This window comes from Rhizobium sp. Root483D2, from assembly GCF_001426685.1.
Taxonomy (GTDB): domain Bacteria; phylum Pseudomonadota; class Alphaproteobacteria; order Rhizobiales; family Rhizobiaceae; genus Pararhizobium; species Pararhizobium qamdonense.
Window position 1 is genome coordinate 48748 of record NZ_LMFB01000001.1, and the last position, 55280, is coordinate 104027.

Sequence of the window (55280 nt, forward strand, 5' to 3'; positions counted from 1 at the left end):
TATCGTACGAGGCTCTAGATTGAGGACTGATCTATGCGCGCCAATTTCCGCATGCAGCGGCTGTTCATCGACGTACCGCTGACAAAAGGGACGATCTACGAAGCATCGCGCGAGCAGTTCAACTATCTCGTCAATGTGCTGCGTTTCGAAGCGGGCGGCACCGTGTTGGTTTTCAACGGCCGTGACGGCGAATGGCAGGCGGAACTCTCCTTTCCGACCAAGAAACGCCTGTTCCTGACGGCAACCGAACAGGCCCGGCCGCAGCCGGCACCCTGCGATCTGCAGTATCTGTTTGCACCGCTAAAGGTCGGCCGGCTCGATTATCTCGTGCAAAAGGCGGTGGAGATGGGGGCCGGCCTGTTGCAGCCGGTCATGACCCAGCATGTGCAGGGCAAGATCACCAATCTCGACCGGGTGCGCGCCAATGTCATCGAGGCGGCCGAGCAATGTGGCGTCCTCGGCGTTCCCGACGTTGCCGAGCCGCGCCGGCTGGACGACATTCTCAGCGGCTGGCCGGACGATCGCCGCATCATCTTTTGTGACGAGGGCGATGCCGGGCAAAATCCGCTGCCGGTTCTTGCGGCGGTGAAGGAACGCAAACTGGCGCTCCTGATTGGTCCGGAAGGTGGTTTTTCCGATAGCGAACGGACGCTGCTGCGCAGTCTCGACTTCGTCACCGCCATCCCGCTCGGCCCGAGAATTTTGCGGGCGGATACGGCGGCGGTGGCAGCAATGGCTGTGATCCAGGCATCGATTGGCGACTGGCAATAGAATCTGCGATGTTCACGTCATTCGACGTGTTGAAAATTTGAACCGGCCTTGAAAGAATTTCACTTGCACCACACCTGAAACCGGTTCAATCACCCTTCTGATGTCTGCCGTCCGGCAGGTCCCCGCCCGTTCAAAAGAAGACGCCCATGGCCAGAGACACCACCGACCAGACGCCGGTTACCTCCATTGCAGACCTGACGGAATATCTGGCAGAGGGCAACAAGCCGGAAGAGAAGTTCCGGATTGGGACGGAGCACGAGAAGTTCGCCTTCTTCAAGGCAGACAATAGCCCGGTTCCCTATTTCGGTGATGCGAGCATTTCGGCGCTTCTGAACGGCATGGCGCAAAAGAGCGGCTGGGAGCCGATCATGGATGCCGGCAATATTATCGGCCTTGCCGAGAATTCCGGCCAGGGCGCGATTTCGCTGGAGCCCGGCGGCCAGTTCGAACTGTCGGGCGCGCCGCTCGAAAACCTGCACCAGACCTGCAAGGAATCCAACCGGCATCTGGCCGATCTGCGCGAAATTGCCGAGCCGCTCGGCATCCGTTTCCTCGGCATTGGCGGCAGTCCGAAATGGACGCTTTCAGAAACCCCGCGCATGCCGAAATCCCGCTACGACATCATGAGCCGCTACATGCCGAAGGTCGGCACACAAGGGCTCGACATGATGTACCGCACCTGCACGATCCAGGTGAACCTCGACTTCTCCTCCGAAGAGGACATGCGCCGCAAGATGCAGGTATCGCTGAAGCTGCAGCCGCTGTCGACGGCGCTGTTTGCCAGCTCGCCCTTTACCGACGGCAAGCCGAACGGCCTGCTGTCCTGGCGCGGCGACATCTGGCGCGACACCGACAACCAGCGCGCCGGCGTCCTTCCCGCCATCTTCAATGCCGATTTCGGCTTTGAGGATTACGTCACATGGGCGCTCGACGTGCCGATGTATTTCGTGGTGCGCGACGGCAAGTACCATGACTGCACCCGCGTCACCTTCCGCCAGTTCATGAACGGGGCAATGAAGGGCGAGCTTGCCGACTGGGAGCCCAATATGGGCGACTGGACCAACCATCTCTCGACGCTGTTTCCGGATGTGCGCCTGAAGCGCTTCCTGGAAATGCGCGGCGCCGATGGCGGCCCGTGGCGCCGCATCTGCGCGCTGCCGGCGTTCTGGGTCGGATTGCTCTATGACGGAGCAGCGCTCGATGCCGCCGAAGACCTCACCCGCGACTGGACCTATGAGGAAACGCTTGCCATGCGCAATGCGGTACCGGCACAGGGACTGTCTGCCACGCATCGCGGCACCTCGCTGTTCGACATTGCCCGCGAAGTGCTGTCGATCTCGCGCCTGGGGCTGAAGAACCGCAACCGGCTGAACGGCGACGACGTGGACGAGAGCATCTTCCTTGCCCCGCTCGATGAAGTGCTGGCCAAGAAGGCGACGCTCGCCGAAGACCTCCTGGCGCTCTACAAGGGACGCTGGAACGGCTCGGTCGAGCCGGTGTTCACCGACTACCAGTATTAGGCTCTAAAATCTCTTTTTCAGAAAGTAGCGGGGAATGGCGTTTTCGGCGCCTTCGAGTTCGCCGAAAACGGTGTAGCCGAGCTTTTCATAGAACGGCCGCGCCTGAAACTCGAATGTGTCCAGCCAGACGCCGATATAGCCGCGGGCCCGCGCGATCGTTTCTGCTTCCGCGAGCAGGCGCGAGCCGAGGCCCTGGCCGCGATACGCATCCGGCACCCCCAGATATTTGACGAAGGCCCAGCCGAACCCATCCGTGCCGTAAAGACCGCCGGCAACCGCATTCGTGTCGGGGTCGCGCAGCAGAATGGCGAAATCGGTCTTTTCCTCGATGGCACCGAGATGCAGTGCCGCATGCTGGTCCAGCACCGCAAGGATTGCTGCCGCATCCTGCGCACTGGCATTTTCAGGAATGATATCGATGATCGGACGCTTCATGCCGGTTCCACGCTTGACTGGGGACGCAGGCACAATAGGCGAACGCCGCAGGCTTGTGGAGAGTGAAATTCCGCCGATCCAGGAGCAGGACGCATAGTCCTCATCCGGCTCACAAAAAGCGGTGTTCTCGCGGCTTTTTGCCGTTATAGTGCAACAACATGCGTAGTGCCGCCTGCTGGAGAGGACAAAAAATGATCCCGCTTTTCGATATGATGATGCAGGCACAGAATGGCAATGCCATGGACGTGATGGCCAAGCAGTTCGGCCTGGCGCAGGAGCAGATGGCCAAGGCGACGGCCGCCCTGATGCCGGTCTTTTCCACCGCCCTCAAGCGCAACACCGCCAACCCTTATGATTTGAGCACCTTGCTCGCTGCCATGTCGAACGGCAATTACGCCCAGTATTTCGAGGATATGAACAAGGCTTTCACGCCGCAGGGCCTGGCCGATGGCAATACTGCTCTCAATCAGCTTTTCGGCTCCACCGACATGCTGCAGGCCATTTCCGGGCAGGCGGCGCAGATAACTGGTATCGGCCAGGAAATCTACAAGCAGATGCTGCCGGTGGTGGCGAGCGCGATCATGGGGGGATTATTCAAGCAGGCATCCGGGCAGATGGGCGGGATGCAGAATCCCTTTGCCAATACGCCGATGGAAGCGATGATGAAGCCATGGCTGGAAGCATCCGGCTTTACCAGGAAGCCGCAACCGGCCGCCAATCCATTCGAAAACGCTTTCACGCAGGCGATGAGTTCCTTCACGCCGGCGATGAACTCGTTCACGCCGGGGATGAACTCGTTCACGCCGGGGATAAACCCTTTCACGCCGGGGATAAACCCCTTCGCGCAGGCCATGCAGGGCTTTTTCGGCACCACAAAGCCGGAGGAAAAACAGCCATCCGCCCCGGATATGTTTGCGGCCAACCCCTTCATCAAGGCGTTTCAGGACATGATGAACGGCAAGCCACAGGCGGCACCCGAGCCGGAAAAGAAGCCTGCCGAAGCCAATCCGATGGCGCAGTTTACCGAGATGTTCAACAGCATGTTCGACAGCGGGCTTGAGGCGCAGAAGGAATATCAGAAGAACATCGACGGCCTGTTCGAGACCTACCGGAAAACGACAAACGGTTAACCGCTGCGGCTTGCCGGCGTGACGCTATTTGACACCCTGGTTTTCATGCTGCTGTAACCGCGCCTGCCTCAAGGCATCGGTTTTTTTCTTGGCGGCGGCAACCCGCGCTTCTTCGCTCGCGGTTGCGACACTCTTGGCCTGTTCGAAATCGCCCCATGACGACGGCCCCCTCGGCCGGCGCTTCAATGGTTCGGTATCAGTCATGCTTTTTTCTCCATTTGAGAGCCAAAGCCCTGGACTTCCAGCGCCTGGGTGAGCAGTCCCGTCAGTTGCCGGTCGTCGAACGGCTTCCTTAGCCACGGCACCTGCTGGAAATGGGAGGGAATTTCGGCGCGATCGGCGCCAGAACAAAAAATCATCGGCACGCCGCGTTCCAGCAGAAGGGATGCGACCTGCGTGCACACCTCGCCTTTCAGCTGAAAGTCGAGAATGGCAGCCAGCGGTGTGTGGAAGGTCAACCATCTCAATGCCGCAGCGCAGGACGGATATGTCTCCGATTTCAGCCCGGCTGCGTTCAACACCTCCTCCATATCAAGCGCAATGAACGGCTCATCCTCCACAACGAGGATCTGATCGGTAGGACACGGCTGCGCTGAAGCTGCCATCTCCAGAGAGAGCCTCCTTAAAAGACCGGAATTTTCCGTGGATTTGGCCAACCGCTCGGCAACCACCAAAGCCTTTTGGCCTTCTTCGCTACCGATTTTGAACCCATGCGCATCGCACCAGCGGTGCACAGCCGCAATAGTTGTTTGCGACTGACCATCTTCAAAATAAAGCAAATCAAGAAGAGACATACAGCTCTGCTCCAAGAATTGGGCAAGAGCACAAGATCTCTCAAACAGTCACAGCCGAGTGGGCGTAGTGGGACCGGTCATGCAACAATACGCTGAATTGCACGGAGCGCATTAAACTATATTAACTGCGGTCATTTTTTCTGCGCGGGCCAGTTTCCGCGCGTGCATCAACACGAACTCTCAGTGTTGCAGATAAGAAAAAGCCCGGTACCGGTCTTGGGGACCGGGTACCGGGCAAGCAGCAGGGCAATTGGCTCTAACCCTGCGGGGAACGGTAACGCGCAGAGGCGGCTGCGCGTCCCTGTTGCGTGGGACGTTTTTGAAAACGTCTAGGGCACGCAACAAAACTCTTTCAAAGTGCTGCTCCGGAACTCTTCGAGCTCCGCAGGCAGCGGTCAAAGCACATCTCAGCCGAGGCGTGCCTTGCGGTAGAACGTGTTTGCCCGGTCACGCGACGCCTGTGTCAGGTGACGGCCGGGATCGTCGAAGAACGGCGAGGTCATTGCCTCGCGCACTTCATGGCGGCAAAGCCCCATATCGAGCAGCTGGTGATCGTCGAGATCCTGCAGGCGGCCGATGGCATTGCGGTTTCGCAGCAGGCGCCATACCGAGTTCAGCACGCCCATCAGCCCCGTCTGGCGGGATGTCGCGGACAGCTTCCCGGTGAGGGTGAGGTCAAGTGCGTGGTCGGTCGTGCGCATGATGTTAACTCCTTTGTCAGGGCACGTCAGCGCTGCACGTCTTGAACGTGCCTCGCTGTCATTCTAGATTTTGTCTCATTTCTTTCCAGATCGCCCAGGATCTGGAAATTTAGGCAAGGGCGACCCATCCCCCGCAGGGAGGCCGGCGCGGGAGTTGGGTCGAAACTTATATTGGTGGACCGGCTTTGCTGACGCTCGCCGGAATGGTTCAGAATGCGATTTGCCCAATCAAATTCGCAAATCCTTATTGATCAGTCCAACGAATGTTTCTAATGGTATTCATCAAACTATTTCATGAGTGCTCTTTTTGAGGACCAGGACCATGTCCGCACCGCTCGATATCGATCAACTGCAGACTTTCGTTGCCATCGCCGATACCGGCAGCTTCACCAAGGCGGCCGATCGGGTTTTCAAGACGCAATCGGCGGTGTCGATGCAGATGCGCCGGCTGGAAGAGCGTATCGGCAAGCAGCTGTTTGCCAAGGACGGGCGCGGCAACCGCTTGACGACGGAAGGCGACCGGCTGCTGAATTTCGCACGGCGGATGATCCGGCTGAACAACGAAGCCATCGCCTCCTTCGACGACAACCGCCTGGAAGGCACGCTGCGCATCGGCACGCCCGATGATTATGCCGATCGCTACATGCCGGAAATCATCGTCCGCTTTGCCAAGACCCATCCGAATGTCGAGCTCAACATCGTCTGCGAGCCCTCGGTCGATCTGGCGGAAAAGATGGCCAAGGGCGAACTCGACATCGCGCTGGTGACGCACAATCCGCGTGCCCGCGCATCCGACGTGGTGCGCACCGAGCCGCTCTGCTGGGTCAGCTCCATCAACCATCCGCTGCCGGAAAATGCACCGGTGCCGCTTGCCGTCGGCAAGCGTGATTGCGCCTGGCGCCAGGCCGCCTGTTCGGCACTCGATGCCACCGGCAAGGAATATAATATCCTGTTCACCAGCTGGTCATCGACGGTGGTGGCGGCGGCGGTACTGGCCGGCATGGCGGTTTCGGTCCTGCCGGAATCGGCGCTGCGGACCGGGATGAAGGTTCTGACCCAGGCGGATGGTTTTCCAGCCCTTGCTCCGGTTCAGATCGGCATCATGAAGCGGCCAGGGCTTTCGCCCTCGCTCTCGAACGCGATCACCAACCACATCACGGCCTGTCTCGACAATATCACGCCGACGACAAGCACCGATGATCTGGATGGCGACATGAAGAATTTTCCGCGTTACCCGCGGCTGCGCCAGAGCCATATGCTGCCCGGCTGGTAAGACCCAATCGCTCGACAAGCAAAAAGGCCGTGCTCCCTTCGGAGACGCGGCCTTTTTGTATTTGCTAATATGGATACCCGGCCAGAATACGCGGCCGCAAAAATCGACTGCAATATATATTCGTCCTAAGCAGCCCCGAAAATCGCTGCCGGGCTTTTATACGACAATTTGAATATATGCCCAAGGGCCCAGAATGGACCATTTTTGGTGGAATTCCCCTAGCAAATTAGGGGAAATTTAACGGCAACGCTGATTTTCGGGCCCCGGATGAGGAAAAACTGAGCATTTTCGTGATTTGGGCAGAGTGCTGGCAGCGCTGGTTCACGCGGAGTTGGGAGGCTAGCCGGGAAATTGAGCGTTGTCCAAACCCTGCGTCATTCCTGTGCTCGTCACAGGAATCCAGCCAGCTCAAGTCCTTGAGCTGAAAGAGTCTTTTGACCCGACGGACGTNGCTACAAGGGCAGGGATGACGGCGAGAGGGGTACCGCTTTCGCCAGACAATCGGCTTTGACAGTTTTTGGCAGTCTGAACCGGGCCCTTGCGGGCCCGGCCTCAAAATCGCGATCATGAAGCCCGCTGCATTTGAGCGGGCCTCAATGCGGCAGGTCAGACCAAGTCGAACCGGTCGGCGTTCATGACCTTGTTCCAGGCGGTGACGAAGTCGCGGACGAATTTAGACTGTGCATCGCTCTGACCATAGACTTCGGCCACGGCGCGCAGCTGGGAATTCGAGCCGAACACCAGATCGACGCGGGTAGCGGTCCATTTGAGTTCGCCGGTTGCCCGGTCGCGCCCTTCAAAGACCTCCTTGTCCGGCGATGCCGCCTTCCAGACCGTGCCCATGTCAAGCAGGTTGACGAAGAAGTCGTTGGTGAGGGTTTCCGGACGCGTGGTGAAGACACCATGCTGGGACTGGCCGAAATTGGCGTTCAGCGCCCGCAGTCCACCCACCAGCACCGTCAGTTCCGGCGCCGTAAGCGTCAGGAGTTGCGCCTTGTCGATCAGAAGCTCTTCGGCCGATACGGTGAAGCTTGTCTTCTGATAGTTGCGGAAACCTTCCGAAACCGGCTCGAGCACCGAGAAGGATTCGATATCGGTCTGTTCCTGCGTCGCATCGGTGCGGCCGGGCGCAAACGCAACGGCCACGTCCTGACCGGCGCTCTTTGCCGCCTTTTCGATGGCGGCGGCACCGCCGAGCACGATCAGATCGGCCAGCGATACCTGCTTGCCGCCCGGATGCGCCTCGTTGAACCCTCTCTGGACGCCTTCAAGCGCCGCAAGCACGGTTGCGAGCTGTTCGGGCTGGTTGGCGTCCCAATCCTTTTGCGGGGCAAGGCGGATGCGCGCACCATTGGCACCGCCGCGCTTGTCGGACCCGCGGAAGGTCGAGGCAGAGGCCCAGGCGGTCGAAACCAGCTGCGAGACCGACAGGCCGGAGGCGAGGATCTTTTCCTTCAGGTCTGCTATATCGGCAGCATCGATCAGCGGATGATCTGCAGCCGGGACCGGATCCTGCCAGATCAGGTCTTCGCTTGGAACTTCCGGACCGAGATAGCGGACCTTTGGTCCCATGTCGCGATGGGTGAGCTTGAACCAGGCGCGGGCAAAGGCGTCGGCGAACTGATCGGGATTCTCATAGAAGCGGCGCGAAATCTGCTCATAGGCCGGATCGACGCGCAGCGCGAGGTCGCTGGTCAGCATGGACGGCGCATGACGCTTGGACGGATCATGGGCATCCGGAACCGAGTTGGCGCCCATGCCATGCTTGGGCGTCCACTGATGCGCACCTGCCGGGCTTTTCGTCAGCTCCCATTCGTAGCCGAACAGGTTCCAGAAGAAGTTGTTGCTCCAGCGTGTCGGCGTCGAGGTCCAGGTAACCTCGAGGCCGCTGGAAATGGTGTCGCCACCCTTGCCGCTGCCGTAGGTGCTGGCCCAGCCGAGACCCTGCTGCTCGATATCGGCAGCTTCCGGCTCGCGGCCGACATGGGCGGCGTCGCCGGCACCATGGGTCTTGCCGAACGTGTGGCCACCGGCGATGAGGGCAACGGTTTCCTCGTCGTTCATGGCCATGCGGCCGAAAGTTTCGCGGATGTCACGGGCGGAGGCCAGCGGGTCCGGATTGCCGTTCGGGCCTTCCGGGTTGACATAGATCAGGCCCATCTGCACCGCTGCCAGCGGATTTTCCAGATCACGATCACCGCTATAGCGCTTGTCGTCGAGCCAGGTGCGTTCGGCACCCCAGTAGATGTCTTCTTCCGGCTCCCAGACGTCGGCGCGGCCGCCGGCGAAACCGAAGGTCTTGAAGCCCATCGATTCCAGCGCGCAGTTGCCGGTCAGGACCAGAAGATCGGCCCAGGAAAGCGTGTTGCCGTATTTCTGTTTGACCGGCCAGAGCAGGCGGCGGGCCTTGTCGAGGTTGACGTTATCCGGCCAGCTGTTGAGCGGCGCAAAGCGCTGCGTGCCGGAGGACGCACCGCCACGGCCGTCGCCGGTACGGTATGTGCCGGCGCTGTGCCAGGCCATGCGGATGAAGAAGGGACCGTAATGACCGAAATCGGCCGGCCACCACTCCTTCGAATCCGTCATCAGCGCAAAAATGTCCTGCTTGACGGCCGCGAGATCGAGCGTCTTGAACGCCTCGGCATAATCGAAACCGGTGCCCAGCGGATCGGACAAAGCCGAATTCTGATGGAGAATCCGCAGGTTGAGCTGGTTCGGCCACCATTCGCGATTTGAAGTCCCCTCGCCCGAGTTGCTGGTCAGCGACCCGTGCATGACCGGACACTTGCCCGTTTTCTCGACTTTGGCGTCCATTTCTGCCTCCTGTTTTAATGCAAATTCGTGGGTTCCGCCGCACCATCTCCTATAAGTTCCATAATTTCCAATTGTATTTAATTGAAATATCGATAGGATTATCCTATCATGATCACCATACGCCAAATGCGCTATTTCGATGCACTCGCCAGTGCCCGGCATTTCGGGCGGGCAGCGCAGATCGTCAATGTCAGTCAGCCGGCACTGTCGGCGCAGATCGCTGAAATGGAACGCGAGCTCGGCGTCAAGCTGGTGGAGCGCGGCAAGGGGCCGACGCTTCTGACCCGCGAGGGCGAGGCGCTGCTACCGGAAATGCGCAAGATCCTCGGTGGCATCGACCAGCTCTACCAGCAGGCACGCCATGTCACCGGGGTGCTGGAAGGCAAGCACCGGCTGGGGATCATCCCGACGGTTGCGCCCTATCTTGTGCCCGTGCTTATTCCTTTGGTGCGCGAGCGCTACCCCAACCTGCAGATCGAGCTGAAGGAGCTTTTGACCGGCCCCTGCCTCGACGAATTGCGCCACGGCCGGCTCGACAGCGTTATCGCCGCGCTGCCGGTGGACGAGGAAAACCTGTCGAGTGCGCTGCTGTTTGAAGACCGGTTCCTGATTGCCAGCACCGAGGATGAACACACGATCCTGATGTCGCCGATGACCGAGGACAAGGTCGATGTGGAACGGCTGCTTTTGCTGGAGGAAGGCCATTGCCTGCGCGATCATGCGCTGGCGGTCTGCGGCATTCATTCCGGCCGCCGTGTTGCCAATTACGGCGCAACGTCGATGGCGACGCTGTTGCAGATGGTCAGCCACGGCATGGGCATCACGCTGATCCCCGAAATTGCCGTCAACGACGAAAAGACCCGCAACCGGATGCGGATCGTTCCCTTTGCCGAGCCGCAGCCGTCACGCCGGATCGGCCTTGTCTGGCGCACGCGCAGCGGCCGCCAGAACGACCAGCAGGCGTTGGCCAGCCTGATCTCGGAAGCCGCCCAACGGCTGCTGCAATAGATCAGACGACCTTTGTCTTCAGGAACTCCACCGTCCGGCTCCAGGCGAGATCGGCAGCCGTCTTGTCGTAGCGGGCCGCCGAGGTATCGTTGTTGAAGGCATGGTTGACGCCCTCGTAAATCTGGATGGTGAAATCCTTGCCAGCGTCCGTCAGCGCCTTTTTGTAGGCGTCGATGCCGGCATTAATGCGCTCGTCCAGCCCGGCATATTGCAACAGCAGCGCCGCCTTGATCTTCGGCACGTCTTCTACCGGCGGCTGCGCGCCATAATAGGCGACGCCGGCTTTCAGGTCCGGCGAGGCAACGGCCAGCTTGTTGACCATGCCGCCGCCCCAGCAAAAGCCGACCGCACCGGCCTTGCCGGTGGTCAGGTCATTGCCTTCGAGATAGGTGACGGTCGCAACCGCGTTATCGACGGTCTGCTTGCCATCCAGCGCGCCGATCATTTCGCGCGCCTTGTCCTCGTCGGCCGGCGTTCCGCCGGCGGGCGAGAGAAAGTCGGGAGCAAGCACCACGAAGCCTTCCAGCGCCATGCGGCGGGCGACATCCCTGATATGCGGGTTAAGGCCACGGTTTTCGTGAATGACGATGACCGCAGGCAACTTTCCCGCTGCGTCGGCGGGGCGGACCAAATAGCCTTTCATATCGCCACCGGCACCAGGATAGCTGACATCCTCTGCCTTTACCCGCGCATCGCTTTCCGGGATGATTTCCGCCTGCGCGCTGTTGGCGGCCAGAAGCGGCGCGATGGCGGCGGCGGTTGCAGCCGAGCCGGTCAGCGCCGTCAGCTTGCGCATGAAGGCGCGCCGGTCGAGGCTCAGATGGGTGTACTCGTCATAGGCGTTGATCATCGCCTGGGTGATCTTCGGCTTTTCCATGTTTTCCTCCTCTGGTCCGCCGTCACATCGCGGGGACATGCAGGCGCGCTATACTGGCGCCCGTCACCACACAACGCAGGCGGCCGATAAAACAGAGGTGTGGCGCTCGCCGCGTTCGACAAGCTTGGCACCACCCCGTTGACGCAAACGTGATCCGGCCGCAATGCCCGGCCGGATCAAGAGCCTGCCGCGATGGGACGCCTACTGCATGTACCAGCCATGGCTGACGACGAGCGACTGGCCGGTAAGCGCATTGGTCTCGAAACCTGCAAACAGGAGCGCCACTTCCGCGACATCCTCGACGGTGGTGAACTGCGCATCCACCGTGCCGCCGAGCATCACCTTCTTGATGACCTCGTCTTCGGAAATACCGAGTTCCTTGGCCTGTTCGGGGATCTGCTTGTCGACCAGGGGCGTTCGCACGAAGCCGGGGCAGATGACATTGGCGCGCACGCCGTCCGGTCCGCCTTCCTTGGCAACCACGCGGGCCAAGCCGAGCAGACCGTGCTTGGCGGTGACATAGGCCGATTTCAGCGGCGAGGCTTCATGCGAATGCACCGAGCCCATATAGATGATCGCCCCGCCCTTCTGCGCCTTCATATGCGGAATGCAGGCCTTGGTGGTGAGGAAGGCACCATCGAGATGGATGGCCAGCATCTTCTTCCAGTCGGAAAAGGCATAGTCCTCGATCTTGTTGACGATCTGGATGCCGGCATTGGAGACGAGCACGTCCACCCTGCCCCATTTGGCAATCACTGCTGCGACGCCGGAATTGACGGCGTCTTCGCTGGTCACGTCCATCGCAATACCGATCGCCTCGCCCGGACCCGCCGCCGTCAAGTCCCTGGCCGTCGCCTCGGCTGCTTCAAGCTTCAAATCGGCGATGACGACCCTGGCGCCTTCCGACACATATTTCTTGGCAATCGCCAGGCCGATGCCGCTGGCAGACCCGGTGACGATGCAGACCTTGTCCTTGAGTTTCATGGTTTTTAATCCCTATTTTTGCAGATAATCATGGACCACTTCGCCGAGACCCAGGGTCAGGTCGGAGAGGATATGAACGGCGGACTTGACCTCCAGCACCGGCAGATCGGCGACCGGGGCCAGCGCATGCGGAAACAGCGCCAGCGCGCCCGGACCTTCCCAGGCGCCCTTCACCGTCAGGTCCTCCAGATAATAGCGGACCAACTCGCAGATGCGCGGCGTGCAGTCGACATGCGGAATGATCTTCAGCATGAAATTCGGCTGTTTCAGGCTTTCGAGGATTTTCGCCTTGTCGAGCGTGCGATGCTTGAAGCCCATTGTCGCGGTCGCGACACGCTGGCCGCCATATTCGAGCGTGCCGACCAGCGCGTCCTTGACGGATGTCAGCGACGGTTCCGCCAGCTTCTTCGGGAAACCCCAGATCTCGCGGCCACCGGCAATCGGCGCATCGTCATTCAGATACATCGAATGCACGTAGCCGCCGTGCACGCCTTCAAACGTGACCGGAATGACCTGGCCAGACTCGGTATAATCGCCAAAGCCGGTGGAATCGGGCATGCGGATGAATTCGTATTTCACCAGCGGCTCATCAAACTGCAGCGGCTCCGGCACGACCCGGCGCAAGGCTTCCGGATCGGTGCGGTAGGTAATGATCATATATTCGCGGTTGACGAAGCGGTATGGGCCCGGCGGATAGGACGGGCTGGTCAGCGGCATCGCGAAGGCATTGCGAACGACATCTTCGATTTTCATGGCTTATTCCCCCGCAGGCGTTGCTCGGCAAGATCGAAAACCCGTATTCCATTGGTCGGGCGCGTGCGGTTGCGCCAATCGGGATGATTGAGCGTCTCGACCACATCGTCATGTCCGGCCTTCCAGTGTTCTTCCACCGAGAGCCGCGAAAACTCGTAGTCCTTGGACCCGGTCTCATAGGCCGCATTCCGGTAGATCAGATGCACCATGGTGACGGCGCAATCATTGCCGATCCGCTCAAGAATTTTCGCATCGGGATCGTCCTTCAGCTCCGGCGGCAGCTTTTCCATCAGCCGCTTGGCCGCCATGCGCACCGATTGCAGCTTGCGGAACTGGTCGGTGTTGAGGCGTGTGCGGCTGGAAAAGCGGATTTCCTTTTCCCGCGCCTCGACATCGAAGAGATCGCGCGGCAACGGGCCCTTGGCGCTGAACAGATCGACCTGGAAGATGCAGAGATCGGTTTCCAGTTCCTGGCCGGACAGCACCCGCTGCAGCGGCGTGTTGGAGACGATGCCGCCATCCCAATAGAAGCGGCCATCGATCTCGACCGGCGCAAAGCCCGGCGGCAAGGCGCCGGAGGCTGCGACATGCTTGACGGAAAAGGCGCAGTGATTGTTGTCGAAATAATTGAAATTGCCGCTCATCACATCGACGGCGCCAAGGCTGAGCCGGATGGCGCCCGAATTGATCAGGTTGAAATCCACGAGACCGGCAAGCGTCTCCTCCAGCGGCGCGGTGTCATAGAGACTGATGGCCGCCATCGGATCGCCGGGGATTTTCCAAGGGGAGAAGGCGCGCGGCGTGAAGAAACCGGGAACGCCGGTGAGCGAGCCCAGGAAGGCCGAGGACTCGTTGAACCATTTGCGCATGGCATCGCCATTGCCGAGAAAATGGCCCGGCAATGCCGAGGAGACCCGATGCCAGAAGGTTCTGAGATTATCGACGCGCTGATCGACCGGGCTGCCGGCAATGATCGCCGAGTTGATCGAGCCAATGGAAATGCCTGCCAGCCAGTCGGGGCGGATGCCGGCCGCATGCAGCGCCTCATAGGCACCTGCCTGATAGGCGCCAAGCGCACCGCCGCCCTGAAAGACGAGAACGGTCTTCTCGGTGGGTATAGTCACTGGGGGTATGCTCACTGGATGCTTTCCTTGCGACGACCGCAACTGCGAAGAGACAACGGCTCGTAGGGTTGTCCGGTTCCGCATCCGCAGATTAAGTTTCGGTAATATGGAAAGGCAGTCGAGGGGCTATATGGTCCGCTAATTCAATTGGTTAGGTTTCAACAGGCGGCACTTTTCCTGCCGCCTGGAAGCCGATGATAGTCCGGTCTTGTGCACTGCGCAATGCAAGACAATATGACAATTTCGCAATCAAAACCCGGTGAGGTGAACGGCAAAAATCAACCACAGACTGAAGTTGAGGAAGAAACCTGCCACGAACAGGCGCTGGCGGATGCGCAGCCTGTTGGACGTTACATGCACATAGGCATGGGCGTAGCGGCTGAGAACGAAAAGCCAGGCGATGGCCAGCACGAGATAGTTCACGCCGGCTGTCAGGTGCAAGAGGATGCAGACCACGAAGAACAGCACAGGCAGCTCGAACTGGTTGATCAGACTGCGGGCGACGGTGGCGCTGGGCTCCGGCTCGACCGCCGGGATCCAGAAGTCCGACACTTTGGCGGTCCCGGCACGCACTGCACGGTAGCGGCGCCTGAGCATCAGGAAATAGATCGCGTGGATCAGCGCCACCTGCGCGATAACGGGCCAGAAGATTGCAGTCGATATGGGCATGATCACTCCGTTCATTCGCACCTGCCCTGATCTATAGCGGGCGGGCGGGAAATCCAGAACAGGCGGGCGAACGGTCCACAGCGCTCTCCATGCTTGACAGCTGTTTTACGAATAAACGATGTTCGAGACGGCACCCTCAACAGGAAAGTCCCGCATGTCCCAAGAGCCTGATCCCGCCCCCGCGCTGCCCACCCATCATGCCAGCGCGATGCGCGGGCGCGACCCGCATGAGCATCACCGGGTGGCGACGCCGCTGGAGCTGCTGTTCGACCTGACCTTCGTCATCGCCTTTGGCGTTGCCGGATCGCAGCTCGCGCATCTCCTGGCCGAAGGGCATTATGCCGCCGGACTTGCAGGCTTCGGTTTTGCGATGTTTGCCGTCTGCTGGGCGTGGGTGAATTTCTCCTGGTTTGCCTCCGCCTTCGATACCGACGACTGGATCTACCGGCTGACAACGATGCTGCAGATGGCCGGGGTGCTGATCCTGTCGCTTGGACTGCCGCAGATGTTCGAATCGATCGACAAAGGCGCCCATGTCGATAATGGCATCATGGTTCTCGGCTATGTCGTCATGCGGGTGGCGATGATTTTCCAATGGTTGCGGGCCGCCCGCCACGCGCCGCGCTGCCGTCCTGCCTGCCTTTCCTATGTCACGGCGATCTCGATCGCGCAGATCGGCTGGATCGCGCTGATTTTCATCGACATGCCGCTATTCCCGACCTTCGTCTGCGTCGTTCTTTTGACGCTGATCGAACTGCTCGGCCCGGTCGTTGCCGAGCGCAAGAATGGCGGGACACCCTGGCATGCGCATCATATCGCCGAGCGCTACGGGCTGCTGGCGATCATCACGCTGGGCGAAGGCGTCGTCGGAACCGTGGCCTCGATTTCCGCCATCGTCGCCGCGCAGGGCTGGAGCCTCGACGCCATCCTGATCTGCGTTGCCGGCACCGGGCTTACCTTTAGCATGTGGTGGCTGTATTTCCTGTTGCCGTCAGCTGAGATCCTGCACCACTTCCGCAACCGCGCCTTCCTCTGGGGCTATGGCCATATGCTGATCTTCGCATCGATCGCCGCTACCGGGGCCGGCCTGCATGTGGCGGCCTACTATATCGAGCACAAGGCGCATATCAGCGCCGCTGCCGCCGTCTCGACCGTGGCCATCCCCGTCGGCATCTACATGCTGCTGATCTTTGCCCATTACGTCTATCTGCTGCAGCGGATGGAAGCGTTCTACCTCGGGCTTTTGGCAGGTGCGGCCGGCTTGCTGGTGCTGCCGGTCCTTGCCGCTGCTGCAGGCGTCAGCATGACCATCTGCCTGGCGCTCCTGATGCTGGCGCCGCTGGTCCCTGTCATCGGCTACGAGGCGAAGGGGCACAGCTATGGCGATGCGGCGCTCACACGGGCGCTTGGCTCTCAAGGTTGAAAACGAAAAGGCGGCGAAGATCGGTCCGCCGCCTTTTCCAACATCAAATCCTGGCCATATGCGGCCAAGCAACCGTCCCTTACATAGCGCCCGGATAGTTCGGGCTTTCGCGGGTGATCGTCACGTCATGAGCGTGGCTTTCGCGCAGGCCAGCACCTGAGATGCGCACGAAAGTGGCGCGCTCCTGGAAGTCCTTGATGGTGGCGCCGCCGACATAGCCCATCGAGGCCTTCAATCCACCGGCCAGTTGATGCAGCACGCCGGAAACCGGGCCCTTGTACGGAACCTGGCCTTCGATGCCTTCCGGCACCAGCTTCAGCGTATCGCGCACTTCCGCCTGGAAATAACGGTCGGCCGAGCCGCGCGCCATGGCGCCGACGGAGCCCATACCGCGATAGGCCTTGAACGAGCGGCCCTGATGCAGGAACACTTCGCCCGGGCTTTCATCCGTACCAGCGAGCAGCGAGCCGATCATGCAAGCCGATGCGCCGGCAGCGATGGCTTTGGCGAGATCGCCCGAGAACTTGATGCCGCCATCGGCGATCACCGGAATATTGGCCGCCTGGGCGGCCTCGACGGCTGCCATGATGGCTGCCAGCTGCGGCACGCCGACACCGGCCACGATGCGGGTGGTGCAGATCGAGCCTGGACCGATACCGACCTTGACGGCATCAGCACCGGCATCAATCAGTGCCCTGGTGCCGCCGGCGGTGGCGACATTGCCGGCCATGACACGAACGGAGTTCGACATGGTCTTGACCTTGGTCACCGCATCGAGAACACGCTGCGAATGGCCATGCGCGGTATCGACGACGATCAGATCGACGCCGGCATCGATCAGCCGCTCGGCCCGCTCGATACCGTCATCACCAACGCTGATGGCGGCGGCAGCACGCAGACGGCCCTGCGCATCCTTGGACGCATTGGGGTTGAGCTGCGACTTTTCAATATCCTTGACGGTGATGAGACCGACGCAACGGCCATCGCCGTCGATCACCAGCAGCTTCTCGATGCGATGCGAGTGCAGGAGGCGCTTGGCTTCCTGCTGATCGACATTCTCCGTGACCGTGATCAGGTTTTCGCGGGTCATCAGTTCGTAGATCTTCTGGCCGGGATCGGAGGCGAAGCGCACGTCGCGGTTGGTAACGATGCCAACCAGACGCCCGGGAACGCCGCCCGTGGCATTTTCGACGACCGGGATGCCGGAGATCGAATACATCTTCATCAGCGCCAGCGCATCGGCCAGCGTCGCATCGGGACCGATGGTCACCGGGTTGACGACCATGCCGCTTTCGAACTTCTTGACCTGGCGCACCTGCTCGGCCTGTTCGATCGGGGTGAGATTGCGGTGGATGACGCCGATGCCACCGGCCTGCGCCATGGCAATTGCCAGACGGCCTTCGGTGACCGTATCCATCGCCGAGGAGAGGATCGGCAGGTTGAGGTCGATATCCTGGGCGATGCGGGTGGCTATATTCGTCTGCCCCGGCATGACCTCGGAATGTCCGGGTTGCAGAAGGACGTCGTCGAAGGTCAATGCCTCCAGACCGGTTGCCGTTTCAATGATGCGCGCCATGGCCAAATCCCTTCAGTAAAAGGTGTTCTCCCCGCACCGTTTGACAACAGTGAGGCGGAAGACTCGCCGCGCTCAGGCGGGCGAGAGTTTCTTGGAAGTTGGCGAGGGCTGGTAACACGGATATGCCGGGTTGGAAATAGCAAAAGCCCGGAAATGACGCATCGTTTTGCTACAGCGATGACACGTTTGCGCCGCACCAGGCGCCGGGCTTGTATTTTGCTGGCAATACGGTATTTTTGGAGTGCCGGTGCAGGGGCCAACCTGCACCAGCGTTTACTGCTTAGCCGATGAACTGAAACCGGACGGAAGCTTGCCAGCCTGTCCGGTTTTTCCTCAGCGTCAGCGTGATGCTAAATGGCAGGTACCACATAGATCACCTCCACGTTTGAAGGCAAAGCTGGTGCCACAGTCGGGAAAGCTCATCTCCCCGATGCGCCGGCTGGCATGGCGCTGCTGCTTCTGCCTTGAAACTTTTCCAGTGTAGCAAACGTCGCGGCACCCGCAACCGGAAGCACGCATAGATTGCAATTTTTCGTCAAGACGGTCAGATTTCGAACTGGTAGGTTTCCGGTACGAAACGGTAGCCCTGTTCGAGCTTCTCGATGAAGCCGACGGACGGGAACGGCATGTGGTAGCCGACAAAGGGCAGCCGATCCGTGGCGACCATGTCGAAGACCTTTTTGCGCGAGGCCGCAGCCTTGGCCTTGTCCATATCGAACCGCACTTCCCAATCCGGACGCTGCAGCGACAGAACGAAATGATTGGCGCTATCGGCAGTCAGCACCAAGCCCTTGCCGTCCGATTCGACCGTAAAGATCATGTGTCCCGGAGAGTGACCAAAGGCTGCCATACCGGTAATACCCGGAACGACCTCGCCACCATCGCCGATGAAGGTCATTTTTTCGGCCAGCGGCACGACATTCTTCAAGACGCCCTGATGGCCGCCTTCGGCCGGCGTTCCGACGCGGGCTTCGTCCTTCCAGAAATCGAACTCCGTCTGGTTTGCAACATAGCGGGCATTCTTGAAGGCCGGTGCGCCGCCCTCCATCAAGCCGCCGATATGATCGCCATGCATATGGGTGAGGACGACGATGCTGACCTGGTCGGACGTATAACCGGCAGCCGCAATACCTTCCATAAGATGCCCGGCGCCCGCCGCGCGGCCACCCTCGCCCATGCCGGTATCAAACAGGATCACCTCCGAGCCGGTGTCGATCAGCGTCGGAGAAAAGCCGTTGACGAATTTGTCGGTGGGCAGAAAGTTCGCGGTGAGCAGGTCGGCGACCGCCTGCGGTGTCTGGTTGGTGCCAAAGGTTTCCTGCGGTTTTTCGCCGATGCGCAGGCCATCGCTGATGACGGTGATGCCGAAATTGCCGATCTTGAAACTGCTGGTTCTGCCTTCCGGTATTTTCATCGTCTCCGCTTTCGGTTCGCTCTGCGCAAAGGCCGCCCGGTTCATCACAAAGGGCGCCGCCAATGCGCCTGCTGTTGCCGCTCCAAATAAGGCACGGCGGCTCAAGGGAATAGACGTCGTCATGCTGTTCTCCATTTTTTGATTGGAAGGCTGGCAGTGTTCGATTGAATGGCGGTTGCGTCCAATCAACAAGGCGACATCTAGGGTCTTGACAGGAGATGGCCGCAGAACTCACAGGGATGTGATCGCAAAGTGAGCGCTTGGCAGCGACTTTTGCCGCAGAAGTTCTATGTTCCCGACGCTCCGCATATGCGCAAGGCCGCTCGCATGAATCGCATCGTTCCGATGATCCTCGCCGTCGCTCTGTTCATGGAGCAGATGGATTCCACCGTCATTGCCACATCGCTGCCGGCCATCGCCCATGACCTCGGCGTCGGGCCGATCACGCTGAAGCTGGCGCTGACGTCCTATATGGTGTCGCTGGCAATCTTCATTCCCTTAAGCGGCTGGATGGCCGACCGGTTCGGCGCCAAACGTATTTTTCGCGCCGCCATCCTCGTTTTCGTCTTCGGCTCGATCCTGTGTGCGGTTGCCGACAGCGTGCTTGCCTTCGTCGTCTCGCGCTTCCTGCAGGGCATGGGCGGAGCGATGATGACGCCGGTTGCCCGGCTTGTCCTGGTGCGCTCGACGCAGCGCAGCGAACTGGTCGGCGCCATGGCGCTGCTCACCATTCCCGCCCTTGTCGGCCCGTTGGCAGGCCCGCCGCTCGGCGGCTTCATCACCACCTATTTCTCCTGGCACTGGATTTTTCTGATCAATGTGCCGGTCGGCATTATCGGCTATATCCTGTCGGGCATCTACCTGCCTGAGATCAAGAGCGACGCGCCGCCGCCCATCGACATCAAGGGCTTTTTCCTCAGCGCCATTGCCGCCTCGGGCACGATGTTCGGCCTCTCGGTGATGAGCCTGCCGGCATTGCCGCCGCAGATCGGCGCTGCCGCCGTCGTCATCGGTCTTCTCTGCGGCTTCCTCTATGTCCGCCATGCGCGGCGCCATCCCGCGCCGCTGCTCGATCTCAACCTGTTCAAGGACAGCGCATTCAGAGCGGCGGCCATCGGCGGCACGCTGTTTCGCATCTCGATCGGCGCCGTTCCCTTCCTGATGCCTCTCATGCTGCAGGTCGGCTTCGGCCTGACGCCGTTCCAGTCCGGCATGATCACCTTCGTTGGGGCGGCCGGCGCATTGACGACGAAATTCTTTGCCAAGCGTGTTCTGATCTTTGCCGGGTTTCGCACTACGCTGATCTTTGCCTGCATCACCGGAACGATCCTGACATTTATCAACGGCCTGTTCACGCCGGCGACACCCACCATCGTGATGATGTTCATCCTGTTGCTGGCCGGCTTTGCCCGCTCGTTCTTCTTCACCAGCGTCAACGCGCTCGCCTTTGCCGATATCCCGGATTCGATGGCGAGCAAGGCGACCTCCATGACTGCTGTGCTGCAGCAGATGAGTCTCGCGCTCGGCGTTGCCGTGGCAGGTGCTATCCTTGAGATCGAGACGACGCTGACGGGATCGAAACTGGAGCTTGCAGATTTCCAGCTCGCCTTCATGCTGATCTCGGCCATCACGCTGTCTGCGATCATTCCGCTGATCGGCATGTCGAAGAACGCGGGCTCATCCGTCTCCGGCCACCGCATGCGCGAAGACCCCGAAGCCGAAACGATCAGCGTCAAATAAGGGAAAACACGCTATTGCGGCCGCTCGCAGACCGCGGACAGCTTGTTGCCATCGGGATCGCGGACGAAGGCCGCATAGAAATTTGCGTGAAAAGGCCGTAGCCCGGGCGCACCCTCGTCAGTGCCGCCATGGGCAAGGGCCGCCGCATGGAACGCATCGACGGCAGCACGGCTTTGCGCTTCGAGCGCGACCATCGAGCCATTGCCGATCGTCGCGACCTTGCGGTTATGCGGCGTGACGACCCATAGGCGGCAGCGGGTATCGCTCTCACTCGCATAGCCGATCTCCAGATCATCCCGCCCGCGGCGCGTCAGGCCAAGCGGCCCCAGTGCTGCATCATAAAACAGCTGCGCACGCTCAAGATCGTTGCTGCCGAGAGTGACGTAGAGAAGCATGGCTCAATCGGCCTCGGCCGTGTCCCGCTCGTCCACCACCTCGCGCTCGTCGATTTCGGTCTCGCTGTCATAGAGCGAGCGGGCACCGGGCTTGCGGCCCTTGAATCCCTTGGCGAGCAGGAACATCTCGACCGATTCCGCCCGCGAAGCCGCCGGCTTTACATGGATGACCTGTTTGAAATTCTGCTTCAGCAGCGTCAACAGTTCGCGCTCGGCACCGCCCTGGAAGGTCTTGGCGAGGAAATGCCCGCCTTCGCCGAGAACGTCGATGGCGAAATAGGCCGCGACTTCGCACAGATGCATGGTGCGGATATGGTCGGTCTGGCGATGACCGGTGGTCGGCGCCGCCATGTCGGACAGGACCAGGTCCGGCGTGCCGCCCAGCGCCGTCATCAGCTTTTCCGGCGCCGTCGGGTCGAGGAAGTCCAGTTGCAGGATATGAACGCCTGCCAGCGGATCAAGCTCGAGAAAATCGATCGCCACCACCTTCGGATCGCTATCGGTCGAGTTCGTCACCTTGGCGGCGATCTGCGACCAGCTGCCGGGTGCGGCACCCAGATCGATGATGCGCTTGGCGCCGGACAGGATCTTGTGCTTCTCGTCGATCTCCAGGAGCTTGAACGCCGCGCGGGCACGATAGCCTTCGAGCTGCGCGCGCTGCACATAGGGATCGTTGATATGCCGCTCGATCCAGCGCCGCGACGACGCCTTCAGCTTGCCCTTCTTGACCTTCTGGCCAAGCTTGCGCCCGGTGCGGTTTCCGCCGATCGGGGGTTTTGTCATTGGGTGTTTCCTTCGTGGGAACCGTATTGCATGCCGCGCGGATGGCGGCGGGCGCGTCCGCGCCGCCAGACACCGTCATCGGCCATCATATCGGTCAACAGCCCCTCGCGCAGGCCGCGATCGGCAACGCGCATGCGCTCCGACGGCCAGCGGCGGCGGATGGCTTCGAGAATGGCGCATCCGGCCAGAACCAGATCGGCCCGGTCCGGCCCGATGCAGGGATTGGCGGCGCGCGCGGTGAAATCCCAGGACAACAGCCGCGCCTGCATCGCCGAAACCTCGTCGTCCGACAGCCAGAGGCCATCGACCTTGCGGCGGTCGTAACGCGGCAGATCGAGATGCACGCCAGCCAAGGTCGTCACCGTTCCGGAGGTGCCGATCAGATGAAACCCGTTCTCGTCGCCGGGATTTTCCAGCGTTTGAATGGCCGGGCAATCGAAATTGGAGAGCATGCCCTGCACCTCGACCACCATTGCCTCGAAGCTTGCCGGCGAGACGTCCTGGCCGCCATGACGTTCCGACAGCGTGACGACGCCGACCGGCAGCGATGTCCAGTGGGTGATATGATTGGCAAGCCGGCTCGACCGGTTCTCGCCGATCTTGATGACGGCGATCTCGGAGGAGCCGCCGCCGATATCAAACAGAACCACCGATTTGGTTTCGCGCCCGACCAGCGACGAGCAGCCGGACACGGCAAGCCGCGCCTCGGTCTCGCGGTTGATGATTTCAAGCTCCAGGCCGGTTTCAGCCAGAACCCGCTCCAGGAAGGCCTCGCCGTTTTCGGCAGCGCGCGCCGCCTCGGTCGCGATCAGCCGGGTCTTGCGGATCTCGCGGGTCTTCAGCTTGGCGGCGCAAACTTTCAACGCCTCGATCGAGCGGTCCATCGCATCCTGCGACAGGCGGCCGGACGCGCCGAGCCCTTCGCCGAGCCGGACGATGCGCGAAAAGGCATCGACGACGCGGAACTGGCCGGGACGGGTCGGCTGGGCAATCAGCAGGCGGCAATTGTTGGTGCCGAGATCAAGCGCTGCATAAAGCGGGGAACCCGAATCGGCCCCATGGGAAAAGCCGTGACCATTGCCGCGCCGCTCCTGGCCGGCGTGATGGCCGCTATTGGCACTTGACCCCAACCCGGACGGCCGCTGCTCCTCAGAGCGCGCGACCGATGCGGCTTGTTGCTGCGGCGGCTGGCGTACCGGATCGCTGGCAGGGCGCGGCTTTTCACTGACTGCCAGCGGGCGGCCCTGCAAGCTACGGCGCTGCCTGTTCTTCTTGTTGCGCTTGCGGCTGGCATTTTCAGCCAATGCTGGCGCAACGGTCTTTGAACCATCGGCCTCAGTCGCTGAACTGGTGGCAACGGCAGGCTGGCCGGATTTGGAACGCCGCCTGCGTTTGCGTTTGCGCACCGGTTCTCCGGTCGCATCTGTCACTTCGGGACGCCGTGTTTCTCCGTTACCAACGGAGGAACTGGCATTCGCAGAGGCTGCGCGGGAGGGTTTTCCCCGCCTACGCTTGCCTTTGCCGGAACGAGGTACTGACTGCCCATCGTTGCGGTCTGCTGCCGACGCCCCGGAAACGGACGGCTGTTCGCCGTTGTCGGGGTCTCTCACGTGTCTGTCCATTGCGCCGCGCGGAACAATCGCCGCTCGAGGCGCTCTCTTGATTTTCGTTGGGTGGACTTTACCAGCGCCGTCCCAATTCGCCAAATTCTTTTTGCACAGCGTGCAGCGCCGGTTCACCGCGCCGCTTGCGATGCCGCGCGTGAAGAGTTTTTCCCCAACCTTGCCGATTTTTTCCCAAAATCTATTGCATCCCCCGATCTTTTGTTTATAAGCCCGCCTCACCGGCTGGGCACAAACATCGCCCACGCAGTTTTGGGGAATAGGTTAACGGTAGACCCACGGACTCTGACTCCGTTAGTCCTGGTTCGAATCCAGGTTCCCCAGCCAAATTTCGCATCGTTCCTAAACACCTTTGGTTGCTCCAACCACCTGACGGAAATTCTGGTCTGTCTGACAACACACGCACCTATTGACTTTTTTACTGACTTTTGAGCTTTCAACTCTGCGTCTAGTCCTTAGCGAACCGGTAACACCGCAGACCCCGTTTCCACATTCCAGCAGTCTTTTGCCGCTCTTGGAGTCTATTTTCCAGTATGCTCTATAGGTGCATAGTGTTCATCATGCGCGTGTAGATCGATGCCAATTGAAATTGAGGAAGTGTTACGGCGATCAGAACAGGGCGCGACGAAGCCATACATCTGCCGTGGTGCAGACGGAAAACTCTACTACGTGAAGGGCAGGGATGCTGGATATGTATCCCTTGTGAAGGAATGGATTGCGGGAAGGCTAGCCCGTCATCTGCGCTTGCCCATCGCTCCCTTTGTTTTTGCTTTCGTGCCTGAAGAATTGTACGAGCTCGGACGTCACACCAACCGGGGCAGCCTGAATCTGAGTGGCTTGGGCTCGGGCATCTTGTTCGGATCGGAACATATTCCGGAATCCAATGAACTGGCCTTTCTGAATATCGCCGCGATTTCCAACAATCTGAAGCGGGACATCGCCGCTTTCGACTGGTGGATCATGAATGGCGATCGCACGCTCACGGAGTCCGGAGGCAATCCCAATATCCTTTGGTCTGAGAGCAACAAATCGGCCGTGATCATTGACCATAACCTGGCCTTCGATCCTGAAGTAACGCTTCATTCACAGCTGTTAAGCCATGTTTTTTCAGGGTCGCTGGCGGAGATCTGCGATGAACCAACGCTGCAAGCGGGATATCGTTCGAGATTTGCTCAGGCGCTATCCGAGCTGACCAACATCCTTGGTGACATCCCACCCAGGTGGCACTATGTAGACGATTATGAGACGGTTGAAATTGTGCTTTCGACAGCTACCGTGAAAGCTGTTTTGCAAAGACATGAAATGCCGGATTTTTGGAAACGAACATGAACAAGCATGCTGTAAGCTATGCGATAATCCGTTTCCAACCGCATGTTGAGACGGAAGAGTTCGCCAACATCGGGATTGTCCTCGTCGCACCGAGGATGGGCTATCTTGACTTCAGATTGGAAATGAGACGCCACGGGCGAGTGACAGATTTTTTTGATAGCTTGGAGCCAACAGCTATCCGAGCGATCCTCGGAAACTACCATTCGGAGCTAAAGCGCGTCCGAGATCTTGCTGGTCACGCGGGCGATGGCCAAACTCGGTTTGAGTTCGACCTTACCGACAATGCAGAACACCTGTTTCAAGCTCTGACGAAAGATCGTGAGGGCATTATACGTTTCAGCGACGTCCGTTTCGCGATGACCGACAACCCCAAGGACAAGCTCGAAGAGCTGTTTGAATACTATGTCAGACGAAATTTTTCGAGCCCCCTCTATCGCGAGGGGCTCTTGGAACAACATGTCCGGTCGGTTCTCAAGCTGCAAGAGATCAACAAGAATTTCAAGCGGCGAACATTCAATGACGGCGTCTATTCCGCGACATTTCCGTTCGTCGAGATTGTTGACGACAGGGCTGTGAAAATTCTGAAGCCCATCTATCTGGGGCAGAATGATCCGACGCGCATACTCGATCACGGAAACAAATGGCTCTTCACGATCAACAGGCTGAAGCCGCTTCTCCCCCGCAACGTTGTTTTTGCTGTCGAGGGGCCGGCTGAGAAGGCTGCCCAGCAGCGGGCTTTTCAAGAGACACTCAATCTGTTCAAGGCTAGCAATATTCAGGTTGTGGACGCCACAAACAGAAACGAATTGATCCACGCTGCCGAAGCATGACGGCAGCCAAACTTTTCTGATAACACCAATATCGAACACCGCCCGCCGCAGCCCTCCGCGCGCGCATCGCCTCCCCTCATCAAAATCAGGCTTTCAATCCGCTGCGAAATCTGCGAAAGGCCTGTCGTCCGCAAGGACGGGGCGCGGCTGCTATTAGATTTAGAATAGGGCCGGGCGGGCAGATTGACGTCTCTCTCGCTGCTGCGAAAAAACGTGGCCGTCCGATTATATCGGGCATCGCTCGTGTGTGATGATGTCCAGGCGTTGAATATTCATTTGATTTTCTGAGATCTGTCGATTTTTCCCAGCCGTGCTTGCGTCTGTGGTTGATCCGCTCCGCGCAAGCAAGGGGCGTTATTCATCGCATTGCGGATAGCTGGATGAGTGGATATGGACGGACAGGCGGTTGCGGCGGCGGGCGTTGCCTTTGGGCGGGGGGACTATCTCGGTGTTCTTTCGCTTCTGAGCCCCTGGCTGGGAACTTCGACGGATGCGGCTCCGCTTGTGCTTTTGGGGGATGCTCTTGCGCATCTCGGTCTTCCGGGCGAGGCCGCGCAGGTCTTTGAGCGGGCGGCGGCTTGTCCCGGTGCAGACGTCAGTGCTTCCCTCGGCCGCGCCACGGCGCTTTATGTCGAGGCTGGCGATGACGACCGGGCGCAGTTGATCGGCATCAAGCTTCTGGACGTGATGCCTGGTGATACTTCCCTTGCCTATCATCTGGCTTTGTCGTTCCGGCGCACCGGCGACACCGGGCTTGTCCATCTGCTCGTCGAGAGCCTTGCCAAGAGCGGCGATGCCGATCATCTGAAGCTGGCCGGCGAGATTTTAAGCGGCAGCGAGCGCAATCCTCTGGCGCTGACGGTGTTTCGCAAGCTTGCGGCGCTTTTTCCCGATGATCCCTATACGCAGTTCAAGTTCATGTCGGTGGCGCGCGATTTCTGCGATTTTGCGGCGATCGAGACGCTCGAGCAGGCAGATGCCGTTCGATCGGCGAGTGGCGACCTGTCTTTCCTTGCGGGCGAAACGGCCTATTCGAACCTTCTGCACTGTGGCGATGAGCGGCTCAACCGGCTGGCGGCGAACAATCCCGGCCTGACGATCCCCTCGCCCGGCCATAGCCGCCTGAGGCGGATGCGCCAGCATGCGTGGGGCGAGCGGATCCGCCTTGGCTATCTCTCCAGCGATTTCTGGAGCGGACATGCGACGATGCGTCTTTTGCAGAGCGTGCTGGAGGCCCATGACAAAAGCCGTTTCGACGTGACGCTGTTTTGCTATACGCCGGAGCATCACGCAGCCTCGGACGCCAACCGCTCGAAATGGGGGGAGATCGTTACCCTGCACGGTAAAAGCGACGCAGAGGCGGCCGATATCATCCGCCGGCACGATATCGACGTCCTCGTCGATCTCAAAGGCCATACCGGCGGTTCCCGGTCCAACATTCTCAACCAGATGGTAGCGCCGGTTCAGGTGGCCTGGCTTGGTTTTCCCGGCAGCGCCATGCATGTCGATTGCGATTATATTATCGGCGACCGGATCGTGCTGCCAGCAAGCGCCCGGCAGAATTACCACGAGAAATTCTGCCTGCTGCCGGAAAGCTACCAACCGAACGACCCGGTGCATCGCGCCCTCCCAGACGCCACGGACCGGGGCGCGCTCGGCCTGCCGTCAGACCGTTTCGTTTTTGCCGCCTTCAATGCGGGCCGCAAGATTTCGCTTGCAGCGCTCGATCGCTGGGCGCAGATCCTGCACCGTTGCGATCATTCGGTTCTCTGGATGATGATTGATGGCGACCTGGCCCGCAGCAATATGCTTGCGGCTTTCGGCAAGCGCGGGGTGAGCGCGGACAAACTCATCTTTGCATCCGCAACCGGGTACGAGGCTCATATTGCCCGGTTGCAGGCGGCCGATCTCGGGCTTGATACATTCCCCTATAATGGCCACACGACCACTTCGGACAAGCTCTGGGCGGGCCTGCCGGTGATTTCGGTAAAGGGCAGCAATTTTGCCTCACGAGTATCCGAAAGCCTTTTGGGTGCACTGGGCCTGCCGCAGCTGGTGGCCGGGACGCCGGAGGCGTTTGTCGAAATGGCGGTGCAACTCGCGCACAATCCCGGCGAAATTGCCCGCCTGAAGCAGGAAATCTTACGAAACCGGTTCGTATCGCCGCTGTTTGATGCCGAGCGGTTCTGCCGCCATCTGGAACAGGGTCTGTCTATTATGGTGGACCGCGGCCGGGCGAAGCTGCCGCCCGAGCATTTCGAGGTGCCTGCCCTGCCGGTTCGCGCTCACCCGTTTTCGAGCCGGACATAACGTCATCCCAAGTTGCGGATGCGCTTCAGCGTTTTTGTGGATGCCGGACTGATTGCCGGTATAGCGGCACGGCAATCGATGCTAAGGATCGCAGCCATGCTGCGCGCGTGTCTTTCACGACTGCCGCAATCCAACAATCGCTATGGACCTTGTGGCAACGCCTGTACTGTCCGTGCCCGCGAAAAATACTTGAAAGGGCCATCATGGCCGAGAAATTCATTGTCATTCCATATAAGAAGACGCGCGGCGGACTGGCCCCGGGAGAGATGCGCCAGGCATCCAATGCGGCCAGTGCGGAAAAGATTGCCGCAGCCATGGCCGACCGGTTCATCGGGGTCGCAGCCTATGCCGTGGAAGTCGATGAGGAGAGCGGCGATATGACCAGCCCGCGTCTTCTCGTGCAATTCGGGGATATTGCCGAGTTGCCGTCGCCCTGATTTGAGGCGCATAAGGCACGTTTTCGGCATGTTTTGAGCGTAAAAAGCCGCTTTTTTTCGGCAATTTGGCTGGTTTTGCCTGTTTACAGGTCTTTTCAAGGAACATTCGTCTCGCGGCAACGTTTATGTGGCAGTTGCCTTCAACGTTTGCTGGCACAGGCACCATTTCTCGAAAGGATATGTCCGCCATGAATCAACGTTTTGACCCCAGTGAAAACCGCAACGTGAATCCTGCAGCATGGCCGGCCGATCAGGCAGGTCCGCGTATCGATCCGGTGACAGGCGCGCCGGTGAACGATCCGTTGGCCAACCAGCGGCGGCCGGAAGAGCTTGAACCCCGCTCCGGACGCTCCAAGTGGCCGGTGCTGATCATCCTGCTCGCAGGTCTGGTTCTGGCGCTTCTTGTCTGGCTGCCGGCAGAATTGTCGACCGACCAGACAACCGGCACCGCAACACCGCCGCCGGCAACGACGGACCAGATGGCACCGGCTGATACGGCAACGCCGCCGGCCGATACGAGTGCAACGCCGGCAACACCCGGTACTGCAACCACTCCGGATACGAGCGCGACCCCGAACGCGATGCCTATGACCCCGGATACCCAGACGCCGGCCACCGGGACTGATACGCAGACTCCGGCTACGGGCACTGCCCCGGCAACCGGTACGGCTCCGCAGAACTAACATCTGTGGAGGGTTGATATGGATGGCGGAGCTGCAGATGCAGCTCCGCCATTTTTTGTGCCGCGCTCCGCAATTGCTTTCAGCGCCCATCCAATTGAACCAAATGTCACGCCAGCCGTTTCCCTCTCGGTTCCATGACAACGAGGACACGACCATGACCGACAAGACACCGAAGCCCACCGGACGCGAAGACGATTACCGCGATTATGAGGAACGGGACGTCGAGGAGGGCTGGCCCTATGCCGATGCCACGCCGGGATCAGAGACCAAAGTCGGCAACGGCTCCTATGGCGCGGGTGAAGAGAATTTCGATGAAGCCGGAAATCCTGGATTCCAGCGCAGCGACGAAACGGTGATCGAAAGCAAAAACGGGCCGGACCTGTTTGGCGACGAAACCGAGGCCGATGTGGACGATGACGCGCTGGAAGATGTGATTGCCAATGTGCTCGAAGACAGCGACATTGAAACGGCGTCTGTGGAAATCAAGGCGCGCCGGGGTTCGGTGTGGCTGAAGGGTGCGGTTGATACGGCGCAGGAGCGGCGCAAGATCGAATTGCTGATTTATGCGGTGCCCGGTGTCGTCAGCATTCGCAACGATCTGGAAGCAAGCGGCGTCGATGGCGGGATCCCGGCGGATTGGAACGAGTAAGCACAGGGTTGCATCACAATGAGGGATTGTGAGCTTCGTTGACGTGAGGGGATTTGATGCAGAAGGCGGGGACGGGCGCGGCCGGAAGAAAAAAGATTTCCGGCCGGCCGGATAACACACAGACCGATGACAAGGCGACGGCTGACAGCGCCAACGCCGAGAAGGCAACCGCCGCGAAATTTGCGGTTGGGGTTGGCCGTGGAATCGGCGGTGCGCTGCTGTTTGCATTGCCGATGCAGATGACCATGGAAATGTGGGCACTCGGCTTTACCATGGACCGCTGGCGGCTGGTTCTGCTTCTCGTTCTCACCATTCCGCTGTTGATCGGCATTTCCCACCGGATCGGCTTTGAAGAGACGTTTTCCTGGAAGACGGCGATCCGCGACGCGATGATCGCGTTCGGGATCGGCATCTTTACCAGCGCGGTGACGCTGTGCCTGTTCAAGCTTCTGATGGCAGAGATGCCAGCGCAGGAGATTACCGGCAAGATTGCGGTCCAGGCCATTCCGGCCAGCATCGGCGCGCTTCTGGGGCGCAGTCAGCTGGGCAGCGGCAAGGATGACACCGAGGGCGATCAGAAGGACAGCTATGGCAGCGAGCTCTTCATGATGGCGGTCGGCGCACTGTTCCTCAATCTCAACATGGCGCCGACGGAAGAGATGATCCTGATTTCCTACAAGATGACGCCATGGCATGCCTTAGCAACCATCGTCCTATCCATCACGCTCATGCATGCCTTTGTCTACGCGGTGTCCTTCAAGGGCGGCCATGAGCTGTCGGCCGATACGCCGTGGTGGCATGCGTTTGTCCGCTTCACCCTGCCCGGCTATGTGATTGCCCTGCTGATCAGCCTCTACGCGCTCTGGAGTTTCGAGCGGCTGGACGGCGGATCGTTCACGCCGGCGATGATGGCGATGATCGTGCTTGCCTTTCCCGGCGCCATCGGCGCGGCTGCCGCGCGGCTCATTTTATGAGGAACCACCATGGCTGACGCCAAACCGGTCAAATCCAGCAGCCGCATCTCCAACAGCGGCCAGCCCAAGAGCAACGGTGCAAAAAGCAACGTGGTCAAGAGCGGCCCACCCAAGAGCAGCGGGGCCAAGAGCGACGCGGCAAAGAGTGACACGTCCAAAAGCGAGACGTCCAAGAGCCGCACGGTGGGGCGCGGCGCGCATTGGATCGAATGGCTGACCGGCGGAATTTGCGCCCTGCTCGTGGCCGCGATGATCGGCTGGATCAGCTATGATGCTGTCACTTCCGCTGGCGGCGCGCCGCAACTTTCCGTCAGCATTCTCAGCCAGCGGGCGTCTCCGGCAGGTGGCGGTTATGAGGTGTCTTTTACCGTCGAAAACAGGGGCAAGCGGACCGCCGCGTCCGTGCCGGTAAAGGGGGAGGTGCTGAACGGAGATACCGCGATCGAGACGCAGGAGATCACATTTGATTATGTCCCGGCTCAGTCATCCGCGACCGGCACGCTGCTCTTCAAGACCGATCCATCCGCCAACACCTTTACCATCGTCGCGTCGGGCTATACCGATCCGTGATAAACGCCATGCGGTAGAAACATCTGCCGCTCAGACGCGATTTTCAGTGTTGCGGGCGGGCACGGACGACACGGCATTCCATTGAAACTGGCTGCTCGACGGGTCGCCGTCGCCTGGAACCCAGAAGCTTGCCGGTGGCATCGACCGGGCTGCCGGTTTTGACAGAAGCGCCTTGACGGCGCGTTTCGCTTCGGATGCGTTTGAAAACAGACGGCCATCCAGACCCAAGACGCTGAACTTGACAGCGAGAAAGCGAAATCCATTATCCTCGCGCATCAAAGCGCCAACGGCTTCGCCGCCGAACTCTATAACTTGTTTCTGCATTGAAATACTGCTCCCGCCGCCGTTTATCACGGCGGTCATTTCCATTCGCTGCGCATGGCACAGCCGACCGAGCCCTCGCCTTCAGCCAACCCATATAACGGACGAGCTTGACGTTTGTTCCGGGGTTCCGGAAATTTATTGTAATAAAACTTGAGGAGTGAGGCTGACCGGAAATACCTCCCGGCGCCGGGCCGCTGGCAAAGCCCATCCCGGCATTCGGTGGAGCATTTGGGAAATCATGCGTTTCACCAACTCTCCGTCATCTCTGTGCTTGTCACAGAGATCCAGTCAACTCAAGTCCTTCAGCTGAAATAGTCTTTTGACCCGACGGACGTCGGGTCGCTGGATCCCCGCCACAAGGGCGAGGATGACGGAGAGTGGGGTAATTGCTCTCGTCAAACCAGCTTGTTCAGAATTTGTCGGCAATCAAGGCGCCGGGGATCGCTCCCGGCGCCCGTTTTCGTCAGGCCAGGAAACGGTCCGGCCGGAACGGCTTGATATCGATCACGGTCTTTTCGCCGGTCATCTTTTCGGCGAGCGCACGGCCGGTCACCGGGCCAAGCGTCATGCCGTGATGGGCGTGGCCGAAGGCAAACCAGAGGCCTTCGTGACGCGGCGCCTTGCCGATGATCGGCATCATATCCGGCGTGCACGGCCGCGCGCCCATCCACGGTTCCTCATCGCGGCGCTCCGCCAACGGAAAGAATTCGCGCGCGACGCGTTCGGCCCGCGTCAGTTGAACGGGGGTTTTCGGCGCATCGCGATTGGCGAATTCTGCGCCCGTGGTCAGGCGGATGCCGCGCAGCATCGGCGCCAGGAAATAGCCCTTTTCGGCGTCGAGCACCCAGTTGTTCAGCTGTGCGCCGTCCGCCATGCCGTAATGCATGTGATAGCCGCGCTTGACGGCCAGCGGGAAACGGTAGCCGAGTTTTTTCGTGACCGTGTCGGCCCAGGGACCGAGCGCCACGACGACTTCCTTGGCTTCCAGCGGCCCTTCCGGCGTTGCAACGCGCCAGCCCGGACCTTCGAGAATATGTTCGAGCGTTGCCGCATCACCGGACACCAGGCGGCCGCCGAGCGACTGGAAATAGGCGAGATACGCCTTGTTCAGGCTGTGCGGATCGCGGATCGACCAGGGATCGGTCCAGCGCAGGCCGCCGGTCAGGTCGGCACGGATGGATGGCTCCATCACCTTCAGCTCGCTGCTCGACAGCTTCTGGTGATTGACGCCGAAAGTCGAGGAGAGCTTTTCCGCTTCCTTATAGGCCGCGTCGCGCGCCGCTTCGCTGCGGAACACTTTCATCCAGCCATCCTTGCGGATGAGATCGCCGGCGCCCGACGCATTGATGAGGTCTGCATGTTCGGCGATCGAATTTTCGATCAGCGGCGCATACATGGACGCGATATTCTGATGCTGGGTGAAACCCGAATTCCACCAGTAGCGGATCAGAAACGGCACAAGGCCCGGCAGCGCACGGAAATGATAATGAGCGTCGATCGTGTTGTTCAGCGCATAGCGGAACAGTGCACCGAAATCATGCGGGAAACCATAGGGAAAGACGCCTTCGCGCTGGATCAGGCCGGCATTGCCATAGGAGGTTTCCTCGCCGGCACCGCGGCGGTCGAGCAGCACCACGGACTTGCCCCGCCGCGCCAGATGGATGGCCGTCGACAGGCCGACTATGCCTGCGCCCAAAACAACGACGTCTGTCTTCATATCCTGTTCCCTGTTCTGCTTTGCGCTTATTTCTTCAGTCTGTTCATGATCTGCTCGAGGAACCCGAGCATCAGTGCCGAAACCACGAAGGCGATGTGAATGATGGTCGCCCACATCAGATGCTCGCCTGTATAGCTCTGCACGTTGAGGAAAATCTGCAGGAGATGGATGGACGAGATCGCGACGATCGACGATGCCACCTTGATCTTCAGACTGCCTGAATCCAGCTTGCCCAGGAACGACACCTCGGCATCGGCTTCATCGAAACGGCTGACGAAATTTTCATAGCCGGAGATCATCACCATGACGATGAGGCTGGCAACGAGCGCCGCATCGATGAGGCCGAGCATCGCCAGGATCATGTCGGATTCATCATAGGTGAAGACCATGATGGCGACCTTGTAGAACTTAAACACGAAGGACACGGCATAGAGCGCCAGGGCCGCAACCAGGCCGAGGTAAAAGACCACGAGGAGCCAGCGGCTCGACAGGATGATCCTTTCAACGATGAGTTCCAGCGATTTCATGCGTAGTACGGCTCCGGACTTGTGCAGTTGCGAGATGGTCCGGTCATGCATAGCCAAGCCCATTGCCTTCGGCAAGACGGCAAGCAGCGCGAGCTAGGGAGAGATCCTCAAACGCGCGAAGGGCCTAAACGCGCAAAGGGCCCAAACGCCAAAAGGGAGCGATGCTTTCGCATCGCTCCCTTCGTTCACGCACTCACCCGAGATGGGGTCAGGTGCGGCGCATCAGGCCAGCCACCAGCGAGATGACCAGGAAGGCAAGGAACAGGAAGAACAGAATCTGCGCGATACCGGCAGAAGCGCCTGCAATACCACCAAAGCCCAACACGCCGGCAATGATGGCAACAACGAGGAAGACGAGAGCGTAGTACAGCATGAGAAATTCTCCTTGGTTTCAATCATTGCTGAATAAACGCCGGGCGGGTACTTTTGTTCCGTGGAAAAAGGCGCTGGAGACATTGCGTCTCATTTTATCTCTTCATCAAACCCGTCATCAACACTGGAAACGGATCGTTAACCATGGCGCAAGAGATTGCCCCAATTTGACACGGTTTGGCCACGTATTTCTCGGAACATTAGCAAGGCAGGGAACGTTGTGAAGGCATATACCTCATGCGAGATAGTAAAATGACCGTATCAACAACGAATATCGTGAAATCTGCCTCGGCTGCGGTGCAAATGCCCAATAAAGGCCGCGACATAAATCTGCATATCGGTTCGACCCTACGCGATCTTTACTTCGCGGAAAACCCGCCGGCCACGGACGGCACATTGTCTGATCTTCTCGATGATCTTGAGGCGGCGGAAAGCCGGGCTCGGAAAAAAGCGGGCAATTGAGACCTGCAGTGAAGACGAAACAAAAATATGGCGGCCATGGGCCGCTTTTTTTGTGCCTACGTGAAGAAGTCAATGAAAAAACCGGCGCCAATCGACGCCGGTTTTTTTAAGCATAGTCGTTAGTTTGCGGGCGCGGCCAGAACGATGCCGCGCGGATTGGCCTTATAGGCTTCTGCGTCATAGGCGGCCTGTGTTTCCATCTGTTCCTTGGTGAAAGGCGAGTAGATGGTCATCGTGCCCTTGGCATCGGCCATCACCTGAACACTCTGCGCGCTCATCGCCACCGGCTTCTGGCCAATGCCGAGGAAGCCGCCGACATCGATGACATAGGCTTCGACCTTGCCGTTCTTGTCGAGAAGTACATCGCCGATTTCGCCGACCTTGGTATCGTCGGCAACCTTGACCTCGGTGCCGATCAACTTTTCTGCGCTGATCAAGGACGGATCGACCAACTTCATTTCATCCGCTGGCGGCAGATCCGGGTCGGTCATTTCCGGCGTGGTGCCGGTGGCCGGCGGGATGGCTTCGGCCGCTTCGTCAGTGATGACGGGGGCCGTGGCCGATGCAGCCGTGTTATCGGCTTCCGGTGCCGTTGCCGCGACGCCATCTGCGATGGCCGAGCGCTCGAATTCCGGAGCGGCCTGCAGCTCTTCCTTGGTAGCCGAAATCACGATGATACGCTGCCCATCCCGATCGGACCAGGAGACACGGTCGAAACTGACCGCCACATCTTTCTCGCCGATGCCGAGAAAGCCACCGACGCCGACAACCAGCGCCTCGGCGCCGCCATCGGCATTGATGACGACATCATTGACATCGCCGATCGCCTCACCCTGTTCGTCGGCGCCGGTATAAACCGTCTTACCCAGCACGGACGTGGCCAGCACCTGTTCCGGCGACGCCGAGAAATAACCGGCCGGACCCTTGGCAGCCTTTGTGCCGGTGCTTGTCGCAGGGGTGCCATCAGCATTGATGGCGCCTTCCTGCGCCCATGCGCCGGTGGCCAAAAGTGCCGCAAGCGCGGTCGTCGCCATAAGAGTGCGGATCATTGTTGAACTCCTTCGTGGAAATTAGGGAGACGCCTGTGGCGGCTGAAAAGCCGGGGTTCAGCCGGCTGTGATTGCTCCTCAGAACGAACCGGCGCCGATTTTGTTCCCTATTGTCACCGCCTGCCGGCCTGGCCGGACGCAAAAACGGCACCCGGTTTTCGCAAACCGGATGCCGCTTCAAACCTCTTGAACCAGTACAGATCAGTGGCGTGACCATTCGTCGATCTGGCGCTCGGCCTCTTCCTTCTCGACGCCGTAATGGGCCTGGATCTTGCCAGCCAATTCCTGACGGCGGCCGTTGATCACGTCGAGATCGTCGTCTGTCAGCTTGCCCCATTGGGTCTGGGCCTTGCCGCGATATTCCTTCCACTTGCCTTCGATCATATCCCAGTTCATGGCATTCTCCTTACGTTGGGTTTGACTATGTTAATTGCTGATGACGCTCTGACGGCCCGTTTTACCGGCAACGAGAACAGGTGCAGCGGGCTCATCGAAGGTGACCTGGACGTCGAGCTCGTTGGCTGGCGTGATCGCCCATGTGATCGTTGCATCCTCGATGTAAAGAGCAGGATCGATCGCAGCACATTTGCCGTAGATGACCTTATAACGGTCGCGCGCATCGTTCACGGCTGGCTGCAAAAGCGCCTGGCATTCCTCGGCCGTCTCAAAGCCGACCGCCGGTGCTGGCAATTCCTTGCATTCGACATTGCCCTGGGTGCACCCGATAAGCATCATGATTGCTGCGATATGTTCCATCGTCGTGCTCCCTGCACAATGTTGCAGAACGTGGGAATTACTTTGCAGAACGTGGCAGGGAAACGGCGGCAATGGCCGGGAAGTTCCGGAAATTTTGACGGGAACTTTTTAGCGGCAGCTTGCGTTTCACCAACGCGTCAAGGAGCGCCTGGCGTGAATTGGTGAACCCGGATACCCGCAACGGCTTTTTCGCCGTGCCCGCCCAGACAACCCAAATCTCCAAGGCATGCCTTGCTGACACAGCGAAGGAAATGCCATTCATGTTGCGTCCGCCCTCTCCCCATTGGCTTTGCGAGGATCCCGGCATCAAAACCGTGCTGATCCACGGCATGGTCATGTCGCCGGCGTTCTGGTGCAGTTTTGCACCAAGCATCGTGCGCGAGGGCCGCGCCGCTGCCTATCCATTGCCGGGGCACAGCCCGTGGACGCTTGATGGTCTTGCCGGGTGCCTCACGACAAAAGCCATCGTCGATGCCTATGCCGAGGCGATCGAGCGGGATTTCGATGGCGAGCCGGTGACCCTGATTGGCCATTCGACAGGTGGCTTCGTCTCTCTCCTGCTTGCCCGGCATCGCCCGGATCTGGTCAGCAACGTGATCCTGATGGGCGCTTTTGCCTGCGGGCGGTTTGAGGGACAGGAGCGGATGGCATCGCGCATCCTGCGGCTTCCCGTTCTGGGACGGCATCTTTTCACCCGGCTTTTTGCCCGCTGGATTGCCACCCGCGAGACTTTCCGCTTCGGTTCGCTCGAATGCGTGTTCGACAAGGCCGCCGGCTGGGAAACCGAGGAGACCATCGCCACGATGGAAGAGGTCCGCGCGCATTTGTTGAAGTCGCAGGCGGCGGAGATTGCGGCTTTCGTCTCCTGGATGTCGCGCACGTCCGTCATCAACGAACTCCCCTTGATTGACGTGCCGGTCCTCAACATTATCGGCGGCCGCGATGCGATCGTGCCGCCATTGCACCAGATCCATCTCTCCGGACGGCTGCCGCGCGTCCATACGGTCATTCTCGACAAGGTCGGCCATCTGCCGATGGCCGAGGCCCGCGACAAGGTTGACCAACTGATCGGGGCGTTTCTCCTCTTCGGCCCGCTGACCGCAAACCGTAAGAAAACCATTACTAAAGAGGCCGTGATCGCGCCTTGCCACAATGCGCTGCCGCTCAGCCTTTAAATGAACACAACACGCGGGAACAAATTCGCGTGAGCAACGTTACCGCAGCAGACCCGTGACCCGCACGGCCAGAACCCGAAGAGGAATAATCATGCTCGGTACAATTCTCCTAATTGTCTTGGTGCTCTTGCTAATCGGCGCGCTGCCGAATTGGGGCCACAGCCGCAATTGGGGCTATGGGCCGTCCGGCGGCCTCGGGCTGGTTGTTGTGATACTTCTCATCCTCGTGTTGATGGGCCGCATCTAATCTGCCGTAACTTTGCTTTCGTTCATCAACAGCCTTAAAAAGGAACCAGTCATGAAAAAGATCCTTCTTGCCGTCGCGCTCATTCTTCCTCTCGCCGCCTGCTCGCAGACGGAAAAGGGTGCCGGCATCGGCGCCGCATCCGGCGCCATCATCGGTGGCGTAGCGACCGGCAATGTCCGTGGCGCAGCTGTTGGTGCTGCCGTCGGTGGTGTGGCTGGCGCCTTGATCGGCAATGCCAATGAGCCGGGCCGTTGCGTCTACCGCGACCGTTATGGCCGCCGCTACACGGCAGCTTGCTGATCCCTCAGCGCTCTTAAAACAGGAAAACGGGCCTCGGCCCGTTTTTTTGTGTCTTGCTCACAGCAGTTGATGCCAGAATGTTTCACGCATCAGTCCGAAATTTTGCCGAGCCTTTCGGCCTGGTCGAGTTTTTCCAGGAGGTCGAGGAAGGTATCGGGAATTGGCTCCTGCTCGACGGAACTGTAAAGCGCCTTCAGCTTTGAGGCGATCTGGCCATTGGGATCTGTCGCCCCCACTGCCGCTTTCCTGCCCATACCGGCACGCGGTTGATTTTCCGGTATGTCCGTCATAGTCTGTCTCACTCCAAAATCCGCGTCGGCAATCGCCCCGCAGCACTGCTTCCACGTCCAATTCAATACATCAAAAACATTGCCATAGTCCGAACTTATGTCGGGTTTCCTTGAAACCGACACACAATTCGTTCAACACGGAAACTTCCCTTCAACCTTAAAACATGATCAAACCAATGCCATGTTTCGCCATGCGATAGCATCAGGCACCGGTGAAAATTCGGCGCCATCATACTGAAGGAAGTCATAAATGTCACTTTCCATGCGGATCGCAGCCCATCTTCCCTATCTGCGCCGTTTCTCCCGTGCCGTTACCGGATCGCAAACCTCAGGCGACGCCTATGTCGCCGCCGTTCTGGAAGCGTTGATCGCCGACATCACGCTTTTCCCGCAAGGGTCCAACGACCGGGTCAATCTGTTTAAATTGTTCTGCTCGATCTTCGATACGCTGAGCATCGACCTGCCGGAAACACCATCGCCGTTTGGCTGGGAAGCGCGTGCCGCCGCCAATCTTTCGGTGATTGCGCCGGCAGCCCGCAAGGCGTTTCTGCTCGTTTCCGTCGAGGGCTTCTCGCCGGAGGAAACGGCCGAAATTCTCGGTGTTTCAGACATTGAAACCGCAAATCTGTTGCGCGAGGCATCCGAGGATATTTCCCGCCAGGTCGCCACCGAAATCCTGATCATCGAGGACGAACCGCTGATCGCCATGGATATCGAGGACATGGTGCTGAGCCTTGGCCATAAGGTAGCGGGCGTCGCCAGAACGCATGGCGAAGCGATCACGCTGTTTGAAAAGACCGAGCCGAAGATGATCCTTGCCGATATCCAGCTTGCAGATGGCAGCTCGGGCATCGACGCCGTCAACGAGATCCTGAAAAGCGCGACGATCCCGGTGATTTTCATCACCGCGTTTCCGGAGCGCCTGTTGACCGGCACCAAACCGGAGCCGGCCTTTCTGGTGACCAAGCCGTTCAATCCGGAAATGGTCAAGGCCCTGATCAGCCAGGCGCTGTTCTTCGACGACAACGCGCGCTCCGGCAAACGCTGAGCATTGCCGCTATTGTCCCGGGGATGGCCGGTCGATGGCGAAGGCTTCGAACCAGCCTTCCCGCTGACCGGCGCAAAGCTGCGCGAGAATGCGCGATGCCATGAAGGAAAAGGTGATCCCGTTGCCGCCGTAGCCGTAAGCCGCAAGGATGCGCGGCATGCGGGGGACTGCGCCGATCAGCGGCAAACCGTCATCCGTCTCGCCGAACGCGCCGGACCAGGAGAAATCGATGACCGGATTGGCTGATGGCCACAGCTTGACGAGGTCATCGACCAGCTTTTCCGATTTCTCCGGCATTTTGCTGTCGCGGGCCTGCGGATCAACCGTCTCGTCGTCGCCACCGCCGATGATGATGCGTCCGTCCCTAGTGGTGCGGGCATAATTGTAGGTTTCCGAGGCTTCCCAGATCAGTTCGCCGCCGGGCCAGAGCGTGCCTTCCCGTTGCGGCACGGTGGCAATCGCCCAGCTCGATACTGTTTTGTGCAGGTCGCTGCGGACGAAATCGGGCATGACATACCCCGTTGCCAGGATCACATGCCGCGCCTCGATGACGAAGGGGCTGTCGGTCTCGACCGTCACCGAGCCCGGTGCATCATGGTAGGCGGTTACCATGGCATCGACCAGCCGCGCGCCGCGCGTCTGCGCATCCCTCAAAAGGCCCCAGGATAACAGGATCGGATCGGCATCGGCGGAGCCCGGCGACACGATTGCCGCTGCCCGGTCGATACGGAAGCGGGACAAAAGGTCCTTGTGATCGAGGAGCAGGCCGGGCAAACCGGCGCGTTCGCGCAGCAGATGCTCGTCGCGCAGGGCCGAGGGGCCAGCTTCGCCTGCCGCAAGGAAAAGGGTGGACCGGGGCCGGAAGGCACAATCGAAACCCAATCCTTCCACCAGGCCGGAAAGCCCCTGAACAGCTGCGACGCTGTGCCGGTAGAGTTCGGCTGCCCGGTCAAAACCGTAGAATTCGGTCAGTTCCCCCAGCGTGCAATCGATCTCCCATTGCAGCATGGCGGTGCTTGCAGCTGTGCTGCCAAGCCCCGGCTGCTCGCGATCGACGATCGTCACATCCACGCCACGGGCGGCAAGATGTTGCGCGGCCAGCGATCCCGTGATGCCGCCGCCGACAACGAGAACGTCTGTCTTGATGCTTTGCGTGAGAGGTGGGTTGCGGGGTGGGCGCTGGCCGCCTCCCCAGGGAGACCGGCCGCCATGAAGATCGGCCTGGACCGTATCGAACGTATCGAGCATTGGGGTCATGCGTCTGCTTTCAGTTGCCTTATGCCGGAGCGGCCGGGACCGTTACTCATATCCTCAGCCACCTGTATCCTCACCCAGGCAACTGGCGCTCCGGCGGCTGGGTGCGGACTTCGTTGAAGATGGTCATGGCGATGAGCGAGAGCGGCATGGCCAGCATGGCGCCGACCGCACCCCACATCCAGGTCCAGAAAATGATCGCGATGAAAATCAGGAAGGGATTGATCTCCAGCCGGTGGCCGAGAATGGCTGGTGTCACCAGGTTTTCCATCACCAGATGCAGGATGAAGAAGGCGGCGGCTGGAGCCAGCGCCAGCAGGAGCGCATCGTGGGTCATCAGGCCGGCGGCGAGAAGCGCCACGGTCATGATGGTCACGCCGAGATAGGGAATGAAACTGGAGACAAAGGCGAACAGCCCCCAGAGCGGCGCCATCGTCAAACCGCCGACAAAGGCGATCGCAGCGGTGATGGTGCCGAGAACGAGATAGATCAGGCTCGCGGTCGAGAAGTAAAACCCCACGGCGTTTTCGGTGGCATTCATGATGCGGATTGCGGCAAGCCTCCGGTCGCGGGTGGCAAACGCAAGGATGATGGTCTTGCGCAGATGGCCGCGGCCGACAAGGAACAGTCCGAGTGCGGCCATGAAGATCAGCGTCTGGATAAAGGCGGGCGTGACGCCGGCGGCAACCAGGCCGAGCATGGTGCCGGCATTTTGAATGGCCACATCGGTGACGGCTTTTTCATCCGTTCCGGCGATCACCACCTTTGCCCATTCGAACCGCTGGATATAGGGCAGCACCCGCTCGATCGCCCGCTCCAGAATGCCCGGAGCCTGGCCGGCAACCGACGTTAAAGGCTCGACCAGGGCATTGATCAGAAAGAACAGGCCGACAATGAATATTGCGGCCAACAGCAGCCCACCCAAGGCAGGCGGCAATCCGAGATGCGCCAGGCGGTCGGCAGCCAGACCAAGCACCATGCCGATGACAATCGCCAGCGTGACCGGCATCAGGATCGATTCCATCAGGTAAATCACGGCGGACGCAAAGATGACGAATGTGCCGACGATGCTCCAGGCAACGATCAGGTCAAGCCCGGTTTTCGGCGATGTCTCGGGGATATCCGCCGCCTCCACCTGTGCCTCCAGTTCCGCAAGCTTCCGCTTCCTGAAAGCTCCACTCCCCGTCAAGGCAGCACCCATGTTCCGGCTCTCCATGTGCCCCGCCAAGGGCGCACAGGCAGCCTGACGGGCGAATAAGATCGATGTGCGGAAAACACCGGAGCAGAGGCAGCGCCGGTGTGTAACGGCAACTAACGCAGTGCTTGTGAAAAAGTTCCGGTCGCGGAGATGTCACCAGAACAAGCCATTGCCGCCTTGCGGCTTGCATACTGGTGAGGCGGTAGATGAATTTGGCATGACATTGACGGGCGGTGGAAAAGGCGAAGGGCCTTTCTAGATCGCGGCTTTGATCGGTAGGCGCGTCGGGTACCCACCCACTCTGCTGCCCGCCTGATCAAATTGGCGGGAGCGAACTTTCAAACGAAACGTCGGGTCTTCCAAGCAACAATTGCTGGGAATTTCCTCCCCATCGCCAAACCTGGCGTCAGTAGCGTTCCGGCGGGAAAACGTGAAGCGTGAGAGAAAACAGGCCAAGGCCCAGGATCACCACGATCAATGTGTTGGCAATGTCTTCCGACGTCGCGGGCAGGATGCCGAGACCGATAACGGCGGCAGCGAGCAGGAACAGGCAAAGCCTTGGCAACCAGTACAGCATGGCACATTCCTTTATAGTTGGCCTTGAAACCGGCCTTGATGTCGGAAAGCATTCCCATTGGGATGCGCAGTTTAACGCGGCTTGAGCCGAATGGTTCCATAGCCTTGCGTCGATGCCGCCACGAACCTTGGGCGTAGCGCCATCACCCGATGTTCAACTAATCCGGTTTCCGGGTGATCCAATTGCCGGGTGCCGCGTATCGAAGGCAAAGCGATGGAGACTGCGATGCGGAAAATTGCAATTGTCACTCTTGGCGTCATGATCTCCAGCCTTGCGGCGGCGGCGCAGACCACGCAGATGAAGGAAGCGGATATTCGCGGCCAGATCATCGGCAAGACCATCTATCTGGCAGCACCGATGGGCGGCGAATTCCCCCTCAACTATCACCCCTCCGGCGAGGTCGATGGCAGCGGCAAGGCGCTGGGACTGGGAAAATTCATCCAGCCCACCGATACGGGCCGCTGGTGGATCAAGTCGGACAAGCTCTGCCAGCAATTCAAGGTCTGGTATGACGGGTCGCCCATGTGTTTCGACCTGACGGAAACTGGTGAAGGCAAGGTCAAATGGGTGCGCGACAACGGCGACACCGGCACGGCGCGCATCGGGAACTGACAGAGTGGCATGAAAAAGCCGGCGCCCTTGGAAGGACGCCGGCTTTTCCGTTTTCCATGGCCCTCTTAGAGAGCCGCGATGACGATGACTTCGACGAGATAGTCCGGGGTCGCGAGCTTGGCTTCGCCGGTGGCGCGGGCCGGTGTGTTGCCCTGCGAGGCCCAGCCATCCCAGACGGCGTTCATCTTGGGGAAATCGACCATGTCGGCCAGCCAGATGGTTGCCGACAGGATACGGGACTTGTCTGTGCCAGCCTCAGCCAACAGACGATCGACCGAAGCCAGAGCCTGCTTGGTCTGCTCGGTCACATCGGAACCGGCCTCGCCAACCTGGCCGGCGAGATAGACGGTACCATTGTGCACAACGGCCTGGCTCATGCGCGGACCGGTTTCGAAGCGTTTGATTTCCATCTTGATATTCCTCGTAGAATGCGGCGGGCCGCATGTGAATTGTGGTGACGCAGGCGCTTTACCGCAGATTTCCGGTCAGTGGAACCATGATCGCGCGATTGCCGCAACCGATGGGGTTCAAGCTGCGTTTTTTCGGGCAAGCCTTGCCTTGATGCTGTCGACATCGGCGCGCGGCGTCGCGGCAAACAGCGTCTTGGTATAGTTGTGCTTGGGGTCGGTAAAGACCTCCTCGCGGCTGCCATATTCGACTGCTTCGCCGTAATACATCACCATCACGTCATCAGCGATGTAGCGCACCACCGACAGGTCGTGGCTGATGAAGACATAGGTCAGCTGAAACTCGTCCTGCAGGTCGGCGAGCAGGTTGAGAACCTGAGCCTGCACCGACAGGTCGAGCGCCGACACCGGCTCGTCGAGCACCAGAAGCCGCGGGTTGAGCATCAGCGCGCGGGCGATCGCCACGCGCTGACGCTGGCCGCCGGAAAACATGTGCGGATAGCGGCCGTAATGTTTTTCCTCAAGACCCACCTTCTTCAACATGGCCATTGCCTTGTCGCGGCGGTCGTCTGCTTTCATATTGGTGTTGATGATCAGCGGCTCAGTGAGGATTTCGCCGATCTTCTTGCGCGGGTTCAGCGTGCCATAGGGGTTCTGGAAGACGATCTGCACCTTTTGGCGCATTTCCGGCGTCAGCCGTTCCTTGGCGATATCGACCTTGTTGCCATCGATCAGCATGTCGCCGGAGGTTGCCGGGTCGATCATGGTGACGATGCGGGCAAGCGTCGATTTTCCGCAGCCGCTTTCGCCGACGATGGCCAGCGTCTTGCCCTGATCGACGGCAAAGCTCACGCCCTTGACGGCGTGAACGGTCTTGGCCTTTTTGAAGAGACTGCCGGGGATGTGGTAATCGCGGGTGAGGTTTCTGGCTTCGAGAACATGGGTCATCGAACAGCTCCTGCAAAGATCTGGTCGTCGCTGAGGAATTCCGCGATCGTGGGAAGGCGGTCGCCGGTGGCATTGTCGGGAAGGGCCGACAGAAGCGCGCGGGTATATTCGCTCTTCGGAGATTCAAACAGCGAGAGCACGTCGGCCTCCTCGATCTTGCGGCCCTTGTACTGGACGATGACGCGATCGGCGGTTTCTGCCACCACACCCATATTATGGGTGATGATGATCAGGCCCATGCCGTGTTCGGCCTGCAGCCGCATCAGGAGATCGAGGATCTGCTTCTGGATGGTGACGTCGAGGGCCGTCGTCGGCTCGTCGGCGATCAGGAGCTTTGGATTGCATGACAGCGCAATCGCGATCATCACGCGCTGGCACTGGCCGCCCGACATCTGGTGGGGAAAATGTCCCAGGCGCTCGGCGGGATTGGGAATGCCGACCAGGTCGAACAGTTCGATGGCGCGGGCCCGGCGCGCCGCCTTGTCGAGGCCGAGGTGAATGCGCAGCACTTCCTCGATCTGGAAGCCGACGGTGAAGCACGGGTTGAGACTGGCGACCGGCTCCTGGAAGATCATGGCAATGTCCTTGCCGACGATCTTGCGGCGGTCCGACGGCGACAGGCCGAGCAGATCGATGCCATTGAACTGCAGCTTGTCGGCGGTGACCTTGGCCGTCCAGGGCAAGAGGCCCATGGCCGCCAGCATCGAGACGGATTTGCCCGAGCCGGATTCACCGACGATCGCCAGCACTTCGCCGGCATTGACCTTCATCGAGACGCCATCGACCGCACGGAAAGGCCCGGCAGCCGTCTGGAATTCGACGACGAGATTTTCGATTTCGAAAAGCGACATCATGACCTCTTCAACTTCGGATCAAGCGCATCGCGCAGGCCGTCGCCCATCAGGTTGATGGCAATGACGGTGATGAGAATGGCAAGACCGGGGAAGGTCACGACCCACCAGGCGCGCTGGATGAACTCGCGGGCCTCGGCCAGCATCGTGCCCCATTCCGGCGTCGGCGGCTGAGCGCCCATGCCTAGGAAACCAAGTGCTGCCGCATCGAGGATCGCCGCCGAGAAGGCGAGCGTCGCCTGGACGATCAAGGGTGCGAGGCAATTGGGCAGGATGGTGAGGAACATCAGCCGCAGGGTGCCGGCACCGGCGACCCGCGAGGCAATGACATAATCCTTGGTGCGTTCCGACATGACGGCGGCACGCGTCAGCCGCACGAAATGCGGCAGGTTGACCAGCGAGATCGCGATCATCGCATTGACCAGGCCCGGCCCCAGAACGGCGACCAGCACGAGCGCCAGAAGCAGCGACGGGAAGGCCAGGATAATATCCATGACGCGCATGATGATCGTATCGGTGCGGCCGCGGAAATAGCCGGCGACGAGGCCGACGAGCACGCCGGAGATGACCGACAGCGTCACGACGACAAGGCCGATGAACAGCGAGAAACGGGCACCGTAGATCAGGCGCGACAGGATATCGCGGCCGACGGCATCGGTTCCAAGAAAGTAGGTCCACTGCCCGCCCTGCGTCCAGCCGGGCGGCAACAGAAGCACATCGCGGTTCTGGATGCTGGGGCTATGCGGCGCGACGAAGGCCGCAAAGACAGCGACGAACAGGATGATCAGGAAGATCGCCAGCCCCATGACCGCGCCCTTGTTGCGCGAGAAATAGAACCAGAATTCGGCAAAGCCGGTCTGCGGCTTGGCAATTTTAATTTCAGCGACAGCCATCAGACCCTCCTAATGCCGGATACGCGGATTGATGAAGCCGTAAAGCACATCAACGATGAGGTTGATGATCATGATCATGGCGGCGATCAGCATCAGCCCGCCCTGCACGACCTGATAGTCCCGCTTGAACACGGAATCGACCATCCATTTGCCGATGCCCGGCCAAGAGAAGATCGTTTCCGTCAGGATCGCGCCGGCAAGCAGCACGCCGACCTGCAGGCCGATCGTGGTGATGACCGGGATCAGCGCGTTGCGCAGCGCATGCACGCCGATGACCCGGAATGGCGAAAGGCCCTTGGAACGGGCGGTGCGGACATAATCCTCGCCGAGCACTTCCAGCATGGCCGAGCGCGTCTGGCGGGCAATGACCGCAAGCGGAATGGTGGCAAGCACGACGGTGGGCAGGATCAGATAGCTGACGGCCGATCTGAACGCGCCCGCCTGCCCCGAGATCAGGCTGTCGATCAGCATGAAGCCGGTGACCTGCGGGAAGAAATACATCATCGAGATGCGTCCCGAGACCGGCGTCCAGCCGAGATAGCCGGAAAAGAAGATGATGAGAAGCAGGCCCCACCAGAAGATCGGCATGGAATAACCGATGAGGGCGACGCCCATCAGCGATTGATCGAGCCAGGTCCCCCGCTTGACTGCGGCGACCACGCCGGCGGGAATGCCGAGCAGCACGGCCACGATGATGGCACAGAGCGACAGCTCCAGCGTTGCCGGGAAAAGGTTCAAGAAATCGTCGAGAACCGGACGCTTGGTGACGATGGATGAGCCGAAGTCACCCGTCACGAGACCGCCGAGATAATCGAAATATTGCACATACATCGGCCGGTCGAGTCCGAGCTGGTGCATGAGTTCGGTGTGGCGTTCCGGAGCCATGACGCGCTCACCCGACATCAACATGACGGGATCGCCCGGCAGAAGTCGAATGAAGGAGAACGCGATCAGCGACACCCCGAGGAACGTGGGTATCAGGACGGCGAGCCGTCCGAAGATAAAGCGCAACATGGGAGCCAATCCCTTCTTTCTTTGAAAAACCGACGGCCCGAATGTCTTCGAGCCGCCGGCCATTGCACGCTCTTTGCGGCGTGCCTTTGTTTTTTCAGCCGATCTTATTCGGCGATGTCAACGCCTTCGAAGACGAAGTCGCCGAGCGGGGACTGGACGAAGCCGGACACCTTCTTGCTCATCGGAACGACGGCGAGCGAGTGGTCGAGCGTGTTCCAGGGCGCTTCCTTCTTGAAGACGAGCTGTGCTTCTTCATAGAGCTTCGTGCGCTCGGCAACGTCGGACGTTTCCTTCGCCTTCGTTACCAGATCGTCGAACTCCTTGTTGCACCACTGCGCACGGTTGTTACCGCCGACAGCGTCGCAACCGAGCAGCGTGTCCAGGAAGTTGTCCGGATCGCCATTGTCGCCGGTCCAGCCGAGGATGGCCGCACCGTCGCGGTCCTTGGCAGAGGAGAGCTTCAGATATTCGGCCCATTCGTAGGAGACGATTTCAGCGGTGACGCCGATCTTGGCGAGGTCGGACTGCATCAGTTCAGCTGCACGGCGGGCGTTCAGCATGTAGGGACGCGCAACCGGCATTGCCCAGATCTTCATCTTCAGATCCTTGACGCCAGCGTCTTCAAGCATCTTCTTGGCGACTTCCGGATCGTACTTGTCGTCTTCGACCTTGTCGTTATAGGACCACATTGTCGGCGGGATCGGGTTCTTGGCAACCGTTGCGGCACCCTGGAACACGGCATCGACGATGGCCTGCTTGTTGACAGCCATGTTGAGGGCCTTGCGGACTTCAACCTTGTCGAACGGTGCAACGAGCGTGTTGTAGGCAAGGTAGGAAACGTTGAGGCCGGCCTGTTCGGAAATGTTCAGGTTCGGATCAGCCTTCAGTTCGGCAACGTCGGCGGCGTTCGGGTAGGACATCAGGTGGCATTCGCCAGCCTTCAGCTTCTGGGCGCGAACGGCGGCATCCGTGGTGATCGCGAAAACCAGATCGTCGATCTTCTGCTTGCCACCCCAGTAGTCGGGGTTTGCCTTGTAGCGGATGGCGGCATCCGGCTGATAGGCGACGAACGTGAACGGACCCGTGCCGAGCGGCTGCTGGTTCATCAGTTCCATCTTGCCGTCAGCCTGAAGCTTGTCGGCATATTCCTTCGACAGGATCGAGATGAAGGGCATGCCGAGATTGGCCAGCAACGGCGCTTCCGGACGCTTCAGCACGATCTTGACCGTCAGGTCATCGACCTTTTCAACCTTTTCGAGCAGGTCCGGCAGGCCCATGCCGGAGAAATATTCCCAGGACGCGCCGGGAACATACTTGTTCCAGGCATTGTCGGCCTTGTACTGGCGCTCGAACGAGAAGATGACGTCGTCGGCGTTCAGTTCGCGCGTCGGCGTGAAATATTCGGTTGTCTGGAATTTTACGCCCGGGCGCAGCTTGAAGGTATATTCCTTGCCATCGGGAGAGATTTCCCAGCTTTCAGCCAGCGCAGGCTCGATTTCCGTCGTGCCGCGCTTGAATTCCACCAGGCGGTTGTAAACCGTGTGCGCAGCCGCGTCGAAAGTCTGACCGCCGGTGTAGAGGCCGGGGTCGAAGCCTTCCGGCGACGCTTCCGAGCAGTAGACGAAGGTCTTCGACCATGCAGAACCGGCCATCAATGTGGCAATCGCGGTTGCTGCGATGAGGGTAGAGAGCTTTTTCATGAATTTGCTTCCCAGATTTGTTCTTGTTCTCGTATTTTTCTGACGCAGAAGCCGTTTTTTCCGGTCAAGGCCGGATGGAACGACATTTGATCACTCAATGCAATAAGCGACCCGAAAAATTTGTCCAATTGGAAAATTCTCCCAGACGCGACATTGCCGCAGGCTATACACGACTTTTTTTCAGCCATCCAACGCGAAAACCCGAATCGATTTCGTTTCAGTGTCAAAGTCAATCCCAAATTGCACGGATAGCGCCAGGGGCGTCGGCATGGCATAAGGCCCATGCGGGGTGGGGAGGACTGTCCGGCTTTTATCTGCCAGGCGGGGATGAGATGAAAGCAACCATGGCCAGTCCTCCCCCTCGCCCCAGCGCTGCGGCCTTGCTGCCCCTGCCCTCAAAACCGCCCCTACCCTCAAAACTGCAGCTAACTCGCCTTTTCCGTTCCGGTGCGGTTGCTTATCGAGAATCGCACGTTAAAATAGCAGTCGCGGAATACGTGGGGGACGGCCGCGACGTGACGACCGATTTAAAAAGCCACCGGCAAACCTATTATGACAACGATTTGGAGAAGGCTCTCAATCGGGTCGATTTCTTTCGAATTTTCCACACGATGGCGCTGCGCTTCGGTTTCGACCATTTCGGCATCCTGCAGCTTGGCAACGAGGGCGATGCCTGCACGCTGACCAACCGGCTGGCGCTGCACGATCTTCCCTCTGGGCTTGCCGACGCCTACGACAAGCGCCACCGCTTCGGCGACTCTGCCGTTTTCAAGAGCCTGCACACGTCCTCCATTCCTTCCATCTGGAAAGCCCAGGACCCGCATCCGGGACATGGCGGCAATCTGCTCGGGCAACTCGGCTTCGACATGCTGGTCTGTATCCCGGTCGCCAGCATCAACGGTGCCCGCTATGCCGTGCTGTTTCTAGGCGACAGCGACGACATGGAACGGCAGGCGCATTATGCATTGTGCTACGATGCCATCTGCGCGTTTGACTATTTCTACCGGCTGGTTCTGTCCAACAAGGTGGGCCTTGGGCTGACGCCGCGGGAAACGGAAATCCTGCGCTGGATATCGCATGGCAAGACGGCAAGCGAGATCGCCCTGATCGTCTCGGTCTCCGAACACACGGTCAATTCGCATACCGCGACGATCCTGAAAAAGCTCGACGTCGTCAACAGAACCCAGATGGTGGCGAAAGCGATCCGCGAGCAGATTATTCAATAACGCCTTTGCGCCTTCGCATACTGCATAGAGCAACGCACTTTCATTAAGCCATCCACCAAGCGAAACCGCCCGATGACCCACACGATCCATATCCTGCTCGTTGACGACGATCCGGCCGAAAACCTGATCATGCGCGGCGTGATGAAAAAGGTCTTGAGCCTGCAGATTAAGCTGCACTATTGCCAGACGATTGGTGCTGCGCTGGACTTCATCGCGTCGGGCACGCCGGTTTCGATGGTGCTGATGGACAACCGGCTACAGCAATGCGATTTTCGCGAAACGGTGCCGATCCTGCGCCAGAATGGCTATATCGGCCCGATCGGCGTGATTTCCTCGTCGCTCGCCGATCCCTATTTTCAGAAATTCGAGGAATACGGCGCGGATTTCCGCATCGACAAGGGCGAACTCGATCCAACCGCCGTGGAGTTCATCCTGCGCGAATATGTGGCCAAAGGGTAGCCAGCAAAATTGCTGAACCCACCGTCATTCCCGTGCTCGTCACAGGAATCCAGTCAACTCAAGTCCTTGCGCTGAAAGAATCTTTTGACCCGACGGACGTCGGGTCCTTAGATCCCCGCCAACCGGGCGAGGATAACGGAGAGTGGAGTATCACGCCCGTAAGACGATCTGAGTAGGCTTTAGGCCGCTGCAGTCTTTGGATGGGTAAGCTGGTCGAGGCCGAGCAGGAAGTTGATCTGCGGCCGGGCCTTCACCAGGTCGTCGATCGAATATTGCTGCAGGACTTCGAAAAATGCGTTCAGCGCCTTGCGCAAGGCGGAGTTCAGACCGCAGCTATCGACCAGCGGACAATCGATCTCGCCGGCTTCGAAACATTCCGCCATGGCAAAGCTGTCTTCCGTGACCTTGACGATATCGAACAGGCTGATATCGGCGGCCGGCTTGGGCAGGCGTACGCCGCCATTGCGGCCACGCACGGTCTCGACAAGGCCGGCCTTGTTGAGCGGCTGCAGGATCTTGAAAAGGAAAAGCTCGGACACACCATAGGCCTTGGCGATTTCCGGAATGCGGCTGAGATGGCCGTCATTGGCAGCGCAATACATGAGCATGCGGACTGCGTAGTTCGTTTGCTTCGTCAGACGCATTATCGACTCCAGGCTTCGATCGTTCGGCACCACCGGGTTTGGATGAACCCCGTGAGCCCGCAATGGCACTCAAGGTATTGTGGCAGCCTCGCCGATTCGACAGGCATTCCACCTTCTGCTTCACATATAGGACGTCTGATAGTTTGGAACAATTCCAAAAAGCAGAAAAATCATCTGGAATTGATCATGATCAGCTTCTGTCGCGCTGTCCACCCTTCAGACGGGAAAAGTTGAAGTACTAGCTCAAGTTTAGGTGGATTTTTGTGCTTGCGGGCTAATTTTGCGCCGGTTTTTTCCGCAGTTGCGCCTCATAATCCAGGATCGCCTTGCGGCGTTCAGGCGTGCCCGGATGGGTCGACAGGATATTGGTGGCGGAGGTGTCGCCGAGTTTCGCCTCGATGATCTCGAAGAAACGCGCGATGGCCGTCGGGTCGTAACCGGCTTTCTGCATCAGCTCGACCGAATGGCGGTCGGCTGCCGCTTCCGCATCGCGCGAATAGGAGAGCGCCAGAAGGCCGCCGCCCTGGACCAGCAGGTCCTCGACACTATCGCCGACATCGCCGGCAATCAGCATGATCAGACCGGCCATGCCTGCAGCCCTGTAAATCTGGCGAAGGCTGTGTTCCAGCTCGACATGGCCGATCTCGTGCGCCAGGACGCCGATGAGCATTTCGGTATCGGAGCCGGCAAGATCGACCAGTTCGTCGGTGATGATCAGCGTGCCATCCGGCAGCGCGAACGCATTCGGGCCGATCGTTCCCCCCTCACGGAAATTCAGCGTATAGGCAGAGGGACCGTGGTCGGAGTTCAGCGCGATGCGGGCAAAACCATCGGAAATCGCCCGCCGCTTCGCCTCGTCCAGCTTGGTTTCGCTCAGCACCGTGCGGTCCAGCGTTTCGAGCGTGCTGATCGACATCAGGCGCGGCACGACCGGCGGCGTGACGGCGACGGCGACTTCCACCAGAACCGGAAGCGCATAACGGTAGACCAGGCCCGACAGCAGGAAGACCGCGAGCACAAAGATGACAAGCCTCGGGTGAAAGCGTTCGAGGCGATGAATAAGCCCTTCCCGGTTGCGCCCATGGACGCGCTGCAGAGTATCGATCGCGGCATTATCCGTGGTTTCAAACAGCGAACCATCGGCAAAAGCGATCCGGCGCGGGATCGAGCCGACCCTTGGCGAGATATCGAGTGTTGAAAAGACCGAGGATGCAAGCTCGGTTCCGTCCTGTGCGACGGCCCGGACCTGCCCGTCCCTCTCGACCAGGAGGGACGGGACGGAGCGGCTGGAATCCAGGGGATGCCAGTCGCCACGGCAGACCGGCTTTTCATCAGAAGCCAAAGTCAAAGCCCTCGAACTCCATGAATTCCGCACCCACCGCCGTTTCCTCCTGCCCGGTTGCCGCCAAGATTTCGCCGACATCGCCGTCGAAACGGATCGCCGTGTGCTCATTGACGTACCGCGCCATGCGCACTGCAGCCCAGGGGCGCATCAGGCCGAGCGTCAGGACGGTCACGGCCACATTCGACAGGGCGATCCACACATAGCGGAACCGCGAGAGATCGCTTTTCAGCGCATGCCGGCCATCGAAACGGGTCGCCGACCAGGCGATGTTGCGCACGCCGGCGCGGTAAAACAGTGCGGCGATACCAAAGGACAGAAGCACTGTGAGATAGGCTATCACGCCCAGGACGAACATCGAGGCCTGGAAGCCCGGCGGCAGGGCGTCGGGATTGTTGATCAAGGCCATGATCAGGGACAGGTTGGCCAGCGCTGCGACAGCGATGATGAGCAAGCCGAGAACGATGATCAACGCCGAGAAGAACCAGGTCTTATAGATCGGCCCGAGCTTCGGGTCCGCCGTAAAGGCGCGGCCGCCATAGCGCAGATTGTTGGCGAGGTAGCGGTACATCCAGCGGCTGGCAAGCGGCGCCAGGAGGCCGAGCGACAGCACCGCGATGACCGGACCGGCCATGAAGGCGACGAACGCGCCGCCCATCCGGCCAACGAAGTCGAAACGCACATTGCGATAGCTGGTGACCCGGGCGCTGAAGCGCAGGCCGCGCATGATCAGCCACGGAAAGAAGCACAGCACGACCAGAAAGAGCAGAAGACCGGCAATCGGCAGCACCGCCAGGACGATATTGTAGACCACCAGATAGCCAAGGACGATCAGGCGCCCGATGAGGATCTGCTTGCCCTTGGCATGGTATTCGAAAGCGCGGCCGAGCAGCACCGTATTACCGTAGAAATAGCGGTTGCGGCGCACCTTCGCCCAAGCCGAATAGATACCGAGCGTGATGATGGTCAACAGGATGTTGACGATCCAGATACCGAAATATTCCGCGGCATTTCCGGTAAACGACAACCGGTGGAATTCCTGCGATGCGGCCGGTACCGGCGCCGTGTCGAGTGTGCTCATCATTGTCCCTCTTGCCTGTCATGACTGCAAAGCGGGAACGTTCGTCTATCCCCCGATATTCGCCCGCCCCGGACGAAGACTTAGACTGTCATGCCCACAGGTCAACCGCGCCCTTGCAGGCGGACAAAAAAAAGGGCCTCCGCAAGGAGGCCCAATCGGGAATGGATCATCGTTACTTCATCGTCGGCATGACGAATTCGGCACCGTCCTTGATGCCCGACGGCCAGCGCGAGGTGATCGTCTTGGTCTTGGTCCAGAACTTGATCGAGTCCGTGCCGTGCTGGTTGAGATCGCCGAAGGAGGAGGACTTCCAGCCGCCGAAGGAATGATAGGCCAGCGGAACCGGGATCGGAACGTTGACGCCGACCATGCCGATATTGATGCGGGACGCGAAATCACGGGCAGCGTCGCCGTCGCGGGTATAGATCGCAACGCCGTTGCCATATTCATGTTTCATCGGCAGATCGAGGGCTTCCTCATAGGTCTTGGCGCGCACGACCGAGAGAACGGGGCCGAAAATCTCCTGCTTGTAGATATCCATGTCCGGGGTGACGTTGTCGAACAGGCAACCGCCAACGAAATGGCCGTTTTCATAACCCTGCAGCTTGAAATCGCGGCCATCGACGACAAGGTTGGCGCCCTCTTCGACACCCTTATTGATCAGGCCGAGAATACGCTCCTTGGCTTCCTTGGTGACGACCGGACCCATATCGGCCTTCTCGTCGGTATAGGGGCCGATGCGCAGGCTTTCCACCATTGGGGTCAGCTTTTCGATCAGGCGGTCGGCGGTTTCCTTGCCGACCGGGACGGCAACCGAGATCGCCATGCAGCGTTCGCCGGCCGAGCCGTAGCCCGCACCCATCAGGGCGTTGGCGGCCTGGTCGAGATCGGCATCCGGCATGATGATCATGTGGTTCTTGGCGCCGCCGAAGCACTGGGCGCGCTTGCCGTTCATGGCAGCCGTGCCGTAGACATAACGGGCAATCGGGGTCGAGCCGACGAAGGACACGGCGGAAATGTCGGGATGTGTCAGGATCGCATCGACCGCACCCTTGTCGCCGTTGACGACGTTCAGGATACCGGCCGGCAGACCGGCTTCGATCATCAGTTCAGCCAGGCGGATCGGCACGGACGGATCGCGCTCGGACGGCTTCAGGATGAAGGCGTTGCCGCAGGCGATCGCCGGGGCAAACATCCACATCGGGATCATGGCCGGGAA

General features: G+C 59.7%; 60 protein-coding genes and 1 tRNA gene (1 of these 61 running past the window's edge). 24 read left to right on the forward strand and 37 right to left on the reverse strand.

Features of this window, described 5'->3' with window-relative positions; genetic code table 11:
* Positions 1–33 precede the first annotated feature (33 nt).
* Positions 34–771, forward strand: coding sequence for a 16S rRNA (uracil(1498)-N(3))-methyltransferase (locus ASD32_RS00230; RefSeq protein WP_060635910.1), 738 nt, complete (start codon positions 34–36; stop codon positions 769–771).
* 146 nt (positions 772–917) lie between these two features.
* Positions 918–2291 carry a glutamate--cysteine ligase gene (locus ASD32_RS00235; protein WP_060635911.1) on the forward strand — a complete coding sequence of 458 codons (1374 nt, stop codon included), beginning with the start codon at positions 918–920 and terminating at the stop codon, positions 2289–2291.
* Positions 2292–2294: 3 nt separating this feature from the next.
* Here the strand turns inward: ASD32_RS00235 and ASD32_RS00240 are convergent, their stop codons facing one another.
* Entirely contained in the window at positions 2295–2726 is a 432-nt protein-coding gene (locus ASD32_RS00240) for a GNAT family N-acetyltransferase (RefSeq protein ID WP_060635912.1), read from the reverse strand.
* Between the two features lie 191 nt (positions 2727–2917).
* Here ASD32_RS00240 and ASD32_RS00245 point away from each other — a divergent pair, with 191 nt between their 5' ends.
* Positions 2918–3856, forward strand: a complete 939-nt coding sequence (locus ASD32_RS00245; RefSeq protein WP_060635913.1) for a DUF937 domain-containing protein — start codon at positions 2918–2920, stop codon at positions 3854–3856.
* Between the two features lie 24 nt (positions 3857–3880).
* Here the strand turns inward: ASD32_RS00245 and ASD32_RS00250 are convergent, their stop codons facing one another.
* The 3 genes from ASD32_RS00250 to ASD32_RS00260 form a co-directional block, all read right to left on the reverse strand.
* The gene (locus tag ASD32_RS00250; RefSeq protein WP_060635914.1) at positions 3881–4060 is read right to left on the reverse strand and encodes a hypothetical protein; all 180 of its coding nucleotides are present in this window, start codon (positions 4058–4060) and stop codon (positions 3881–3883) included.
* Positions 4057–4650 (reverse strand): response regulator, encoded by a 594-nt coding sequence (locus tag ASD32_RS00255; RefSeq protein ID WP_060635915.1) that lies wholly within the window; start codon positions 4648–4650, stop codon positions 4057–4059. The genes ASD32_RS00250 and ASD32_RS00255 overlap by 4 nt, the downstream gene beginning before the upstream one ends.
* Before the next feature lie 407 nt (positions 4651–5057).
* Positions 5058–5351, reverse strand: a complete 294-nt coding sequence (locus tag ASD32_RS00260) for a DUF1127 domain-containing protein (protein ID WP_060635916.1) — start codon at positions 5349–5351, stop codon at positions 5058–5060.
* A 322-nt stretch (positions 5352–5673) separates the two neighbouring features.
* Here ASD32_RS00260 and ASD32_RS00265 point away from each other — a divergent pair, with 322 nt between their 5' ends.
* Positions 5674–6624 (forward strand): LysR substrate-binding domain-containing protein, encoded by a 951-nt coding sequence (locus ASD32_RS00265; protein WP_060504715.1) that lies wholly within the window; start codon positions 5674–5676, stop codon positions 6622–6624.
* A gap of 606 nt (positions 6625–7230) precedes the next feature.
* On the opposite strand, the gene katG is transcribed toward ASD32_RS00265, so the two are convergent.
* A complete protein-coding gene (gene katG / locus ASD32_RS00270) occupies positions 7231–9438 on the reverse strand; it encodes a catalase/peroxidase HPI (RefSeq protein ID WP_060635917.1) in 2208 nt (735 codons plus the stop codon).
* 108 nt (positions 9439–9546) lie between these two features.
* On the opposite strand from katG, the gene ASD32_RS00275 reads away from it, so the two are divergent.
* Positions 9547–10446, forward strand: a complete 900-nt coding sequence (locus ASD32_RS00275) for a hydrogen peroxide-inducible genes activator (RefSeq protein WP_060635918.1) — start codon at positions 9547–9549, stop codon at positions 10444–10446.
* 1 nt (position 10447) lies between these two features.
* On the opposite strand, the gene ASD32_RS00280 is transcribed toward ASD32_RS00275, so the two are convergent.
* The 5 genes from ASD32_RS00280 to ASD32_RS00300 form a co-directional block, all read right to left on the reverse strand.
* The gene (locus ASD32_RS00280) at positions 10448–11323 is read right to left on the reverse strand and encodes a dienelactone hydrolase family protein (protein WP_060635919.1); all 876 of its coding nucleotides are present in this window, start codon (positions 11321–11323) and stop codon (positions 10448–10450) included.
* Between the two features lie 201 nt (positions 11324–11524).
* Complete coding sequence (locus ASD32_RS00285; protein WP_060635920.1) at positions 11525–12307, reverse strand: 3-hydroxybutyrate dehydrogenase; 783 nt, start codon at positions 12305–12307, stop codon at positions 11525–11527.
* Positions 12308–12319: 12 nt separating this feature from the next.
* On the reverse strand, positions 12320–13060 hold the full coding sequence (locus ASD32_RS00290; protein WP_060635921.1) for an acetoacetate decarboxylase: 741 nt from the start codon (positions 13058–13060) through the stop codon (positions 12320–12322).
* On the reverse strand, positions 13057–14199 hold the full coding sequence (locus ASD32_RS00295) for a patatin-like phospholipase family protein (RefSeq protein WP_244490056.1): 1143 nt from the start codon (positions 14197–14199) through the stop codon (positions 13057–13059). Before ASD32_RS00295 ends, ASD32_RS00290 begins: the two co-directional genes overlap by 4 nt.
* A 234-nt stretch (positions 14200–14433) precedes the next feature.
* Positions 14434–14853, reverse strand: a complete 420-nt coding sequence (locus tag ASD32_RS00300; RefSeq protein ID WP_060636229.1) for an MAPEG family protein — start codon at positions 14851–14853, stop codon at positions 14434–14436.
* A 154-nt stretch (positions 14854–15007) separates the two neighbouring features.
* On the opposite strand from ASD32_RS00300, the gene ASD32_RS00305 reads away from it, so the two are divergent.
* Positions 15008–16276, forward strand: a complete 1269-nt coding sequence (locus ASD32_RS00305; protein ID WP_060635923.1) for a low temperature requirement protein A — start codon at positions 15008–15010, stop codon at positions 16274–16276.
* A 79-nt stretch (positions 16277–16355) separates the two neighbouring features.
* Here ASD32_RS00305 and guaB read toward each other — a convergent pair whose 3' ends face one another.
* Together guaB and ASD32_RS00315 are read right to left on the reverse strand one after the other, a co-directional pair.
* Entirely contained in the window at positions 16356–17852 is a 1497-nt protein-coding gene (gene guaB, locus ASD32_RS00310) for an IMP dehydrogenase (protein ID WP_060635924.1), read from the reverse strand.
* 544 nt (positions 17853–18396) lie between these two features.
* Positions 18397–19389, reverse strand: coding sequence for an MBL fold metallo-hydrolase (locus tag ASD32_RS00315; protein WP_060635925.1), 993 nt, complete (start codon positions 19387–19389; stop codon positions 18397–18399).
* A 204-nt stretch (positions 19390–19593) separates the two neighbouring features.
* Between ASD32_RS00315 and ASD32_RS00320 the strand changes: the two genes are divergently transcribed.
* Entirely contained in the window at positions 19594–21006 is a 1413-nt protein-coding gene (locus ASD32_RS00320) for a DHA2 family efflux MFS transporter permease subunit (RefSeq protein ID WP_060636230.1), read from the forward strand.
* Positions 21007–21017: 11 nt separating this feature from the next.
* Here the strand turns inward: ASD32_RS00320 and ASD32_RS00325 are convergent, their stop codons facing one another.
* The 3 genes from ASD32_RS00325 to ASD32_RS00335 are packed head-to-tail and all read right to left on the reverse strand — an operon-like array spanning position 21018 to position 23794.
* A complete protein-coding gene (locus tag ASD32_RS00325; protein ID WP_060635926.1) occupies positions 21018–21401 on the reverse strand; it encodes a VOC family protein in 384 nt (127 codons plus the stop codon).
* Positions 21402–21404: 3 nt separating this feature from the next.
* Entirely contained in the window at positions 21405–22184 is a 780-nt protein-coding gene (locus ASD32_RS00330) for an RlmE family RNA methyltransferase (RefSeq protein WP_060635927.1), read from the reverse strand.
* Complete coding sequence (locus tag ASD32_RS00335) at positions 22181–23794, reverse strand: Ppx/GppA phosphatase family protein (protein WP_060635928.1); 1614 nt, start codon at positions 23792–23794, stop codon at positions 22181–22183. The genes ASD32_RS00330 and ASD32_RS00335 overlap by 4 nt, the downstream gene beginning before the upstream one ends.
* A gap of 265 nt (positions 23795–24059) precedes the next feature.
* On the opposite strand from ASD32_RS00335, the gene ASD32_RS00340 reads away from it, so the two are divergent.
* From ASD32_RS00340 to ASD32_RS00380, 9 genes are all read left to right on the forward strand, one after another.
* Positions 24060–24133, forward strand: a tRNA-Gln gene (locus ASD32_RS00340).
* Positions 24134–24382: 249 nt separating this feature from the next.
* Positions 24383–25135, forward strand: coding sequence for a HipA family kinase (locus tag ASD32_RS00345; protein ID WP_156382979.1), 753 nt, complete (start codon positions 24383–24385; stop codon positions 25133–25135).
* Positions 25132–25965 carry a DUF3037 domain-containing protein gene (locus ASD32_RS00350; RefSeq protein WP_060635930.1) on the forward strand — a complete coding sequence of 278 codons (834 nt, stop codon included), beginning with the start codon at positions 25132–25134 and terminating at the stop codon, positions 25963–25965. Before ASD32_RS00345 ends, ASD32_RS00350 begins: the two co-directional genes overlap by 4 nt.
* Before the next feature lie 390 nt (positions 25966–26355).
* On the forward strand, positions 26356–28275 hold the full coding sequence (locus ASD32_RS00355) for a hypothetical protein (RefSeq protein ID WP_060635931.1): 1920 nt from the start codon (positions 26356–26358) through the stop codon (positions 28273–28275).
* Between the two features lie 203 nt (positions 28276–28478).
* Positions 28479–28712: a hypothetical protein gene (locus tag ASD32_RS00360; protein ID WP_060635932.1), complete on the forward strand. Its 234-nt coding sequence runs from the start codon at positions 28479–28481 to the stop codon at positions 28710–28712.
* A gap of 188 nt (positions 28713–28900) precedes the next feature.
* Positions 28901–29395, forward strand: a complete 495-nt coding sequence (locus ASD32_RS00365; RefSeq protein ID WP_156382980.1) for a hypothetical protein — start codon at positions 28901–28903, stop codon at positions 29393–29395.
* A gap of 154 nt (positions 29396–29549) precedes the next feature.
* Positions 29550–30044, forward strand: coding sequence for a BON domain-containing protein (locus tag ASD32_RS00370; RefSeq protein ID WP_162252614.1), 495 nt, complete (start codon positions 29550–29552; stop codon positions 30042–30044).
* Between the two features lie 56 nt (positions 30045–30100).
* Positions 30101–31018, forward strand: a complete 918-nt coding sequence (locus tag ASD32_RS00375) for a TIGR02587 family membrane protein (RefSeq protein ID WP_082546571.1) — start codon at positions 30101–30103, stop codon at positions 31016–31018.
* Between the two features lie 9 nt (positions 31019–31027).
* On the forward strand, positions 31028–31588 hold the full coding sequence (locus tag ASD32_RS00380) for a TIGR02588 family protein (protein ID WP_060635935.1): 561 nt from the start codon (positions 31028–31030) through the stop codon (positions 31586–31588).
* Between the two features lie 30 nt (positions 31589–31618).
* Here ASD32_RS00380 and ASD32_RS00385 read toward each other — a convergent pair whose 3' ends face one another.
* The 4 genes from ASD32_RS00385 to ASD32_RS28770 form a co-directional block, all read right to left on the reverse strand.
* Positions 31619–31912, reverse strand: a complete 294-nt coding sequence (locus ASD32_RS00385) for a hypothetical protein (RefSeq protein WP_200953527.1) — start codon at positions 31910–31912, stop codon at positions 31619–31621.
* 463 nt (positions 31913–32375) lie between these two features.
* A complete protein-coding gene (locus ASD32_RS00390) occupies positions 32376–33629 on the reverse strand; it encodes an FAD-binding oxidoreductase (RefSeq protein ID WP_060635936.1) in 1254 nt (417 codons plus the stop codon).
* A gap of 26 nt (positions 33630–33655) precedes the next feature.
* Positions 33656–34156, reverse strand: a complete 501-nt coding sequence (locus tag ASD32_RS00395; RefSeq protein ID WP_082546572.1) for a TIGR00645 family protein — start codon at positions 34154–34156, stop codon at positions 33656–33658.
* A gap of 208 nt (positions 34157–34364) precedes the next feature.
* A complete protein-coding gene (locus ASD32_RS28770; RefSeq protein ID WP_037105882.1) occupies positions 34365–34529 on the reverse strand; it encodes a DUF1328 domain-containing protein in 165 nt (54 codons plus the stop codon).
* 251 nt (positions 34530–34780) lie between these two features.
* Here ASD32_RS28770 and ASD32_RS00400 point away from each other — a divergent pair, with 251 nt between their 5' ends.
* On the forward strand, positions 34781–34990 hold the full coding sequence (locus ASD32_RS00400) for a hypothetical protein (RefSeq protein ID WP_060635937.1): 210 nt from the start codon (positions 34781–34783) through the stop codon (positions 34988–34990).
* A gap of 119 nt (positions 34991–35109) precedes the next feature.
* Here the strand turns inward: ASD32_RS00400 and ASD32_RS00405 are convergent, their stop codons facing one another.
* The 4 genes from ASD32_RS00405 to ASD32_RS29295 form a co-directional block, all read right to left on the reverse strand.
* Complete coding sequence (locus ASD32_RS00405) at positions 35110–36039, reverse strand: PRC-barrel domain-containing protein (protein ID WP_082546573.1); 930 nt, start codon at positions 36037–36039, stop codon at positions 35110–35112.
* 201 nt (positions 36040–36240) lie between these two features.
* Positions 36241–36435 carry a CsbD family protein gene (locus tag ASD32_RS00410; RefSeq protein ID WP_060635939.1) on the reverse strand — a complete coding sequence of 65 codons (195 nt, stop codon included), beginning with the start codon at positions 36433–36435 and terminating at the stop codon, positions 36241–36243.
* A gap of 30 nt (positions 36436–36465) precedes the next feature.
* Positions 36466–36795: a hypothetical protein gene (locus tag ASD32_RS00415; protein ID WP_060635940.1), complete on the reverse strand. Its 330-nt coding sequence runs from the start codon at positions 36793–36795 to the stop codon at positions 36466–36468.
* Positions 36796–36832: 37 nt separating this feature from the next.
* On the reverse strand, positions 36833–37057 hold the full coding sequence (locus ASD32_RS29295; protein ID WP_060635941.1) for a hypothetical protein: 225 nt from the start codon (positions 37055–37057) through the stop codon (positions 36833–36835).
* Here ASD32_RS29295 and ASD32_RS00425 point away from each other — a divergent pair.
* The 3 genes from ASD32_RS00425 (at position 37056) to ASD32_RS00430 (ending at position 38517) form a co-directional block, all read left to right on the forward strand.
* Entirely contained in the window at positions 37056–37970 is a 915-nt protein-coding gene (locus ASD32_RS00425; RefSeq protein WP_060635942.1) for an alpha/beta hydrolase, read from the forward strand. The two genes, ASD32_RS29295 and ASD32_RS00425, sit on opposite strands and share 2 nt — an antisense overlap.
* A 91-nt stretch (positions 37971–38061) precedes the next feature.
* Entirely contained in the window at positions 38062–38217 is a 156-nt protein-coding gene (locus ASD32_RS28775; protein WP_082512023.1) for a DUF3309 family protein, read from the forward strand.
* A 51-nt stretch (positions 38218–38268) separates the two neighbouring features.
* Positions 38269–38517 (forward strand): YMGG-like glycine zipper-containing protein, encoded by a 249-nt coding sequence (locus ASD32_RS00430; RefSeq protein ID WP_060635943.1) that lies wholly within the window; start codon positions 38269–38271, stop codon positions 38515–38517.
* 89 nt (positions 38518–38606) lie between these two features.
* Here ASD32_RS00430 and ASD32_RS29300 read toward each other — a convergent pair whose 3' ends face one another.
* Positions 38607–38771: a NepR family anti-sigma factor gene (locus ASD32_RS29300; RefSeq protein WP_162252623.1), complete on the reverse strand. Its 165-nt coding sequence runs from the start codon at positions 38769–38771 to the stop codon at positions 38607–38609.
* 286 nt (positions 38772–39057) lie between these two features.
* On the opposite strand from ASD32_RS29300, the gene ASD32_RS00440 reads away from it, so the two are divergent.
* Positions 39058–39855: a response regulator gene (locus ASD32_RS00440; protein WP_060635945.1), complete on the forward strand. Its 798-nt coding sequence runs from the start codon at positions 39058–39060 to the stop codon at positions 39853–39855.
* Positions 39856–39864: 9 nt separating this feature from the next.
* Here ASD32_RS00440 and ASD32_RS00445 read toward each other — a convergent pair whose 3' ends face one another.
* The 3 genes from ASD32_RS00445 to ASD32_RS30195 all read right to left on the reverse strand — a co-directional run bounded on the left by ASD32_RS00445 (position 39865) and on the right by ASD32_RS30195 (position 42884).
* On the reverse strand, positions 39865–41112 hold the full coding sequence (locus ASD32_RS00445) for an FAD-dependent oxidoreductase (protein ID WP_060635946.1): 1248 nt from the start codon (positions 41110–41112) through the stop codon (positions 39865–39867).
* A 70-nt stretch (positions 41113–41182) separates the two neighbouring features.
* Positions 41183–42310, reverse strand: coding sequence for an AI-2E family transporter (locus tag ASD32_RS00450; protein WP_060635947.1), 1128 nt, complete (start codon positions 42308–42310; stop codon positions 41183–41185).
* 403 nt (positions 42311–42713) lie between these two features.
* The gene (locus tag ASD32_RS30195; RefSeq protein ID WP_200953529.1) at positions 42714–42884 is read right to left on the reverse strand and encodes a hypothetical protein; all 171 of its coding nucleotides are present in this window, start codon (positions 42882–42884) and stop codon (positions 42714–42716) included.
* Between the two features lie 225 nt (positions 42885–43109).
* Here ASD32_RS30195 and ASD32_RS00455 point away from each other — a divergent pair, with 225 nt between their 5' ends.
* On the forward strand, positions 43110–43496 hold the full coding sequence (locus ASD32_RS00455; RefSeq protein ID WP_060635948.1) for a hypothetical protein: 387 nt from the start codon (positions 43110–43112) through the stop codon (positions 43494–43496).
* A gap of 65 nt (positions 43497–43561) precedes the next feature.
* Here the strand turns inward: ASD32_RS00455 and ASD32_RS00460 are convergent, their stop codons facing one another.
* The 6 genes from ASD32_RS00460 to ASD32_RS00485 all read right to left on the reverse strand — a co-directional run bounded on the left by ASD32_RS00460 (position 43562) and on the right by ASD32_RS00485 (position 49309).
* Positions 43562–43906: a RidA family protein gene (locus tag ASD32_RS00460; protein ID WP_060635949.1), complete on the reverse strand. Its 345-nt coding sequence runs from the start codon at positions 43904–43906 to the stop codon at positions 43562–43564.
* Between the two features lie 117 nt (positions 43907–44023).
* Positions 44024–44851 (reverse strand): dipeptide ABC transporter ATP-binding protein, encoded by an 828-nt coding sequence (locus ASD32_RS00465; RefSeq protein WP_060635950.1) that lies wholly within the window; start codon positions 44849–44851, stop codon positions 44024–44026.
* Positions 44848–45702 (reverse strand): ABC transporter ATP-binding protein, encoded by an 855-nt coding sequence (locus tag ASD32_RS00470; RefSeq protein WP_082546598.1) that lies wholly within the window; start codon positions 45700–45702, stop codon positions 44848–44850. The genes ASD32_RS00465 and ASD32_RS00470 overlap by 4 nt, the downstream gene beginning before the upstream one ends.
* Complete coding sequence (locus tag ASD32_RS00475; RefSeq protein ID WP_060635951.1) at positions 45702–46595, reverse strand: ABC transporter permease subunit; 894 nt, start codon at positions 46593–46595, stop codon at positions 45702–45704. Before ASD32_RS00475 ends, ASD32_RS00470 begins: the two co-directional genes overlap by 1 nt.
* A 9-nt stretch (positions 46596–46604) precedes the next feature.
* Positions 46605–47609 (reverse strand): ABC transporter permease subunit, encoded by a 1005-nt coding sequence (locus tag ASD32_RS00480; RefSeq protein WP_060636233.1) that lies wholly within the window; start codon positions 47607–47609, stop codon positions 46605–46607.
* Between the two features lie 104 nt (positions 47610–47713).
* A complete protein-coding gene (locus ASD32_RS00485; protein ID WP_060635952.1) occupies positions 47714–49309 on the reverse strand; it encodes an ABC transporter substrate-binding protein in 1596 nt (531 codons plus the stop codon).
* Positions 49310–49824: 515 nt separating this feature from the next.
* Here ASD32_RS00485 and ASD32_RS29935 point away from each other — a divergent pair.
* Together ASD32_RS29935 and ASD32_RS00495 are read left to right on the forward strand one after the other, a co-directional pair.
* Positions 49825–50535: a helix-turn-helix transcriptional regulator gene (locus tag ASD32_RS29935; RefSeq protein WP_162252615.1), complete on the forward strand. Its 711-nt coding sequence runs from the start codon at positions 49825–49827 to the stop codon at positions 50533–50535.
* A 72-nt stretch (positions 50536–50607) separates the two neighbouring features.
* Positions 50608–50994, forward strand: a complete 387-nt coding sequence (locus ASD32_RS00495; RefSeq protein WP_060635954.1) for a response regulator — start codon at positions 50608–50610, stop codon at positions 50992–50994.
* Between the two features lie 179 nt (positions 50995–51173).
* On the opposite strand, the gene rirA is transcribed toward ASD32_RS00495, so the two are convergent.
* From rirA to ASD32_RS00515, 4 genes are all read right to left on the reverse strand, one after another.
* Entirely contained in the window at positions 51174–51638 is a 465-nt protein-coding gene (rirA, locus tag ASD32_RS00500; RefSeq protein ID WP_060635955.1) for an iron-responsive transcriptional regulator RirA, read from the reverse strand.
* 274 nt (positions 51639–51912) lie between these two features.
* Entirely contained in the window at positions 51913–52980 is a 1068-nt protein-coding gene (locus tag ASD32_RS00505) for a M48 family metallopeptidase (protein WP_060635956.1), read from the reverse strand.
* Positions 52970–54061, reverse strand: coding sequence for a YjgN family protein (locus ASD32_RS00510; RefSeq protein WP_060636234.1), 1092 nt, complete (start codon positions 54059–54061; stop codon positions 52970–52972). Before ASD32_RS00510 ends, ASD32_RS00505 begins: the two co-directional genes overlap by 11 nt.
* A 172-nt stretch (positions 54062–54233) precedes the next feature.
* Positions 54234–55280 carry the 3' portion of a CoA-acylating methylmalonate-semialdehyde dehydrogenase gene (locus ASD32_RS00515; protein ID WP_060635957.1) on the reverse strand. Its footprint extends 450 nt past the window's final position, so only the last 1047 of its 1497 coding nucleotides appear in the window; its start codon lies beyond the right edge, outside the window — the gene reads right to left on this strand; it ends in the stop codon at positions 54234–54236.

Coding starts and splice junctions, on each gene's coding strand:
- ASD32_RS00230 (WP_060635910.1), top strand. CDS start 34: ATGCGCGCCAATTTCCGCATGCAGCGGCTGTTCATCGACGTACCGCTG.
- ASD32_RS00235 (WP_060635911.1), top strand. CDS start 918: ATGGCCAGAGACACCACCGACCAGACGCCGGTTACCTCCATTGCAGAC.
- ASD32_RS00240 (WP_060635912.1), bottom strand. CDS start 2,726: ATGAAGCGTCCGATCATCGATATCATTCCTGAAAATGCCAGTGCGCAG.
- ASD32_RS00245 (WP_060635913.1), top strand. CDS start 2,918: ATGATCCCGCTTTTCGATATGATGATGCAGGCACAGAATGGCAATGCC.
- ASD32_RS00250 (WP_060635914.1), bottom strand. CDS start 4,060: ATGACTGATACCGAACCATTGAAGCGCCGGCCGAGGGGGCCGTCGTCA.
- ASD32_RS00255 (WP_060635915.1), bottom strand. CDS start 4,650: ATGTCTCTTCTTGATTTGCTTTATTTTGAAGATGGTCAGTCGCAAACA.
- ASD32_RS00260 (WP_060635916.1), bottom strand. CDS start 5,351: ATGCGCACGACCGACCACGCACTTGACCTCACCCTCACCGGGAAGCTG.
- ASD32_RS00265 (WP_060504715.1), top strand. CDS start 5,674: ATGTCCGCACCGCTCGATATCGATCAACTGCAGACTTTCGTTGCCATC.
- katG (WP_060635917.1), bottom strand. CDS start 9,438: ATGGACGCCAAAGTCGAGAAAACGGGCAAGTGTCCGGTCATGCACGGG.
- ASD32_RS00275 (WP_060635918.1), top strand. CDS start 9,547: ATGATCACCATACGCCAAATGCGCTATTTCGATGCACTCGCCAGTGCC.
- ASD32_RS00280 (WP_060635919.1), bottom strand. CDS start 11,323: ATGGAAAAGCCGAAGATCACCCAGGCGATGATCAACGCCTATGACGAG.
- ASD32_RS00285 (WP_060635920.1), bottom strand. CDS start 12,307: ATGAAACTCAAGGACAAGGTCTGCATCGTCACCGGGTCTGCCAGCGGC.
- ASD32_RS00290 (WP_060635921.1), bottom strand. CDS start 13,060: ATGAAAATCGAAGATGTCGTTCGCAATGCCTTCGCGATGCCGCTGACC.
- ASD32_RS00300 (WP_060636229.1), bottom strand. CDS start 14,853: ATGCCCATATCGACTGCAATCTTCTGGCCCGTTATCGCGCAGGTGGCG.
- ASD32_RS00305 (WP_060635923.1), top strand. CDS start 15,008: ATGTCCCAAGAGCCTGATCCCGCCCCCGCGCTGCCCACCCATCATGCC.
- guaB (WP_060635924.1), bottom strand. CDS start 17,852: ATGGCGCGCATCATTGAAACGGCAACCGGTCTGGAGGCATTGACCTTC.
- ASD32_RS00315 (WP_060635925.1), bottom strand. CDS start 19,389: ATGACGACGTCTATTCCCTTGAGCCGCCGTGCCTTATTTGGAGCGGCA.
- ASD32_RS00320 (WP_060636230.1), top strand. CDS start 19,594: ATGAATCGCATCGTTCCGATGATCCTCGCCGTCGCTCTGTTCATGGAG.
- ASD32_RS00325 (WP_060635926.1), bottom strand. CDS start 21,401: ATGCTTCTCTACGTCACTCTCGGCAGCAACGATCTTGAGCGTGCGCAG.
- ASD32_RS00330 (WP_060635927.1), bottom strand. CDS start 22,184: ATGACAAAACCCCCGATCGGCGGAAACCGCACCGGGCGCAAGCTTGGC.
- ASD32_RS00345 (WP_156382979.1), top strand. CDS start 24,383: ATGCCAATTGAAATTGAGGAAGTGTTACGGCGATCAGAACAGGGCGCG.
- ASD32_RS00350 (WP_060635930.1), top strand. CDS start 25,132: ATGAACAAGCATGCTGTAAGCTATGCGATAATCCGTTTCCAACCGCAT.
- ASD32_RS00355 (WP_060635931.1), top strand. CDS start 26,356: ATGGACGGACAGGCGGTTGCGGCGGCGGGCGTTGCCTTTGGGCGGGGG.
- ASD32_RS00360 (WP_060635932.1), top strand. CDS start 28,479: ATGGCCGAGAAATTCATTGTCATTCCATATAAGAAGACGCGCGGCGGA.
- ASD32_RS00365 (WP_156382980.1), top strand. CDS start 28,901: ATGAATCAACGTTTTGACCCCAGTGAAAACCGCAACGTGAATCCTGCA.
- ASD32_RS00370 (WP_162252614.1), top strand. CDS start 29,550: ATGACCGACAAGACACCGAAGCCCACCGGACGCGAAGACGATTACCGC.
- ASD32_RS00375 (WP_082546571.1), top strand. CDS start 30,101: ATGCAGAAGGCGGGGACGGGCGCGGCCGGAAGAAAAAAGATTTCCGGC.
- ASD32_RS00380 (WP_060635935.1), top strand. CDS start 31,028: ATGGCTGACGCCAAACCGGTCAAATCCAGCAGCCGCATCTCCAACAGC.
- ASD32_RS00385 (WP_200953527.1), bottom strand. CDS start 31,912: ATGCAGAAACAAGTTATAGAGTTCGGCGGCGAAGCCGTTGGCGCTTTG.
- ASD32_RS00390 (WP_060635936.1), bottom strand. CDS start 33,629: ATGAAGACAGACGTCGTTGTTTTGGGCGCAGGCATAGTCGGCCTGTCG.
- ASD32_RS00395 (WP_082546572.1), bottom strand. CDS start 34,156: ATGAAATCGCTGGAACTCATCGTTGAAAGGATCATCCTGTCGAGCCGC.
- ASD32_RS28770 (WP_037105882.1), bottom strand. CDS start 34,529: ATGCTGTACTACGCTCTCGTCTTCCTCGTTGTTGCCATCATTGCCGGC.
- ASD32_RS00400 (WP_060635937.1), top strand. CDS start 34,781: ATGACCGTATCAACAACGAATATCGTGAAATCTGCCTCGGCTGCGGTG.
- ASD32_RS00405 (WP_082546573.1), bottom strand. CDS start 36,039: ATGATCCGCACTCTTATGGCGACGACCGCGCTTGCGGCACTTTTGGCC.
- ASD32_RS00410 (WP_060635939.1), bottom strand. CDS start 36,435: ATGAACTGGGATATGATCGAAGGCAAGTGGAAGGAATATCGCGGCAAG.
- ASD32_RS00415 (WP_060635940.1), bottom strand. CDS start 36,795: ATGGAACATATCGCAGCAATCATGATGCTTATCGGGTGCACCCAGGGC.
- ASD32_RS00425 (WP_060635942.1), top strand. CDS start 37,056: ATGTTGCGTCCGCCCTCTCCCCATTGGCTTTGCGAGGATCCCGGCATC.
- ASD32_RS29295 (WP_060635941.1), bottom strand. CDS start 37,057: ATGAATGGCATTTCCTTCGCTGTGTCAGCAAGGCATGCCTTGGAGATT.
- ASD32_RS28775 (WP_082512023.1), top strand. CDS start 38,062: ATGCTCGGTACAATTCTCCTAATTGTCTTGGTGCTCTTGCTAATCGGC.
- ASD32_RS00430 (WP_060635943.1), top strand. CDS start 38,269: ATGAAAAAGATCCTTCTTGCCGTCGCGCTCATTCTTCCTCTCGCCGCC.
- ASD32_RS29300 (WP_162252623.1), bottom strand. CDS start 38,771: ATGGGCAGGAAAGCGGCAGTGGGGGCGACAGATCCCAATGGCCAGATC.
- ASD32_RS00440 (WP_060635945.1), top strand. CDS start 39,058: ATGTCACTTTCCATGCGGATCGCAGCCCATCTTCCCTATCTGCGCCGT.
- ASD32_RS00445 (WP_060635946.1), bottom strand. CDS start 41,112: ATGACCCCAATGCTCGATACGTTCGATACGGTCCAGGCCGATCTTCAT.
- ASD32_RS00450 (WP_060635947.1), bottom strand. CDS start 42,310: ATGGGTGCTGCCTTGACGGGGAGTGGAGCTTTCAGGAAGCGGAAGCTT.
- ASD32_RS30195 (WP_200953529.1), bottom strand. CDS start 42,884: ATGCTGTACTGGTTGCCAAGGCTTTGCCTGTTCCTGCTCGCTGCCGCC.
- ASD32_RS00455 (WP_060635948.1), top strand. CDS start 43,110: ATGCGGAAAATTGCAATTGTCACTCTTGGCGTCATGATCTCCAGCCTT.
- ASD32_RS00460 (WP_060635949.1), bottom strand. CDS start 43,906: ATGGAAATCAAACGCTTCGAAACCGGTCCGCGCATGAGCCAGGCCGTT.
- ASD32_RS00465 (WP_060635950.1), bottom strand. CDS start 44,851: ATGACCCATGTTCTCGAAGCCAGAAACCTCACCCGCGATTACCACATC.
- ASD32_RS00470 (WP_082546598.1), bottom strand. CDS start 45,702: ATGTCGCTTTTCGAAATCGAAAATCTCGTCGTCGAATTCCAGACGGCT.
- ASD32_RS00475 (WP_060635951.1), bottom strand. CDS start 46,595: ATGGCTGTCGCTGAAATTAAAATTGCCAAGCCGCAGACCGGCTTTGCC.
- ASD32_RS00480 (WP_060636233.1), bottom strand. CDS start 47,609: ATGTTGCGCTTTATCTTCGGACGGCTCGCCGTCCTGATACCCACGTTC.
- ASD32_RS00485 (WP_060635952.1), bottom strand. CDS start 49,309: ATGAAAAAGCTCTCTACCCTCATCGCAGCAACCGCGATTGCCACATTG.
- ASD32_RS00495 (WP_060635954.1), top strand. CDS start 50,608: ATGACCCACACGATCCATATCCTGCTCGTTGACGACGATCCGGCCGAA.
- rirA (WP_060635955.1), bottom strand. CDS start 51,638: ATGCGTCTGACGAAGCAAACGAACTACGCAGTCCGCATGCTCATGTAT.
- ASD32_RS00510 (WP_060636234.1), bottom strand. CDS start 54,061: ATGAGCACACTCGACACGGCGCCGGTACCGGCCGCATCGCAGGAATTC.